33 protein-coding genes and 1 pseudogene (1 of these 34 running past the window's edge) are annotated in these 43,533 nt (G+C 69.4%); 16 read left to right on the top strand and 18 right to left on the bottom strand.

Features of this window, described 5'->3' with window-relative positions; translation table 11 throughout:
- Positions 1-36: 36 nt before the first annotated feature.
- Entirely contained in the window at positions 37-945 is a 909-nt protein-coding gene (locus tag EIZ44_RS02085) for a pyridoxamine 5'-phosphate oxidase family protein (RefSeq protein ID WP_134727545.1), read from the bottom strand.
- A gap of 104 nt (positions 946-1,049) precedes the next feature.
- Between EIZ44_RS02085 and EIZ44_RS02080 the strand changes: the two genes are divergently transcribed.
- Positions 1,050-1,613, top strand: coding sequence for a CGNR zinc finger domain-containing protein (locus EIZ44_RS02080; RefSeq protein WP_134727544.1), 564 nt, complete (start codon positions 1,050-1,052; stop codon positions 1,611-1,613).
- A gap of 4 nt (positions 1,614-1,617) precedes the next feature.
- Here the strand turns inward: EIZ44_RS02080 and EIZ44_RS02075 are convergent, their stop codons facing one another.
- Complete coding sequence (locus tag EIZ44_RS02075) at positions 1,618-2,178, bottom strand: TetR/AcrR family transcriptional regulator (RefSeq protein ID WP_134727543.1); 561 nt, start codon at positions 2,176-2,178, stop codon at positions 1,618-1,620.
- A 36-nt stretch (positions 2,179-2,214) separates the two neighbouring features.
- Between EIZ44_RS02075 and EIZ44_RS45060 the strand changes: the two are divergent.
- Positions 2,215-3,036, top strand: a pseudogene (locus tag EIZ44_RS45060) (DMT family transporter); the annotation flags it as partial.
- Positions 3,037-3,058: 22 nt separating this feature from the next.
- On the opposite strand, the gene EIZ44_RS02065 reads toward EIZ44_RS45060, so the two are convergent.
- Positions 3,059-5,326 (bottom strand): glycoside hydrolase family 15 protein, encoded by a 2,268-nt coding sequence (locus tag EIZ44_RS02065; RefSeq protein ID WP_134727542.1) that lies wholly within the window; start codon positions 5,324-5,326, stop codon positions 3,059-3,061.
- A gap of 387 nt (positions 5,327-5,713) precedes the next feature.
- On the opposite strand from EIZ44_RS02065, the gene EIZ44_RS02060 reads away from it, so the two are divergent.
- Entirely contained in the window at positions 5,714-6,172 is a 459-nt protein-coding gene (locus tag EIZ44_RS02060) for a single-stranded DNA-binding protein (RefSeq protein WP_134727541.1), read from the top strand.
- A 797-nt stretch (positions 6,173-6,969) separates the two neighbouring features.
- Complete coding sequence (locus tag EIZ44_RS02055) at positions 6,970-7,641, top strand: hypothetical protein (protein WP_134727540.1); 672 nt, start codon at positions 6,970-6,972, stop codon at positions 7,639-7,641.
- Positions 7,642-7,645: 4 nt separating this feature from the next.
- Here the strand turns inward: EIZ44_RS02055 and EIZ44_RS02050 are convergent, their stop codons facing one another.
- The 3 genes from EIZ44_RS02050 to cmtR all read right to left on the bottom strand — a co-directional run bounded on the left by EIZ44_RS02050 (position 7,646) and on the right by cmtR (position 9,671).
- Positions 7,646-8,386 carry an SDR family oxidoreductase gene (locus EIZ44_RS02050; RefSeq protein ID WP_134727539.1) on the bottom strand — a complete coding sequence of 247 codons (741 nt, stop codon included), beginning with the start codon at positions 8,384-8,386 and terminating at the stop codon, positions 7,646-7,648.
- A 284-nt stretch (positions 8,387-8,670) separates the two neighbouring features.
- Positions 8,671-9,342, bottom strand: a complete 672-nt coding sequence (locus EIZ44_RS02045; protein WP_205673013.1) for a cation efflux transmembrane domain-containing protein — start codon at positions 9,340-9,342, stop codon at positions 8,671-8,673.
- Positions 9,339-9,671: a Cd(II)/Pb(II)-sensing metalloregulatory transcriptional regulator CmtR gene (gene cmtR / locus EIZ44_RS02040; RefSeq protein ID WP_037805875.1), complete on the bottom strand. Its 333-nt coding sequence runs from the start codon at positions 9,669-9,671 to the stop codon at positions 9,339-9,341. Before cmtR ends, EIZ44_RS02045 begins: the two co-directional genes overlap by 4 nt.
- Positions 9,672-9,715: 44 nt before the next feature.
- Here cmtR and EIZ44_RS02035 point away from each other — a divergent pair, with 44 nt between their 5' ends.
- Positions 9,716-10,522, top strand: a complete 807-nt coding sequence (locus EIZ44_RS02035; protein ID WP_134727538.1) for a helix-turn-helix transcriptional regulator — start codon at positions 9,716-9,718, stop codon at positions 10,520-10,522.
- A 46-nt stretch (positions 10,523-10,568) separates the two neighbouring features.
- On the opposite strand, the gene gcl is transcribed toward EIZ44_RS02035, so the two are convergent.
- The 7 genes from gcl to EIZ44_RS02000 form a co-directional block, all read right to left on the bottom strand.
- Entirely contained in the window at positions 10,569-12,263 is a 1,695-nt protein-coding gene (gcl, locus tag EIZ44_RS02030) for a glyoxylate carboligase (RefSeq protein WP_134727537.1), read from the bottom strand.
- 2 nt (positions 12,264-12,265) lie between these two features.
- A complete protein-coding gene (locus tag EIZ44_RS02025; RefSeq protein ID WP_134661544.1) occupies positions 12,266-13,156 on the bottom strand; it encodes a 2-hydroxy-3-oxopropionate reductase in 891 nt (296 codons plus the stop codon).
- Positions 13,156-13,980, bottom strand: a complete 825-nt coding sequence (locus tag EIZ44_RS02020) for a hydroxypyruvate isomerase family protein (protein WP_037805872.1) — start codon at positions 13,978-13,980, stop codon at positions 13,156-13,158. Before EIZ44_RS02020 ends, EIZ44_RS02025 begins: the two co-directional genes overlap by 1 nt.
- A 255-nt stretch (positions 13,981-14,235) precedes the next feature.
- Positions 14,236-15,216 (bottom strand): 2-dehydropantoate 2-reductase, encoded by a 981-nt coding sequence (locus EIZ44_RS02015; protein WP_134661545.1) that lies wholly within the window; start codon positions 15,214-15,216, stop codon positions 14,236-14,238.
- Between the two features lie 777 nt (positions 15,217-15,993).
- Positions 15,994-16,941: a ferredoxin family protein gene (locus tag EIZ44_RS02010; RefSeq protein ID WP_205673012.1), complete on the bottom strand. Its 948-nt coding sequence runs from the start codon at positions 16,939-16,941 to the stop codon at positions 15,994-15,996.
- A gap of 416 nt (positions 16,942-17,357) precedes the next feature.
- Entirely contained in the window at positions 17,358-18,545 is a 1,188-nt protein-coding gene (locus EIZ44_RS02005; protein ID WP_134727536.1) for a cupin domain-containing protein, read from the bottom strand.
- Positions 18,546-18,815: 270 nt separating this feature from the next.
- The gene (locus EIZ44_RS02000) at positions 18,816-19,820 is read right to left on the bottom strand and encodes a pyridoxamine 5'-phosphate oxidase family protein (protein ID WP_134727535.1); all 1,005 of its coding nucleotides are present in this window, start codon (positions 19,818-19,820) and stop codon (positions 18,816-18,818) included.
- Between the two features lie 328 nt (positions 19,821-20,148).
- Here EIZ44_RS02000 and EIZ44_RS01995 point away from each other — a divergent pair, with 328 nt between their 5' ends.
- Positions 20,149-20,883 carry a GntR family transcriptional regulator gene (locus tag EIZ44_RS01995; protein WP_037805865.1) on the top strand — a complete coding sequence of 245 codons (735 nt, stop codon included), beginning with the start codon at positions 20,149-20,151 and terminating at the stop codon, positions 20,881-20,883.
- Between the two features lie 113 nt (positions 20,884-20,996).
- Here the strand turns inward: EIZ44_RS01995 and EIZ44_RS01990 are convergent, their stop codons facing one another.
- The 4 genes from EIZ44_RS01990 to EIZ44_RS01975 form a co-directional block, all read right to left on the bottom strand.
- A complete protein-coding gene (locus EIZ44_RS01990; RefSeq protein WP_134727534.1) occupies positions 20,997-22,391 on the bottom strand; it encodes an OFA family MFS transporter in 1,395 nt (464 codons plus the stop codon).
- A gap of 159 nt (positions 22,392-22,550) precedes the next feature.
- Positions 22,551-24,689 (bottom strand): acetate--CoA ligase family protein, encoded by a 2,139-nt coding sequence (locus EIZ44_RS01985; RefSeq protein WP_134727533.1) that lies wholly within the window; start codon positions 24,687-24,689, stop codon positions 22,551-22,553.
- A 2-nt stretch (positions 24,690-24,691) separates the two neighbouring features.
- A complete protein-coding gene (frc, locus tag EIZ44_RS01980; RefSeq protein ID WP_037805860.1) occupies positions 24,692-25,921 on the bottom strand; it encodes a formyl-CoA transferase in 1,230 nt (409 codons plus the stop codon).
- Positions 25,922-25,937: 16 nt separating this feature from the next.
- Positions 25,938-27,968: a thiamine pyrophosphate-binding protein gene (locus EIZ44_RS01975; protein ID WP_240691199.1), complete on the bottom strand. Its 2,031-nt coding sequence runs from the start codon at positions 27,966-27,968 to the stop codon at positions 25,938-25,940.
- Positions 27,969-28,706: 738 nt separating this feature from the next.
- Between EIZ44_RS01975 and sucC the strand changes: the two genes are divergently transcribed.
- From sucC to EIZ44_RS01960, 3 genes are read left to right on the top strand one after another with little or no spacing between them, the layout of a single operon-like run.
- Positions 28,707-29,867 (top strand): ADP-forming succinate--CoA ligase subunit beta, encoded by a 1,161-nt coding sequence (gene sucC, locus EIZ44_RS01970; protein WP_134727532.1) that lies wholly within the window; start codon positions 28,707-28,709, stop codon positions 29,865-29,867.
- A gap of 3 nt (positions 29,868-29,870) precedes the next feature.
- A complete protein-coding gene (gene sucD / locus EIZ44_RS01965) occupies positions 29,871-30,758 on the top strand; it encodes a succinate--CoA ligase subunit alpha (protein ID WP_037805855.1) in 888 nt (295 codons plus the stop codon).
- A gap of 51 nt (positions 30,759-30,809) precedes the next feature.
- A complete protein-coding gene (locus EIZ44_RS01960; RefSeq protein WP_134727531.1) occupies positions 30,810-31,664 on the top strand; it encodes a LysR family transcriptional regulator in 855 nt (284 codons plus the stop codon).
- Positions 31,665-31,680: 16 nt separating this feature from the next.
- Here the strand turns inward: EIZ44_RS01960 and EIZ44_RS01955 are convergent, their stop codons facing one another.
- Positions 31,681-32,322, bottom strand: coding sequence for a GntR family transcriptional regulator (locus EIZ44_RS01955; RefSeq protein WP_240690518.1), 642 nt, complete (start codon positions 32,320-32,322; stop codon positions 31,681-31,683).
- Between the two features lie 93 nt (positions 32,323-32,415).
- Here EIZ44_RS01955 and EIZ44_RS01950 point away from each other — a divergent pair, with 93 nt between their 5' ends.
- From EIZ44_RS01950 to EIZ44_RS01920, 7 genes are all read left to right on the top strand, one after another.
- Positions 32,416-35,751, top strand: coding sequence for a molybdopterin-dependent oxidoreductase (locus EIZ44_RS01950; protein ID WP_134727530.1), 3,336 nt, complete (start codon positions 32,416-32,418; stop codon positions 35,749-35,751).
- Between the two features lie 72 nt (positions 35,752-35,823).
- Entirely contained in the window at positions 35,824-37,167 is a 1,344-nt protein-coding gene (gene gdhA / locus EIZ44_RS01945; protein ID WP_037805849.1) for an NADP-specific glutamate dehydrogenase, read from the top strand.
- A gap of 532 nt (positions 37,168-37,699) precedes the next feature.
- Positions 37,700-38,533 carry a helix-turn-helix domain-containing protein gene (locus tag EIZ44_RS01940; protein WP_134727529.1) on the top strand — a complete coding sequence of 278 codons (834 nt, stop codon included), beginning with the start codon at positions 37,700-37,702 and terminating at the stop codon, positions 38,531-38,533.
- Positions 38,534-38,986: 453 nt separating this feature from the next.
- Complete coding sequence (locus EIZ44_RS45055) at positions 38,987-40,030, top strand: LuxR C-terminal-related transcriptional regulator (RefSeq protein WP_205673011.1); 1,044 nt, start codon at positions 38,987-38,989, stop codon at positions 40,028-40,030.
- Positions 40,031-40,082: 52 nt separating this feature from the next.
- Positions 40,083-41,132, top strand: a complete 1,050-nt coding sequence (locus tag EIZ44_RS01930; RefSeq protein WP_134661557.1) for a LuxR C-terminal-related transcriptional regulator — start codon at positions 40,083-40,085, stop codon at positions 41,130-41,132.
- Between the two features lie 96 nt (positions 41,133-41,228).
- Entirely contained in the window at positions 41,229-42,404 is a 1,176-nt protein-coding gene (locus EIZ44_RS01925; RefSeq protein ID WP_134727528.1) for a M24 family metallopeptidase, read from the top strand.
- Positions 42,401-43,533 carry the 5' portion of a hydantoinase B/oxoprolinase family protein gene (locus tag EIZ44_RS01920; protein WP_134727527.1) on the top strand. 643 nt of this gene lie beyond the right edge of the window, so 1,133 of the gene's 1,776 nt are visible here — the first part of the coding sequence; it begins with the start codon at positions 42,401-42,403; its stop codon lies off the right edge, out of view. Before EIZ44_RS01925 ends, EIZ44_RS01920 begins: the two co-directional genes overlap by 4 nt.

Below are 43,533 nucleotides of genomic sequence, written 5' to 3'. Positions count from 1 at the left end.
CGTTGCGGCTTGACATTCAAGCTCCTGGGATGTCTTTCACTTGATGAGCTGAGGATTGCGCGGGTACGGCGTGTGCGCGACCTGTCGGGCGACGGGACGGCCGCCAACCACGCGCTGCACCGCGAACCGGACGATCCGGCCGGTGTAGCCGTCGTCGCCCGAGCGGCCCGCTTCGCCCCATGCGGTCTCGGCGGTGCCGGAGACCTGGAGGATGCGGCCGGTGGCGAAGTCGAAGAAGAGCAGCGCGGCTTCCGGGTTCGCGGCGATGTTGCCGAGGCTGTTGAAGAGGTTGTTTCCCGGATAATCGGGCCACCGCACGGCATTTCCCTCGACGCGGACGAATCCGGGCGCGCCGCCGCGATGGGACGCGTCCGCGCCGTGGGCGGGGTTGACGGTGCCGAGGAAGAACGTGTCCGCTTCCTGGATCAGCTGGGTGTCGTCAGCACTCAGCTCGGCACGTTCTTCTGCCGGTGCCGGCTCGACGTCGTGCGTGAGGGCCCGCTGCTGGATGTACTGCGGGCAATTGCCGTACGCCTGCTCGACCTCCACGATCAGGTGGTCTTTCGCGGCGGTCGAGAGAGTGCCGTTGATCCGGACCCGGCGGCGGGTCGCGAACTCTACGCTGGTCATGCCGAGCAGCTGCCCCGCCGGAAGCCCGTGCAGCGGATCGCCTTCCGGCAGCACGCGGTGGATCGCGAGGGTCGTTGCCGATCTGGTTTCCAAGAACCCGGGCGGGCCGGTGACCGGCGACGTCCACAACCGTCCGTCCACTGCGCGTCCGGTCAGGACCAGAAACGTCCGCTCGGCCAGAAAACCCGCCATTCCCGCGGAAATCCCGGCCGGTTCAGCCATCCGGGACAGCCGCGCGGCCTGGCGTTCGACTCCTGCCTCCCGCTGGACGGCGAGCTCGCCGGAGTGGAACGCCCGCTGGATCGCGTGGCTCATCGCACCCTCCCTTTCTCACGGGTTGCTCCGTGAGGTTCCGTGAGAAGTTCTAGCAGCCGCTTCTCACGGATGCAACCCATTCCATCCGTGATACCGTCTCGGCCATGGGCATGCTGCCGGACGAGGTCGTGCCGGTCCGCCTGATGGCGACCGTCTGGGCCGACACGAGCGGGCTCCACGACGACCTCCGCACCCGCGAAGACCTCGACGCGTGGCTCGACGACGTCGGCCTCGAGCGCGGTTCGCGGCAGTCGTCCGCCGCCGAACTCGCGCTGGCACGCCGGCTGCGCGATGCCGTCCGCCGCCTCGCCGCGCAAGTGACCGCCGACGACCGGCAGTCCCCCGCCGTCGACCTGGACACCGCACTCGGCGACCTGAACGACCTCGTGACCCACTTGCCAGTCCCCCAATTGACCTTCACGGCCGGGAAACTGCAGGAAAGCTCCTCGCGCGGCACCTCACCGGTCGTCACCGGATTAGCCCGCGTGGCACGAGAATCGATCGCGCTACTAGGCGGACCGGATGCCGCCAAGCTGCGCGCCTGTTACGCGCCGGGGTGCGTGCTCTACTTCATGAAGACGCATCCGCGCCGCGAATGGTGCTCCGTCGCCTGCGGCAACCGAGCGCGCGCCGCACGGCATTACGAAAAGATCCGATCGACCCGCTGACGGCTCAGCCCAGCAGCACCACCGCCGTTTCCGCGGCGCGCGCGAAGACGTTCTCGCCAACCTGCATGCCGGCCATCACGATCGCGCCTTCGTGCAGCAGCATGATCTGCTCGGCCACCTTGCGCGGCTCCGGAACACGCGCCGATTCAGCCACTTCGACGAGGACGCCGAGCAGCCACCGTTTGCTCTCGGTCATCACCGCGTACGCCGGATGCGCCGGATCGCTGATCTCCGCGTGCGCGTTGATCATGCTGCAGCCTTTGCCGCCGTATTTCTTCGCCCACGCCTCGGACGCGTCGAACACCGCGACCAGCCGGTCCCGCGGCGTTGTTCCGGCCTTCTCCAGCCATTCGCCAAGGAACTCCCGCCAGCGCACGTCCCGGGCGGACAAGTACTCCACGACCAGCCGGTCCTTCGAGCCGAACCGGTCGTAGAGCGTCTTCTTCGCGACGCCCGCCTTCGCCGCGATGACGTCGACGCCGACCGCGTGGATGCCGCGCTCGTAGAACAGCTCCGACGCGGCGGTCAGCACCGCCTGCGCTTTCGGGGTCCAGTCGATGGCCATGGCCCCAGTGTATACCGATCTGTATAGTCCGGCGGCATGGGTAAACAGATCGGTATAGTCGGAGCGGCGGTCCTGTTCGTGGCGTGCTGGTCGTCCGGGTTCATCGGCGCGAAGCTCGGCGCGGCCGACGCGCCCGTGCCGACCGTGCTGATGTGGCGGTTCCTGCCGCTGGCGCTGCTGCTCGCGCCTTTCCTGCGCCCCGGTTCGATGCGCGAACTGGGCAGGCATGTCCTGATCGGCTTGCTGTCCCAGTCGGGTTATCTGCTCACCGTCTACTGGGCGATCGGCGAAGGAGTCAGCACCGGCACCACCGCACTCATCGACGGCGTGCAGCCGCTCGTCGCCGCCGCGCTCGCCGGTCCGCTTCTCGGCGTCGCGGCGACCGGACGGCAATGGATCGGGCTCGCACTGGGTCTCGTCGGCGTGGTCCTGGTCAGCTGGTCGAACGCTGCTTCGCACGCCCCGGCCTGGGCGTACCTGATCCCGTTCGCCGGGATGCTCGGGCTAGTCGCCTCCACCGTGCTCGAACGCCGAGCTCGCGTTCCCGCTCCCCCGTTGCGCGCGCTGGCCGTCCATTGCGCTACCTCGGCGGTCGTGTTCACCGCCCTCGCGCTGGCGACCGGGAACGCGGCACCGCCCGCGTCCGGACACTTCTGGTTCGCCCTCGCGTGGTTGATCGTGCTGGCGACCTTCGGCGGGTACGGGTTGTACTGGCTGCTCGCCGGACGGATCGGCATGACCGCGGTGAACAGCCTGATGTTCCTGATCGCGCCGGTCACGTCGGTGTGGGGCACGGTGTTGTTCGGCGAACCGTTCACCGTGCTGACCGGCGTGGGCCTCGGCTTGGCCCTGGTCGCCGCCGTCGTCGCGAACGGCCGGGTCAGCCGCCGTAGCGTTGCCGGACCACCTCCGGAGTCTCCAGGTTCTTCCCCGCGTCGATGTTCTGCGCGAGCCGGAGGTACTGGCCTTCCGCCCACATCAACGGCGCCGCGCTCCCGGTCGGGCGGCCCAGCCCGAAGCACGCGACGTCGGCGCGATCCCACACCTGCTCGGGAATGAAGTACCCGTCGTTCGCCGCGTCCGCCATCGATTTCAGGTACACCGCCGCCGAACGCCCGTTGGCGAGCTCGTACTCGCCGCGCTCGCCGGACAGGACCGGCCAGAGCCGCCCGAACCGCTGCGGCCCGTTCGCCGGCCAGCCAGTGCACGCCGTGGTGCTCTCGCCGTAGTTGTCGTGCGGATAGCGGTGGAAGTAGATGTCGCCGTTCGGGGTCGTGACCTGCATGGGCGCGTTGCCGTCGCGGGCCGCCGCCGTCGGGGCCAGCGACTCGGCGACCTCGGGATCGGCCGGTCCGCGGAGCCCGAGCCGGACGAGGTCGAGGAACCCGAAGTCGACCACGTCGTGCTCGTAGAAGCAGCCTTCGTCGAAACAGATCTGCCCGGTGTCGTTCGGGTCGGTTCCCTTGTCGATGCGCTCGTAATACGTGTGCCCGCCCCAGTAACCGGCGGTCGTGCGCGTCCAGCTGTCGAGCTGCGCGCGCCACGAGTCCGCAGTGGACTCCCACTGCTGCGCCGCCGCGGTGTCGCCGTTCGCGCGCGCGATCGCCCCGGCCGTCACGAGCCCGGCCACCTCAGCCGCGATCGACGACGGCGACCGGCCGTACTGCTCCTCCCACCGCTCGGTCGTCGCGGGCCCGCTCGTGCGGATGTGCTCCGCCGTGACCTTGACCCGCGCGTACGTGGCCGCGTCGGTGAGCCCGGTCATCCAGGCGAGGACGATCGCGTCGGAATCCTGGTCGAGTTGCTCGCAACAGCCGAGTTGCTGCGGCGTGGCCCCCTGGACCCCGCTCACCGGGCTGTACCGCGGAAACGCGCCGGCCGGGTACGTCGTCCCGTCGCCTTGGGTGGGCGTCGAAATCCACTGCGAGGACCACAGGAACTGCGCCATCCGCTTCGCCTGCGCCGCGTCGCCCGCCGCGAGCAGCCCGGTCGCCTGCTGGTACAGGTCCCGTCCCCACACGCGGTGGTACCCGTCGTTGAGCACGTCGCCGTTCACGACGTCGCCCCACGGCGTGGCCAGCCCCGCGACGCTCGCGCCGCGATGCGCCTTGTCCTCCGCCGCGTGCAACGCCATCAGCGCGACGTAATACGCCCTGCGCTGCCGCTCGTCGCCCGCCACGCTGCCCGGCACCGCCTTCAGGCTGCCGACATACTCCTCCCACCCGCGCCGATACGCCTGTTCCAGATTGCCGAATCCACTCGCCAGCGACCCGTCCGCGGCCGCCGCCGCGCCCTGGGCGTCGCTCCCGTAGCCGAGCGCGACCGAGAACGTCGTGTCCTGCCCGACCGGGATCTGTCCACATTGGACTACATTGCCGTGGTCAGTGGAATCGAAGTGATTCGCAAGAGTTCGATGTGCCCGCAAGTCTACCAGGCAATCACTGGCGGCGCCGGAATATCCGTTGTCGTGCGCGATGAATCCGGTCGACGCCCGCAACGCCGACGCCACCGTAGTCGTAGCCCCGAACAACTCCTCCGTCCCGCTAGCGGTCAACCCAGTGCCGTCCCACCCCGCCGTGTCATTCGCTGCACCGCCCGCCATCGAAGGATTCGCGAGCAGGTAGACCTGATACTGGCCACCGTCAAGTGACTGAAACCGCGTGCGAGTAAGGAGAGTCGGCCGCCCAGCGTCGGTGACGTACGTCGTGGTGATGCGATAACGCCCGCTCTTCGCGGTGTTCGTGACCGTGTATTCGAGCGCCTTCTCGTCGGGCATCGCAACGACATGCTCCGTCGCGTCGCGTTCAAGGTCCACAAAGGACTTCCCGTCCGTGACCACGTACTGCATGTCCTGCATGTTGGCGACGTCCGCACGCGGATAGAACACCTCCGACGTGACCCCTCCCGCAACGGTGAACCACAACGGGCTGGCCGTCCCCGCCGCCGTCCCGAGCGCCGTTTTGTCCCCAGTTGTCCACGATGACGGCCCACCACAGCAATCCCCCGGCGGCTGCGCACTGTTCTGCACCGCCGCACCGGGCTTCGCCCCGGCTCCCGCAGGCGCGATCCCCTGCCCCACCACCGAAATCCCCACGACCGCGACCACCGCCGCCGCCCGTCCCCACTTCCCACCGACCATGCCGCTCATGCTGCCCCGGTGCCCCGCCCTTGAACAACAGCCGAACGGCGGGAACCCTCCCGCTCTCTCCCCGCCGTCAAGAGTCCCACCCGATGGAGTGACCGGGAAGCCCCGAAAACTGTCGTACCCGGATGGTCTCCTAGTTCCCGAAGCGGCGCCCAGGTCCGGGTCCGCACCGACCTGAGGAGCCGTCACCATGACCGGAGCCACCCTTCGCCCAGCCCGTTTCCGCAGCTTCGCCCCGCAGTGCCGCGTTTCCCGTCAAGACCAAGACAGACGCGCGCGAGACACGCATTTATTCAGCACTGAACGGTTGTTCCCGGCAAACGATGGACGGGAACCGATCCTCAGACCTGTCGCCATGGACTTGGCGACCCGAAACCAAGGAGTGTGATCATGGCTGGAGAAACCGTCATCACAGTGGTCGGAAACCTGACCTCAGACCCGGAACTGCGTTTCACCCCGTCCGGAGCAGCAGTCGCGAATTTCACGGTCGCGTCGACCCCGCGCACCCTCGACCGACAATCCGGCGAATGGAAGGACGGCGAGGCCCTGTTCCTCAGGTGCAGCATATGGCGGCAAGCAGCGGAAAATGTCGCGGAAAGCCTCGTCCGAGGAGCAAGGGTCGTAGTCACCGGACGTTTGGTTCAGCGATCCTTCGAAACAAAGGAAGGCGAGAAACGCACCGTAGTCGAACTGCAGGTGGACGAGATCGGCCCGTCGCTGCGGTACGCGACCGCCAGAGCCACCAAGGTCAGCCGGAACAACAACGAGACGGGAGGACCAGGCGGGGATGCCTGGGGCGCTGCGCCAGTGTCCGCCGGGGTCGGAGTGACTGAGGAGCCGCCCTTCTGACCTCCCGCGTGCCCGCTGGCCAGCGAGATAGGCGACGCGGCAGCCCGCAATCTCGGCGACTGCTCCCCCGTAACCGGAGCTTGGCCGGAATGCCCAAGAGCCGAGCATTCCGGCCAGCCCGGCCCGCGCATGCCGTCGCCCTCACCGACGTTGCCGTCCGTGCCGCTCGCCCGCGGCGAACCGAAGGATGCTCAGCTGCACACCGACCGTTGACGCCGGAACCCCCACGCACACCTCGGGCGGCAGCCACGCCGCCCGAGGGGCACCCAGAGGGGCGCCGACCGCCGTTCGACAGCTGGGTGCCAGCCATCGGTAGCCGAAGGGTGCCCAGCCGCGATTCGGCAGCCGTGCGCCAGCCACCGGCGGACTAAGAGCCTCGGCCGCTACTCGGCAGCCAGGTGCCAGCTACCGGCAGCCGATGGGTGCCCGGCCACCCTTCGGCAACCGAGCCCCAGTCAGCGGCAGCCGACGGGCACCCAACCGCCGTTCGGCGGCTGGGTGCCTGCCAGCGGTAGCCGAAGGGTGCCCAGCTGTTATTCGGCGGCCCGGCGCGAGCTACTGGCAGCCCAAGGGCCCCAGCCGCTACTCGGCAACCAGATGCCAGCTACCGGCAGCCGATGGGAGCCCGGCCGCAATTCGGCAGCCGAGCCCCAGCCACCGGCCGCAGCATGCTGACCGCTCGCAAACACCGCCACACAGCAGTGGTCTGGCCCTTTCCCACAAAGGTCCATACCATTTGCCCAGAAGCCGACTATCGGCCCTGACCGGCCGGAAATCCCGCTGGTAGCTTCCCGGCCATGCCCGCACTTCGCCGGACCAAGGCCGGAACCACAGTCCTCGCCGCGATTTCCGTACTGCTGCTGGCCCCGCTCTCCGCACCAGCCGCCCACGCCGCACAGGCCACACCCGGCGCGCCAGCCTCGCACACGGCGCACACCGCGCACCGCGGCGGCCACGTGCACGACGAATGCAACACCCCCTCGATCAACCGCCTCCAGAAATGGCTGGCCAGCGGCGAAGGCACGACCGTCCCGCCCACCGGAAGCCTCCTCGTCCCCGAAGGCGACGGCTACGCGGCGAAAATCGTCTTCCAGAACAACGAATGGCACGTCGCCGTGGTCTGGCTGGGCAACCAGTTCGACGCGCAGGCCGACCTCAGCCATTCCACCGGATTCTGGCTGACCTACAGCGCCGACGACGACTTCTACGTCCAGCTGCGCCCCGCCTCCCACTGGAGCGGCGGCGACAAATGGCTCACCCGCATCCCCGCGACCGGCGGCCAGCTGGTTCGCAAGTTCTTCCCCTTCGACCCCGATTCCTGGACCTGGCTTCCCGAACTCGGCCAGCCGCAGTACTCGTTCGCCTCCGCGCTGACCGAAGCCCGCGGCCTGGTCTTCGTCGGCAAAACCCCCAACTCGCTCGACTTCCGCGAACTCCTCATCGACGGCTACCAGCCGCCGTGCCTCTGAGCCCTCAGTTCTGCACCGCGGGCCGGACGGTGATGTCGCCGATCTCCACATCGTCCGGCTGTTCCACCGCGAACGCGATCGCCCGCGCCACCGCGGCCGGATCCAGCGCGAATTCCTCGACCCGCCGCCGGATCTGCTCGCGCTCCCCCGGATCGTCGATCGAATCCGCCAGCTCCGTCCGGACGAACCCGGGCGACACCGACGTCGTCCGGAGCACGCCGTCCGTCGATTCCTGCCGCAGCGCCTCCAGAATCGTCCGCACCGCGTTCTTCGTCCCGGCGTAAACCGCCTGCCCGGGCACGATCTTCAACCCGGACGTCGACACCGTCGTCACCAGATGGCCCCGCCCCTGCCGCCGGAACACCGGCATCGCCGCCGCGATCCCGTTCAGCACCCCGCGCACGTTGACGTCGATCATCGCCGACCATCCGTCGACGTCCGCGTCCGCGACCGGCCCCAGCTTGGCGATCCCGGCATTCCCGACCAGCACGTCCAGCCGGCCGAACTCCTCGACCGCCCGCCGCACCAGCCGGTCCAGGTCCGCGCGCCGGGTCACGTCGGTCACGCACGCGACCGCGCGACCGCCTTCGTCGCGGATTTCCTTCGCCAGCGCGTCCAGCCGATCCTCGCGACGCGCCCCCAGGACCACCGCCGCGCCCCGTTCGGCGAGCAGCCGGGCGGTCGCCTCGCCGATTCCGCTGCTCGCCCCGGTGATCGCGACGACTTTCCCTGCCACACCTGACATTTCCTACCCCTGACACCGATACGGACACGTGTCCGAATAGCTTACCGGACACGTGTCCGCATAACGCAAGGGCAGTGCCGCATCAACATCGGCCGGAGTGCAGTCAAGGAAGCGTGAGCGGCGGCGAAATCCGGGCCCGCACCAGGTCATGCTCTCGATCCGAGACGACCAACCGGAGAAAGGCCAACCGAGGTGAGCGATCTAGTCCCCGCGCTGCTGCTGATCAGCGTATTCGTCGCGCTGGCGATGACCTTGCGCGCCATCCAGCAACGCCTGACCCGCGATCAGCAGCAGTGCTCGCCCCGCCAGGCCTCGAGCCCCTCGCGGACCGCGACCGCCGCGATCACCAATGCCGCGACCGGATCCGCCCAGTACCAGCCGAACAGCGCGTTCACGAGCAGCCCGACCAACAGCACGCCAGAGAGGTAAGTGCAGAGAAGCGTCTGCTTCGAGTCGGCGACCGCGCTCGCCGAGCCGAGTTCCCGCCCGGCCCGGCGTTGCGCGCCGGAAAGCACTGGCATCACGACCAAGGACACCGCCGCGAGCACGATCCCGACCGTCGAATGCGAAGCCTCCTCGCCGAACAGCGACCGCACCGAATCGACCGCGACATAGGCCGCCAGCAGGAAGAACGACACCGCGATCACCCGCAGTGCAGCCCGCTCCCGACGCTCCGGATCCGCGCTGGCGAACTGCCACGCAACCGCCACCGCGGACAGCACCTCGGCCACCGAATCGAGCCCGAACGCGATGAGCGCCGACGACGACGCGATCGTCCCGGCCGACACCGCGACGATCGCCTCGACCACGTTGTACGTGATGGTCCCGGCGACCAGCCACCGCACTCGCCGCCGCAAGACCGCCCGCCGCGCGGCATCCACTACCGGAGGGCCAGCCAGCGACACGGCCTCGCCGCCCTCTGAATCCGCGCAACAGTCCCGATCGGGCTCGGTCATCGCGCCGCCTGCGGCTCGTCGGCACACGCGTCCGTCGGCGCGACCGCCAAAACCACCTTCGTCAGCTCCGCCAACGCGTGCGCGAGATGCGGATCAGCGATCGCGTACCGGACCTGCCGGCCCTCGTACGTCGCGAGCACCAGCCCGCACCCGCGCAGGCACGCGAGATGGTTCGAGACGTTCGACCTGCTCAGCTCCAGTTCCGCGGCCAGCTGCGCCGGGTACGCCACCCCGTCCAGCAGCGCCACGAGAATCCGGCAGCGCGTCGGGTCCGCCAGCGCGCGGCCGAGCCGGGCGAGCGCCAGTTCGCGAGTCTCAGAGGTCAGCACAGGCGCAACAGTACAGCAGTCACTGAATCAAATACACTGACGCGGTGGACAACCTCCTCGGCGACTTCCTCCGCGCCCGGCGAGAGCGGATCTCCCCGGCCGACGTCGGGCTGCCGGACAACGGACGACGCCGCGTGCGAGGCCTCCGCCGCGAGGAACTCGCGCTCCTGGCGGGAATCAGCAGCGACTACTACATCCGGCTCGAACAGGGCCGCGACCAGAACCCGTCAGCGCAGGTGCTCGACGCGCTGGCGCGGGCGCTCGGCCTCGACGACGCGTCCCGCCAGCACCTGCATCAGCTCGCGAGCCCGAACCAACCCGGCCAGCCCGAGCCGCAGGTGCCCGCGAGCATCGCCGGACTGATCTCCACCTGGGCGACGAACCCCGCGTACGTCCAGGACCGGCTCACCAACGTGCTCGCCGCGAACCCCGTCGCCGCAGCGGTTTCGCCGAACTACGCGGTCGGCCGGAACTTGCTCCGCGCGGTCTTCCTCGACCCGGCCGAACGAGAACTCCGCCACGACTGGGAGCAAATGGCCGCAGACGGCGTCGCGGGCCTGCGGGCCGCGCTCGGCCCCAGCATCGCCGACCCCGCGGCGGCCGAACTCATCGCCGGCCTCACCGCCAGCAGCGACGAGTTCCGGGGCCTCTGGGCCCGGCACGACGTGAAACCCCGCACCGGCCACCTCGTCCGGTTCCGCCACCCGGCGGTCGGAAATCTGGATCTGCACAGCGACAAACTCGACATCCCCGGACCGGTCAGCCTGCAGCTGGTGGTCTTCCACGCGACGCCGGGAACCCGCAACGCCGAGGCCCTCGCTTCCCTCGCCGAACTGATTCCCGCGCCGTAGCACCGAAAACCGGGCCGGAGCAAGCCCGCTCCGGCCCGGTTCCCGGTCAGTCGGCCGCTTCGAACTCGCGCACCGCGTCCAGTGCGGCGCCCATCGCGGCGTTGCCCTCGCGTTCGATCATGATCTCGACCAGCACCGGCCGCCGGGTGCGCTCGGCTTCCTTCCGCGCCCACTCGAGCGACGACCGGATCTCGCCCGGGTCCTCGACGCGGGTGCCCGAGCAGCCGTAGGCTTCCATGATCTTCACGTTGTCCGTGCCGTGGTCGTCGTAGTGGATGTCGACCTGGTAGTTCATCTCGTACGGCAGCTCGGACTGGCGGATCAGGCCCAGGTACTCGTTGTTGAGCATCACGAGCACGAACCCGACGTCGTACTGCGCGGCGACCGCCAGCTCCTCGACCAGGAACTGGAACGAGTAGTCGCCGACGACGCCGACGACCTCCGCGTCCGGCCGGGCCTTCTTGACGCCGATCGCCGCCGGGATCTCCCAGCCGAGCGGGCCTGCCTGGCCGCACACCTGGTAATGCCGCGGCAGGTGCGCTCGCTGGAACTGCCCGGACCAGATCTGGTACAGCCCGATCGCCGTGACGAAGTACGTCTCGGGGCCGTAGAACTCGTTGAGCTCCTTGAACACCCGCGGCGCCTTGATCGGCGTGCAGTCGAAGTCCTCCTTGCGCGGCAGCTCCGCCTTGAGGTCGCCGAGCCGCTTGACCCACGCGCGGTCCCGCGCCGGGGCGGTGCGCGCGTCGAGCGCCGCCAGCAGCGCTTCCAGGAACTCCCGCGTGTGCGAGACGACGCCGAGGTCCGGCCCGAACACCTTGCCCAGCTGCGTGGGCTCGATGTCGACGTGGATGAACTTCCGGTCGCCGCGGTACACCGACAGCTCGCCGGTGTGCCGGTCGCCGAACCGCGCGCCCAGCGCCAGGACCAGGTCCGACTCCAGGAACGCGGCATTGGCCCAGCGCTGCGACGTCTGGATGCCCGCCATGCCGGCGAACAGCTCGTGGTCCTCCGGGAAACTGCCCTTGCCCATCAGCGTGACGCCGACCGGGACGCCGAGCCGCTCCGCCAGCTGCCGCAACGGTTCGCTCGCCTCGCCGAGGACGACGCCGCCGCCGGCCAGAATCAGCGGGCGTTCGGCGGCGAGCAGCATGTCCAGCGCCCGCTCGACCCGCGCCGGAGCGGGTTTGACCGTGCTGACCGGCAACGCCGAGTCGATCGACGAATCCCACTCGATCATCTGCTTCTGCACGTCGATCGGGAGGTCGATGAGGACCGGGCCGGGCCGTCCGGACCGCGCGATGCGGAACGCCTCGCGGAAGATCCACGGCAGCTGCGCGGCTTCCTTCACCTGGACCGCCCACTTCGTGACCGGCCGCGCGATCTCGACGATGTCGACCGCCTGGAACGCTTCCTGGTGCAGCTTCGTCGTCGCGGCCTGCCCGGTGATGCACAGGATCGGGACGGAATCCGCGTGCGCGGTGTAGAGGCCGGTGATCATGTTGGTGCCGGCCGGACCGGACGTGCCGATCGCGACGCCGACGTTGCCGGTGGTGCGCGCCCAGCCGTCGGCCATATGCGTCGCGCCCTCTTCGTGGCGGACCACCAGATGGTCGATGCCGCGGCCTTGCATCGCGTCGTACAGCGGCAGGATCGCCGCTCCTGGGCAGCCGAAGGCGACGTCGATCCCTTCGTCGACCAGCACGTCGACGACTGCCTGCATAGCGGGGACCCGGGCCATGGTCAAACCTCCTCGGACGAGCGGCCGGACAGTTCTTCGACGACCTTCAGCAGCGCGGAGTGGTCCAGCGAGCCGTAGCCCATCGCCCGCCCGGCCGCGACCAGCTGCGCGACCAGGCCGGTGAGCGGGAGCGCCACGTCGGACTGCCGGGCCGCGGCCAGCGCGATGCCCATGTCCTTGTGGTGCAGGTCGATCCGGAAGCCCGGCTCGAACTGCCGCGCGACCATCGACTTCCGTTTCAGTTCCAGGATCCGGCTGCCGGCGAGACCGCCCGCGAGGACGTCGAGCCCGGTGCCCGCGTCCACTCCGGACGCTTCCAGCAGCACGATCGCCTCGGCGACCAGCCCGTAGATCCCGCCGACCACCAGCTGGTTGGCCGCCTTCACGACCTGGCCCGCACCGTGCGGGCCGACGTGCACCACGGTCTTGCCGAGCGTGTCGAAAACCGGCTTCGCCGCGGCGTAATCGGCCTCGTCGCCACCGACCATAATGGACAGAGTGGCCTGCTCGGCCCCGGCCTGACCGCCGGACACCGGCGCGTCCAGCACCCGGATTCCCTTGGCCGCACCGGCTTTCGCGACCTCGATCGACGTCTCCGGCCGGATGGTGCTCATGTCGGCCAGCAGCGTGCCGGGCGCGATCGTGTCGAGCACGCCGCCCGGGGCGAGCACGACCTGCTCGACCTGCGGGTGGTTCGGCAGCATGGTGATCACGACCTCGGCCCCGGACACCGCGTCGGCGACGTCCTTCGCCGCGCGCCCGCCCGCCGCTTCCAGCTTCGCCAGCGCGTCGGCGTTGAGGTCGAACCCGCTCACCTCGTGTCCGGCGGCGGCCAGGTGCGCGGCCATCGGCGTGCCCATCACGCCCAGTCCGATGAACCCGATCCTGCTCATCAGTTTCCCCTTCGCTCGTACGGCAGCCAGGCCAGCGAGTCCACAGTGGAACCGTCCGGTTTGTACTCGATGCCCACCGGTCCGGCGTAGCCCGCCGCCTGCAGCTTTTCCAGATGTCCTTCGAGATCCAGCTCCCCCGTGCCCGGCTGGTGCCGGCCCGGCGCGTCGGCGATCTGCACGTGCCCGGTGCGCGGGGTGTAGCGGGCGATCACGGTGTCGAGGTCGTCGCCGTTGACCGCCAGGTGGTAGAGGTCCGCGAGCAGCCGGACGTTGTCCAGGCCGAGCTCGTCGAGCACCGCGACCGCGTCGGCCGCGGTCTTCAGCGGGTACGCCGGGGTGCCGGAGAGCGGTTCGAGCACCAGCTGTGCGCCGATGCCCTCGGCCGCCTTCGCCGCGGTCGCGAGGTGCGTGCGGGCCAGATCGTCCTGTTCGGACGGTGCGGTCCCGTCGATCCGGTTGCCGTACAGCGCGTTGAAGCTGCGGCAGCCGAGCCGTTCGGCGAGCCCGAGCGCGACCGTCAGGCTCGTCGCGAACTCCGCCTCGCGGCCGACCCACGACACGAGCCCGCGCTCGCCCGCGGCCATGTCGCCCGCGTAGAAGTTCAGCCCGGTCAGCTGGACGCCCGCCTGCTCGATCGACCGCGCGAACCGGTCGACGTCGGCTCCCGACGGGTCGGCGCTGTCGAACGGCCACCAGTACTCCACCTTGGTGAAGCCCGCTGCCCGAGCGGCCTGCGCGCGCTCGAGCAGCGGGAGTTCGGTGAACAGGATCGACAGGTTGGCGGTGTAGGGCAGCGAGTGCCGCTCCCCGGCGGGACCGGTCATGAGTACCTCGGCTCCTCACATCTCGATCAGCTAATTTCGCTTCGTGGAAGTTTTCTTCCGTAGTTCGAGAATAGCTGGATGCGGAGGCTCCGGTCAACGGGAAGCGGGCAGGTTTCCTCGAGACGCCGGGCGCGCCACGGCGTCGCTCGATCCGGGCGCAGCACCCTTGCCGACCTCTTCGGCGAGCGGCTCTAGCCGCGACCGTCCACAGTGGTCACTCTTTATTCCACAGTGGACGGTCGCGCGATTTCCTTTTCAGCCGACCGGAATCGCCGTCCGATTGAGCAATCCGATCGCGGCGTGCACATGCCGCAACGCGGGCGCCTCGACGCCGGTGAGATCCGCGAGTTCCACGACCGCACCGATGATCGCGTCGATCTCCAGCGGTTTGCCCGCTTCCAGATCCTGCAGCATGGACGTCTTGTGGTGCCCGACGCGCCACGCGCCGTCGATCCGTTTCTCGACCGAGACCTGCGGATCCGCACCCGCCGCCCGCGCGATCGCCAGGGTTTCGGTCATCATCGCCGCGACGAGCGCGCGGGTTTCGTCGTGCTCGCACATCTGCGCCATGGTCGCCCGGGTGAGCGCGGACAGCGGGTTGAACGCGACGTTGCCCATCAGCTTGACCCAGATGTCGTCGCGCAGCCTCGGCTCGACCGGGGCTTTGAGCCCGCCCGCGACCATCGCGTCGGCGAGCTTCCGGCAGCGGACGGAACTCTCCCCGGACGGTTCCCCGAGGGAAAACCGCGTGCCCTCGAGATGCCGGATGACGCCCGGTTCCTCGATGACGGTCGAGCAGTAGACGACACACCCGATCGCCCGCTCGACGTCCAGCACCCGACTGGTAGCCCCGCCCGGATCGACGGCTTCCACGCGGCGGCCGGCCAGCGGATGACCGGCCAGCCCGTGGAAATACCACCACGGAATGCCGTTCTGCGCCGCGACGAGCGCGGTGTTCTCCCGCAGCAACGGGGTGAGGAGGGCACCGCAGTCCGGATACGAATGTGCTTTGAGGCCAAGGAAAACGTAGTCGACCGGCCCGACCTCGCTCGGATCCGCCGTGACGTGCGGATGCGCCGTGAAGTCCCCGCGGGGACTCCGGACGCGCACCCCGTCCGCCGCCATCGCCGCGAGATGCGCACCGCGCGCGATGAGGTGAACTTCGGTGCCACCGCGATGCAGCGCCGCGCCGACGTACGCGCCGATCGCTCCTGCGCCCAGAACCGCCACCCGCATGGTCGCCTCCCGGTCGGTATCCCGCCGATGATAGATTGCATACAGTATCCCGTCTGGTGACTGCGGGCCAGGTTTTGGTGATCGGAAGCGCCGATGACGAACGACGGGGTCGGTCCGCAGGGGTCGGTGCGCCGGGCATGTGCTCCCGCTACCGCGGCGGACGGTGAAAGGTCCGTTGGGGGAACCTGATTCGTCTCGCTGAGCACCGAAGCGCTCCTCTTGCGGAATCCCGCACCGTCCCGCTCGCGGAACCCCGCAGCATCCCCAAGCCGCGCATCACAGCGCTCCCACGCGGAACCCCGCAACGTGCCTCACTGAGCACCGCGGCGTTCGCCTCGCGGGGCCCGCAACGTGCCACTCGCCGAACGCCGCAACGCCCCTCGCGGAACCCCGCAGCATCCCCTAGCTGAGCACCGCAACGTTCTGTTGCAGGATTCCGCAAGGCCCCCCTTGTCAAGCACCACAACGTTCCCCTCGCGGAACTTTGCAAGGTCCCCCTCGCAGAGCACCTAACCAGCCCCCTTGCGGAACTCCGCGAGGCCGACCGCGCCCATCGGCGGGGCGAACCCTGCCCACCCGCTGCGGAGAAGCCTGGTTGGGTGAGTGGCGATGCCGGTTAGAACCGGCATCGCCACTCACGAGCATGAACTGCCGGGGACCTTCGTGTCTTGCGATGCGCCCGCTTGAAGTCCGGCAGACCAGCCGCCGCTCACGGACCGTCGGTCAGTAGCGTGGCCAGCCTGCGGAGTCCCTCGCCGAGCAGCCCAACCACCGAGGTCAGACTTCGCGCACCGACTCCGCCACGAACCCCGATAAGACCAGCCGCGCGGTGCATCGGCTGTGCACGGAGGACGTCGGCGCCGTCCGCCGGACCACGACCTCGTAGCGTCGCTGTCCCGCCTCGACCAGGACACTCCGGGCGTCGCCCCGGGATTCCTCGGTCACGGCCAGCACCGCGTCGAGACCGCGCAAGCCAGTGCGTCCGCGGACCTCGATCTCGGCGAACTGCGACCACGCGCTCTCCGCCGACGTCCGGCCACGCAGGTTCTCCAGCCGGACGTTGCCGCTGAGCGCCTCCTTCGCCGCCAGTTCGGCGTCGGGCACCGCGAGGCTGCCGTGGAGGAAACCGTCCGGCACGGTCAGGAGGTTTCCGGCCCAGCGGTCCCCGCCGACGTGGCTGACCTCCCACACCCGCCCGGGATGGTTCTGCGCGAGGCTCGTCGCCAGCGGACGGCCGAAAACGGCGCAGCACATGTCCTTGCTGCCGTGCGTGCAGACCAGAAAGAGCGGACCGGACACCGGTTCCCCGTGCCCGCGACGTCCGGCCGCGACCGCTTCCAGATCGAGATGGGCGAGATCAGCCAGGTCAGCGAGGTCGAGCCGTTCCGTCCAGCGGTCGCCGGGGTGTCCGCTAGCGACGTAGACCGTGCGCGGGGCGCCTGGCGTCCGCGCGTGCCGTCCCGGCTTCCGGATCAGCAGGGGGCGCAGGCCAGCGGCGCGCGCGGCATCGAGGCGTTCGGCGGGGAACACGGCGGACAGCACGTCTTCGAGCGCGTCCGGGCCCCACGAGCCCGGCTGCTCGACCAGCAGCCAGGACGTCATACGCGCGGCGGTCCCCGCAGGCTCGCCGCCGAGCTCTCGGGTGAGCGCGGCGCATCCGGGCGCAGCATTCCGGCCCGGGAAGCAGATCCCCGGGCCCGAGTGCGGCACGTCGGGCTTAGGCATGCCTAAGTATAGCTGACGGCGCACCAGCTCTTTTCGAGGCGACCGTCACTGTCGCGCGACGTCACTCGATCGGGCAATGCTCCGGGCGTCCGAGGCCGCTGGCGACCAGCGCTCGCACCGCCAGGTCGCGGCGGCTATGCGGACATGCCATCGCCGGGGCGCGTGACGCCCTCCATCAAGCCCGGGCGGCACCTCTCACCACCAGCCACCCGGGCAGCACCCGCACGCCCGACGACGGCGGTGACTAGGGCCGAGCGCCGTGGCCTCAGCGATCGCGCCTGGCGAAACTCCGCAGCCCAGACCGGGAGCCAGCCTCGCACCCCGACGAACCCTGCGACCAGGGCCGAGCGTCGAGGCCTCACAGCACCCAACTCACGCTGCCCCGCACCACCAAGGCACCCCGACAAAGCCCGCAGTCAAGCCCGAGCAACAAGCCCTTGAACCACCAGCTCCTTCAACAGCGCCCGCACCGTCTCCGGCGGCACCCCGGGCGCGGCGTCGACCAGAACCTTGAACGGCTGCGGACCGCACCCGAGCAACGCAGCGAGCACCGGTCGCGCGGCCTCCGCGAAGACCAGCCGCTTCCCCGCACCGACCAGCGCAACCGTCCCGTCGTCGTCCACCAGTGCGGCGCGTGGGACGAGCAGCCGGACCTCGAAGTCGTCGTCCGGCGGCAGCAGGTCCGCCGTCGCCGCCCACGGCAGGCCGATGCGGGTCTGAGCCGGAGCCTGGGCGTCCCGGTCGGCGAGGAAACGATCGACGACATCGCCCGCGGTCACCTCAGCGAGCCGCCGGCGGAGCGCTTCGGCCCGTTCGGCCCGCGCGTCCGGACCAGCGAACCGGGGCAGGTCCGCGCGGAACAGTTCGTCGGAGCGCAGCTGGTCAGCCAGCCACGCCACGAGATCCACGCCGGTGGCGGCATTGAACCCGATCGTCAGGTGCAGCGACTCCTCGCCGACCGCCGACACGTCGTGCCAATGCCCGCGCGGCAGGTAGAGGACGTCGCCGTCCTCGAGCAGGAAGTCGTCGTGCGGTTCGCCTTCGGGGCGTTCCGGAAGTTCGACGTCGCGTTGCAGCGGCGAACGCCGGGTGACCCCGTGCAGGCGCCACCGTTTCCGCCCGGAAAGCTGGATGATGAATGCGTCGTGGTCGTCCCAGTGCACGTCGAAGCCGTGCGTGGTGCCCCAGCCCGCGTACAGGTTGACCTGGATCCGCTCGCGCAGATCGTGCTCGAGTTTGCTCGCCAGTTCGCCGACTTCGCCGACCAGTTCGTTGACCGAGTCGAGCACGAGCGTCGCGCCGGCGCGCAGATGTTCGGCGAATGGGGCCGGCAGCACGCGCGGGACCAGGCCGTTGCGCCGCGTCGACACCATTTCGGTGTAGGTGTGCGCGGGGACGACGTCGCCGTCGAGCGCGAGCCGCAGCCGGGGGAACTCCAGGCGGTGCTGGCGCAGCACGCGGTCCAGCTCCGCCCACGGCAGCAGCGACGCGAACCGGCCCTTCTCCCCCGGGAACCGCCGCGGCTCCTTGCCGAGGACCTCTGCGAAGAACTGGCCGGCCTCGAGCGGTGCCACGAGGCCGGCCAGTCCGGGAATCTCCGTCATGGAGCGCGACAACGGCTAGTCGTTGCCGTCGTTGTCGGCCACGGCGCCGTTGGCCTTGCCGCGGTCCACCGCGGCGGTCAGCGGTTCCACGCTCAGCAGCAGACCGCTGGCGGCCGTGTCGGTGTCGGTTGTCATGCGTTCTTGAGCCATCCGGACCTCGCAACGTCGACGACTGGGCGCGCCTCACGCTACGGGAGATCGCCGGGACGGACATCGGTCATTTGAGTAATCTTCGCCGGGCCGATGATCACCCTCAGCCCACCCGGCGGCTCACAGATTCTGCCGGTAATCCTCGTCGAGACCCGCTCGGAGCAGCGATTCGTTCACCCCGGACCGCACCAGTTCCGCGGCCGCGCCCGCGGTCTCGTTCAGCTTGAGGTGATCGGTCCAGATGGTTGACGACCGGGGCAGGTCGGCAGGATCGACGTGGTTGGCGGAGACCCACAACCCGGACTCGCGCAGGGCGTCGTTCCGCGCCAGCCGGACGGTCTCGATCTCCAACTTGAGCACTACTTTCGGGGTGCGATTGCGCTCGGTCATCGACTCGCGCAGCTCGTCCTCCGTGCTGACGACCGCCTTCCCGGTTATCTCCAACGTGCGAACGTCGCCAGGAACGACTGCCAAGACAGCCACCTCCGGCCGCTCGACGACATTGTGGAACGTGTCGGTACGCCGGTTGCCGGGCCGATCAGCGAGCGCGACCGTCGTCGGCCCGATCATCCGGGCCACGCCGGGCGGATCTCCCTTCGGACTGGCGTCGGCGCGCCCGGAGCCGTCCCGCGACGTCACCACCGCGAACGGTGCGGCAGCAAGAAAAGCAGCCGCCGCGGGACCGAGCGCACTCCCCTCCTCGACGGCGTCCTCCGGCGCTGACACCGGTCCCCACAGGTTCGAGCGGAGGACCGCTTTGCCGCAGTGCAGGAACGCTTCCTCGACGAGAAGACCGTCTTCGGCAAGGGTTCCGTTGATCCGCAAAGTCTCGCGCCACCCCGGGACGAGCACCAGCAGCGCGGCACCGGCACCCGGCGCGGCCGACGACGGGACCGGCAGCCGCAGCCGTGACCTGTTCACCGCTGCGGCGAATCCTGGTGTCCCGCCGACCAGTTCGGCCCGCTGACGTCCCCCGGCGTCGACATAACCGAGCACGGCGGCGGGGCTGTGCGCGAGCAGCGCGAGGCAATGCGGGTCGAGATGGTCGATCGACTTCATCATGACCGGCAGCGGCCGCTCGCCCACGACACGTTCCAGGTCCGGCACCGCACGGATGATCCCCATGGAGTTAGGTTAGCCTAAGCATCAGATCCCCGCGGACGAGCTTCGCGCATCAGGATCCGTGCCGATGCCCAGCGTGCCCGATGCGGCTACCGCCACGGATCCACCTCCTCGTCGGGAACGGCCGACCGCCGCGGATCCACTTCCCTGTCGGACGCAGACCGGCAACCGCTCCCCACCAGCGTCTGGCTCCCTCGCCCGACCCGGCTCGCCACCCGCGCGAGGGAAGATCGCCCACGTGATCCAGAATCCTGGGATTTTGCATACTAAAACCTGTATCCTGAAAACTGAGTTCCTCGAACCCCGCCGCTGATCCCACCCGAGGTGCACCGTGACCGAGTCCGTTTCTCCCCTGCCCGAACGCGGGCCTACCGGCCGCCGGACGGCCAAGGGGTCGCTCTCCGGAAAGAGCGCCAACCGGGTGGAGCGGCCCGCGCCGCTGCGGCAGGTCGTGTACGACGCGCTCGCCGAGCTGATCATCAACCGCACCCTCGAGCCCGGGCAGCACCTCGTCGAGGCCGACCTGGCCGAGTACCTGGGCGTCAGCCGCCAGCCGGTGCGCGAGGCGTTGCAGCGCCTGCAAAGCGAGGGCTGGGTCGACCTCCGGCCGGCGCAGGGCGCGTTCGTGCACCTGCCCACCGACGAAGAAGCCGACCAGCTCCTCGGCGTCCGGGCGGTGCTGGAGACCCACTCCGCGCGTCTCGCCGCGGCGTGTGCGACGGACGACGACATCAAGCGCCTCTGGGAGCTGCAAGACGTCGGTATGAAGGCCCTCGCCGCGGACGACAGCGAGCGGCTCGTCGCGGCGAACGCCGACCTGCACGCGTACATCACCGAGCTGACCGGCAACGCCGTCCTGACCGAGCTCATCGGCCTGGTCGACCGCCGGGTGCGCTGGTACTACACGCCGATCGCCCGGCCCCGCGGGCGCGACGCGTGGCAGGAACACGCCGCGCTGATCGAGGCGATCGCGGCGCACAACGTCGAAAAAGCCGAGAAAATCATGGCTCAGCACACCGAACGCACGCGCCAGGCATTCCACGAACGGCCCGACGCGGCGGAGTAATCCGCGCGCGCCGGGTCAGCCAGCCGAACGGTCCCCTCGAAGGAAACAAAGCAACCCGGGAGCGACGGGGCGGGTGCCAGCCGTCCCGTCGCTCCCGGGCCCGCAAGGGAAATTCAGTTGCCCGCCGCCGGAGCGGTGCGCGCGATCCGCTCGCCCGTCTTTTCCGGCGAGCCGCGGCCGGAACGTCCCGGCTGCCGCAGGAACAACGTCATCACCGCGGACAACAGGGCAATGCACCCGGCCAGCACATACGCGCCGGTGTAGCCCCACGCGGCGATCACTCCGGCCGCCAAACCGCCGCCACCGACGCCGCCGACCAGTTTCGCGCTGTAGACGATGCCGTAGTTCGTAGCGTTGTGGTTCTCGCCGAAGTAATCCGGCACCAACGCGGCGAACAGCGGGTAAAACGCGCCGCTGCCGAATCCGGTCAGCACCGCGAATACCATGAACCAGAACAAACTGTGCGTCTTGCCCGACCACAGCACGCCGAATTGCGCCAATGCCGCGATCACCAGCACCCAGAACAACGTCGCCTTCCGGCCGATCCGGTCGGAAGCCCAGCCGACGATCCCCCGGCCGACGCCGTTCACGATGGCCAGGATTCCCGCCGACGAAGCCGCCACGAAGGCGCCGAACTGGCTTTCCTTGGCGAAATCGACCTGGAAATTGATCCCGAACAGCGAAACCCCGCCGATCACCACGAGGGTGACCCACATCAGCGGCAGCATTCCGGTGCGGATCGCCTCCATCGGCGTGAACTGCCGTACCGCGGGCGGGTTCTTTTCCAGGCTGCGGGCCTTCCCCGCCGCGCTGCCTTTCAGCCAGGCGATCGGGTCGACCTCGGCGGGCCACCAGTTCTTCGGCGGGTCCTTGAAGACGAACCCGCACAACCCGACCACCACGAGCATGTACAGGCCGATCGCGTCGAGCGTGATCGTCACGTTCTCATGGCCGAGAAAGGCGCTGAACAGGTAAATGAACGGCACCGAACCGTACGCGAAGCCGCCGTTCACGAATCCGGTGCGGGCGCCGCGTTTCTCCGGATACCATTTCCCGACCATGTTGATGCAGGTCGCGTACACGAGTCCGGCGCCGACCCCGCCCAGCACCGAATACCCGATGAACGCCACCACCAGATTTCCGCTGTGCGCGATGGAGAAGTAGCCGATCCCGGAACACACCGCCCCGGCCAGCATCGCCGTTTTCGCCGACACGATGTTCTTCTCCCGGAGCCGGCCGGCCGGGAAAGCGACCCCGGCCTGGAACACGGCCCAGATGCTGGCCAGCCAGAACGCGTCCGACAACGACCAGCCGTATTTTTCCTCCAGCGTCCCCTCGACGGCTCCCCAGCCGTATTCGAAAACGCTCACCGCCATCATGGCCACCCACGGCAGCCAGACCATCCAGCTGCGGGACCGGCCCATCAGGTCCCGGGGGCTCTCCCCGATCCGGTACGTCCGCCCGTTGTCGTCGACGATCTCCTGGTATGTCGGTTGGGCTGCGGTCATGAGAATTCTCTTTCGTCACCGTTGACTTCGGTTCCCGTGCCGGGCTGTCTCCGTTCCCCCGAGCCGGGACGCGACCCCGCGTCCCGGCGTCCCTTCCTCGCCGCACTCCGCTGACCAGCGGTTAGGTGTCGGGCAACGTACGCCTCCCTCCGGACTTGATCAAGGCAGCAGACCCGCCGAACGCGCCCACCGGTACTTCGCGCCGAGCACCGCGATCGGCTTTTCGGTCGTGTAGGGATAGGCCACGACGCCGTGCGCGTACAGGTGCTCGCTGGCCTGCTCGACCTCGACATCTCCGGACAGCGACGCCACCACCGGCTTGTGGACGCCCTTCCGCCGGAACTCCTCCACGACGTCCACGACCAGCTCGGCGAACACCATCGGCGGCGTGACGATCGTGTGCCAGTAACCGAGAACCAACGAGTGAATACGATCGTCGGACAGTCCTAACGCGATGGTGTTCCGATAGGTCGACGGCGGCTCGCCGCCGGTGATGTCGACCGGGTTTCCGGCCGCGCCGAACGGCGGGATGTACTCGCGGAACGCGGCGTCCAGGTCGTCCGGGATCCGCATCAGCGTGAGCCCGTTGTCCACACAGGCGTCCGAAAGCAGCACTCCGGAACCGCCCGCGCCGGTGATGATCACGACGTTTTCGCCCTTCGGCGTGGGCAGTTTCGGCACGCCTCGCGCGTATTCGAGCAGGTCGTTGAGCCCTGGTGCGCGAATGACACCGCTTTGCCGCAGGATGTCGTCGTACACTCGGTCGTTGCCGGCCAGCGCGCCGGTGTGCGACCCGGCCGCTTTCGCGCCTTCCGACGTCCGTCCCGCCTTCAGCACCACCACTGGTTTCTTCGCGGAAACCCGTTTCGCGGTCTCGGCGAACGCTCGTCCGTCCTTGAGGTCTTCCAGGTGCATGGCGACGAGTTCCGTGTTGTCGTCGTGCTCGAAGAAGGTGAGGAGATCGTCTTCGTCGATGTCGGCCTTGTTCCCGACGCCGACGATCGCGGACACGCCCATCCCGGCCGACCGGCTGAAGCCGAGGATCGCCATCCCGATCCCGCCGCTCTGCGAGGACAGCGCGACGCCGCCTTTGACGTCATAGGGGGTGCAAAACGTCGCGGACAGATTCTCCGGCGTGTAGTAATAGCCGTAGATGTTCGGGCCGAGAATCCGCACGCCGTGCTTGCGCGCGATGGCCAGAACCTCGTTCTGCAGCTCGATATTCCCCGTCTCGCCGAAGCCGGACGGAATCAGGATCGCCCCGGCGACCCCCTTCTCGCCCGCCTCTTCCAGCGCCGCCGGCACGAACTTGGCCGGGATCGCGAAGACGGCCACATCCACGTCGCCGGGGACGTCCGCGATGCTCGGATACGCCTTGCGATCGAGGATTTCCGCGGCCTTCGGATTGATCGGATAGATCTCGCCCGCGTAGCCGCCGTTGACGAGATTCTTCATCACCGAATTGCCGATCTTCCCGTCCTCGGCGGACGCGCCGATCACCGCGACCGCGGCCGGTTTCATGATCCGGTTCATCGCCGCGAGGATCTCGTCCTGGCTGAACCGCACCGGTTCCGCGGCCGCCGCCGGGTCGACGAGGATCCGCACGTCCACCGCGGTCGCCCCGTCGCCGGTGGCGAGCACCGGGTTGAGGTCGACCTCGGCCAGCTGCGGAAAGTCGGTGACCAGCTGCGACAGCCGATGCACGACGTCGGCCAGCGCCGCCTTGTCGACCGGCTCGCTGCCGCGCACTCCATTGAGGATTTCCGCGGCCGCGATGCCGTCCACCATGGACAGAGCTTCGTCGGTGCTGGTGGGCGCCAGCCTGAAGGTGACGTCCTTCAGCACCTCGACCAGAACTCCGCCGAGTCCAAACGCGACGATCTTGCCGAAGCTCGGATCGGTGACCGCGCCGATGATCACCTCCTGCCCGCTGGTCAGCATCTGCTGCACCTGCACGCCGGTGATCCGGGCCGAGGCGTCGTAAGCCTTGGCGTTAGCCAGAATCTTGGCGTAGCCGTCGGCGACTTCCTGTTCGCTGCCGAGGCCGACGAGCACGCCGCCAGCTTCGGTCTTGTGCAGGATGTCCGGCGAGACGATCTTCAGCACCACCGGAAGGCCGATTTCCCCGGCCTGTGCCACCGCTTCCTCCGCGGAAGTGGCGAGCCGTTCCTGCGGCGTCGGAATGCCGTATGCCTCGCAAACTGCACGACCCTCCGGCGCGGTCAACGCGGAGCGGCCTTCCTCGGCTACTCGCTTCAGAATTTCTTCGACCGCTGCGCGGCCCGTTTCCGTCGTCATCGTCAGATCACGCCCGCCGTGCGCAGCTGCTCGACATCCGCCGCGCTGTAGCCGAGTTCGCTGAGCACCTCGTCGTTGTGCTCGCCCAGCAACGGAGAACGCTCGACCTCCACCGGCGAATCGGACAGCTTCAACGGGCAGCCGACGGTCTTGAACGCGCCGCGCTCCGGATGCGGCACCTCGACCACCGACCCCAGCTCGGCCAGCGTCTCGTCCTCGATCAGCTCCTTAGTGGACAGAATCGGTCCACAAGGGATGTTACGGGCGTTGAGCAGCTCCATGACCTCCCATTTGGTGCGCTGTTCGGTCCATTCCTCGACCATCGCGAACACTTTGTCCAGTTTGGACAGCCGGGCCTCCGGGGTCGCCCAGTCCGGGTCCTCGGCGAGTTCCGGGCGCCCGATCAGCTCGGTCAGCGGAGCCCAGCCGACCGGCTGGACGATGACGTAGATGTAGTCGTTGGGCCCGCCCGGCGCGCACCGCACCGCCCAGCCCGGCTGGCCGCCGCCGGACGCGTTGCCCGACCGCGGCACCTCGTCGCCGAACCGTTCGTTGGGGTACTCCCCCAGCGGCCCGTGCGCCAGCCGCTGCTGGTCGCGCAGCTTGACCCGGCACAGGTTGAGCACGGCGTCCTGCATCGCGACCTGCACCCGCTGGCCGCGCCCGGTGCTCGTGCGCTGGTACAGCGCCGCCAGAATCGCCGCGACAAGGTGGATGCCGGTGCCCGAATCGCCGATCTGCGCGCCGGTCGCGGTGGGCGGTCCCTGCTCGAAGCCAGTCGTGCTCATCGAGCCGCCCATCGCCTGCGCGATCACCTCGTAGGCCTTGAAATTCGCATACCGGCCCGGGCCGAAACCCTTGATGGACGCGTAGATCAGCCGCTCGTTGATCTCGCGGAGCCGATCCCAGGAGAACCCGAAACGATCCACGACACCGGGTCCGAAGTTCTCCACCAGCACGTCCACTGAGGACACCAGCTTGGTGAAGACTTCCTTGCCCTGCTCGCTTTTCATGTTGAGCGTGATGCTGCGCTTGTTGGCGTTCAGCATCGTGAAGTAGAGACTGTCCACTCCGGGCAGATCGCGCAGCTGGCCGCGGGTGATGTCGCCGCGTCCGGGGGTTTCGAGCTTCACGACGTCCGCGCCGAGCCAGGCGAGGATCTGCGTCGACGACGGTCCGGATTGGACGTGGGTCATGTCGAGGACGCGGACGCCCTCCAGTGCCTTTCCCATCTTCGGCTCCTCCCGACTACTTGTACATCGTCTGGTTCATGGTTCCGGGGGCGTAGGCGTCCGGGTCGACCCAGACGTTGATCAGCGACGGCTTGCCGGATTCCCGGGCGCGGCGCAGTGCCGGGGCGATGTCCGCCGGGTCGCGGACCTCCTCGCCGTAGCCGCCGAGCATCCGGGCGAACTGGTCGTAGGGGACGTCGCCGAGGGTGTTGCCGATGCGTTCGCGGGCCAAGCCGTATTTCTGCGCCTGGCCGTAACGGATCTGGTTCATCGACGAGTTGTTGCCGACGATCCCGACGAACGGCAGGTCGAACCGCACGAGCGTCTCGAAATCCCACCCGGTAAGGGAAAACGCCCCGTCACCGAAGAGCGCGACCACCTCTTGGTCCGGCCGCGCGTGTTTCGCGGCCAGCACGAACGGAATCCCGACACCGAGTGTCCCGAGTGGACCGGGATCCATCCAGTGCCCCGGTGCCTTCGGCTGCACGACCTGGCCGGAGAAGGTGACGATGTCGCCGCCGTCGCCGATGTAGATCGAATCCTCGGTCAGGAACTCGTTGATCTCGTGCACCAGCCGGTACGGATGGATCGGATTCGCGTCGGAATGCTGCTGCGGCAACCGCTTCTGCTTGGCTTTTTCTTCGACCGCCCGCAATTCCTCCAGCCACTGCTTGCGCCCCACCGCCCCGTTGTCCACCCGGCCGGACGCAGCGTCCGCGACCGCGGCGAGGATCTGTCCCGCGTCGCCGACAATGCCGAGGTCGATGTCGCGGTTCTTGCCGACAGTTCGGTAGTCGAGGTCGATCTGCACCACTTTCGCGTCCGAGGAAAGCCTTTTGCCGTAACCCATCCGGAAGTCGAACGGCGTGCCGACGATGACGATCACGTCCGCGTTGTCGAAGGCATAACGGCGGGAAAGCTGGAAATGGTGCGGATCGCCCGGAGGCAGAGTTCCGCGGCCGGCGCCGTTCATGTAGGCCGGGATGTTCAGCGCGCGCACGAGTTCCGTCGCGGGCTCGGTGGCGCGAGTCGTCCAGACTTGGCTGCCGAGCAGAATCGCCGGTTTCTTGGCGTGCACCAGCAGATCCGCGAGCTTTTCCACGTCTGCCGGATCGCCCGCGTTGCGCGTGGAGGCCCGATAGCGGCCGGACTGCGGGATGCGCGCGTTCTCCGCCGGCACGCGCGCGTCGAGGACGTCGCGGGGAATCTCCAAAAAGGACGGTCCGGGCGCGCCCGCGAAGGCTTCGCGGAACGCCATCGACACCAGGTCAGCGGCCCGCGCGGTGTGCGGGACGGTGGCGGCGAACTTGGTGATCGGGGTCATCATGTCCACGTGCGGGAGGTCCTGCAGCGAGCCCATTTTGTGCTGGCTCAACGCGCCCTGGCCGCCGATCAGCAGCATTGGACTCTCCGCGCGCAACGCGTTCGCGACACCCGTGACCGCGTCCGTCGTCCCCGGCCCCGCCGTGACCACCGCACACCCCGGGCGGCCGGTGATCCGCGCGTACCCGTCGGCCGCGTGCGCCGCGACCTGCTCGTGGCGGACGTCGATGACGCTGATGCCCTCGTCGACGCAGCCGTCGTAGATGTCGATGATGTGGCCGCCGCAGAGGGTGAAGATGGTGTCCACGCCTTCGGCCTTCAGGGCTTTCGCGACCAGGTGGCCGCCGGAGATTGTGTCCGGCGCTCCCCCGGTGGTGGCCGGGTGCTGACCTGCAGTCTCGCTGGCTTTGCCCGGGTTGCTCCGGCTGGTTTGCCCGTTCTCGCTGGCCTTGTGTCCGGCGCTTTGGCGGGTTTCGTTGCTGGCCTTGCTTCCGGCGCTCGGGCTGGTTTGCTGGTCCTTGTCCCCGGCGCTCGGGCTGGCTTGCCGATTCTCGTCTCCGGCGCTCTGGCTAGTTTGCCGATTCTCGTCTCTGGCGCTCTGGCTAGTTTGCGGGTTCTCGCTGGCTTCGCCGACGGGGTTCGCCTCGGTCTTCTCCCCGGTCTGCCCGCTGGCGTTCTCGCCGGTGTGCTGGCCTGCTTGCCGGCCGGTCGTGGTGGGCGACATGCGCAACTCCTCCTGTCCCGCGCCGGACCTCTCTGACCCGCGCGCTCGTCCCGGTCTGCTCGTGCCTCTCCGCGGCCCGCCGGATCTGTCGCCGCAGGTCAGCGGCTCGTCGCCGAAGACTGTAGATTGCATACCGTATGAGGTAGGCATTAGACTTACTCTTCGAGCCGCCCGCTGTCCAGGGGCATCCGCAGGTTTGTCCGGCCGACCGACCGGACGATCCGCCACCGGCTTCGACGGGCGGCTCGCCGGCTGATTCGCGGGGTCGGCCTGCTGTGCGACGCGCGCGGCGGGGCGGCTCATCGGCCGGGGTTTGGTGACAAGGCGGGCGTCGTTGCTCGGCCGAGGTGCTCGGTGGTACCGCGGCTAGCCGTCGGGCCGCTCGGCGGAGCTTGCTGTGGCACGGCGGTTAGCCCGTCGGGCCGCTCGGGCGAGGTGGCTCGGTGGCACGGCGGCGCTAGCCCGTCGGATCGCTCAGCCGAGCGGGCTGCGGCACGGCAGCAAGCCCGCCGGGCCGCTCGGCTGAACTGGCTGCGGCGCGGCGGCCGGTTCGAAGGTCGGTCGCTCGCGCGGCACCGGGCCGCCGAGTCGTTCGCCGCGCGGCCATCCAGCCCCAGCTATCCAGACCAGCTATCCACGGCCCTGCCAGAACCCGCAGCCGAACCAGCAATCGCTCCGCTACCGCAGAACCACCAACCCCGAAGAACCCGCTCCCCCGCCCGCAAGGAAGGAATTCCGATGGACCTCTTGGAACACCAAGCGCGCGACCTCTTCGCTGCGCACGGCGTGCCGGTTCCCCGTGGCCGCGTGGCCGCGACGCCGGACGAAGCGCGCGCCGCGGCCGTCGAGATCGGCGGGCCGGTTGTCGTCAAGGCGCAAGTCAAGACCGGCGGGCGGGGCAAGGCGGGCGGGGTCAAGCTCGCGGCCCGGCCCGAGGACGCGGCGGCGGTCGCCGGCGAGATCCTCGGGATGGACATCAAAGGGCACCGCGTGCATCGCGTCCTCGTGACCGAGGCCAGCGATATCGCCGAGGAGTACTACGTCTCCTATCTCCTCGACCGCGCCGACCGGAGTTTCCTCGCGATGGCGTCGGCGGCGGGCGGGATGGACATCGAGGAGGTCGCCGCGACCCGGCCGGAGGCGCTGGTCAAGGTGCCGATCGACATCCGGGTCGGGGTCGACCTCGTCAAAGCGCGCCGGATCGCGGCGGCGGCACGGCTTCCGGTCGAAGCGGCTGGGGTGCTGGTCCGGTTGTGGGACGTGTTCACCGCCGAGGACGCGACGCTCGTCGAGGTCAATCCGCTCGCCCGCACGCGCGGCGGGGAGATCGTCGCGCTCGACGGGAAGGTCACGCTGGACGGCAACGCCGCGTTCCGGCATCCCGGGCATCGGGCGTTCGCGGAAACGGAGACTGGGGATCCGCTCGAGCAGCAGGCCGCCGAGCAGGGGCTCAACTACGTGAAGCTCGACGGCGACATCGGCGTGATCGGCAACGGCGCCGGGCTCGTGATGTCCACTCTGGATGTAGTGGCTGCCGCGGCGCGGGACGCGGGCGCGGTCGGGCCGGCGAATTTCCTCGACATCGGCGGCGGGGCGTCCGCGGAGATCATGTCGGCCGGGCTCGGGGTGATCCTCGGGGATCCGGACGTGCGCAGTGTGTTCGTGAACGTCTTCGGCGGCATCACTGCGTGCGACGCGGTCGCGGACGGCATCGTGAAAGCGCTGGCGCTGCTGGGCGATCGCGCGACGAAACCGCTGGTGGTCCGGCTCGACGGGAACAACGTCGCGGAAGGAAGGCGGATCCTCGACGAGGCTGCGCATCCGCTGGTGACAGTCGTCGCGACGATGGACGACGCCGCGCGCGAAGCGGCCAAGCTCGCGGCCGGGACGGAGGGCTGAACGATGGCGATTTTCCTCGACAGCACCAGCCGGGTCCTCGTTTCCGGCATCACCGGCGCGGAAGGGACCAAGCACACCCGCCGGATGCTGGCAGCGGGCACGAATGTCGTGGGCGGGGTCAATCCGCGCAAGGCCGGGCAGACAGTTTCCCTTGACGGGCACGAGCTGCCGGTCTTCGGTGGCGTCGCCGAAGCGATGGCGGAGACCGGTGCGGATGTAGTGGTCTTGTTCGTGCCGCCGCCGTTCGTGAAGGACGCGGTGCTCGAAGCGGTCGACGCGGGCATCGGGCTCGCGGTGGTGATCACCGAGGGCGTGCCGGTGCACGATTCCGCCGCGTTCTGGGCGCACGCGCGTGACAGCCGCACCCGGATCATCGGACCCAACTGTCCCGGGCTCATCTCCCCCGGGCTGTCGAACGCCGGGATCATTCCCGCTGACATCACCGGCCCGGGACGGATCGGGCTGGTGTCGAAGTCCGGCACGCTCACCTATCAGCTCATGCACGAACTCCGCGACATCGGTTTCTCCAGCTGCATCGGCATCGGCGGCGACCCGGTCATCGGCACCACGCACATCGACGCGGTCGAGGCGTTCGAAAAGGACCCGGACACCGATGTGATCGTGCTGATCGGCGAAATCGGCGGTGACGCGGAGGAGCGCGCGGCGGCGTACGTGCGGGAGAACGTCCGGAAGCCGGTCGTCGGGTACGTCGCGGGATTCACCGCTCCCGAAGGCAAAACCATGGGACACGCGGGAGCGATCGTGTCCGGGTCCTCCGGGACGGCGGCGGCCAAGAAGGAAGCACTCGAGGCGGCCGGGATCCGGGTGGGGCGCACGCCGAGCGAAACCGCGCGGCTGGTGCGCGAGGTACTCGCCGGGACCAGCGCGTAGCACGCGTAGTACTACGACCGGAGTGGTTCAAGGACGAACCCAGGAGGACGGATGGACCTGCGGCAGCTGGAAACCGTCGTGGCGGTGGCCGAGGAGGGCGGGTTCACCGCTGCCGCGCGTCGGCTGCATACCGTGCAGTCGACAGTGTCCACTGTGGTCCGTGCGCTCGAACGCGATCTGGGCACTGAACTGTTCGAGCGCACTACCCACCGGGTCGCGCTGACGCCTGCGGGCAAAGCGTTTCTCCCGGCGGCGCGAGCGGCGCTGGAGGCGGCCAGCCACGCTCGGGCCACCGTCGACCGGGCGCGGTGGGAGATCACCGGCGAGGTCCGGATCGGGGTCATGCCCGGGGCGTGGCCGGAACCGCACCGGGCGCTGAGCGCGTTGCGCCGGGATCACCCCGGCGTGCGAGTGCTGGTGCGGACCGCGCCGCCGCATCAGCTCCGCGAGGCGGTCGTGACGTCCACTGTGGACATCATGGTCGCCGTCGCGGGGTGCGCCCCGAGCGACGGATTGGTCAGCCGCCCGGTCCGGCGGGAGGAGATGGTGCTGGTCACCGCAGCCGGCGACGGAGCAGCGGACCGGCCGGTGTCGGCCGCCGAAGCCGCCGGTACCGCGGTGGTCGATTTCGCGCCGGGCTGGGCGATCCGGGAGGCCACCGACCGGACTTTCCAGTCGGCTCGGGTGCGCCGGACCGTCGTGCACGAGGTCACCGACGCGTCCGCCGCGGCGGAACTGGTCCGGCACGACCTCGGCGGCTGCGTGCTGCCGGTGTCCGTCGCCGCGCAGTTCCCCGACCTCACCGGCCGCCGGTTCACGCGCGGCGGCCCGACCTGGAACATCACCGCGACCCACCCGGGCGATCCGCGGCCCGCGGTGGCGGCGGTGTTGCGGCACCTGACCTGATCCAGCGCACCCTCGTTCAGCCAGCCGCCCATTCGGCCCTGACGTGCTTCAGATGCGCCCGGACCTGGTCCTCCAGCCGAGCCCAGTCCCGCTCCGCGATCGTCGCCAGCATCTCCCGGTGTTCCCGCGCCGAGTCCGCCAGCCGGCCGCGTTCGGCGAGCTTTTCCAAGCCGTACAAGCGTGTCTGGTCGCGCAGCGTGGCGATGGCGTCGATCAGCCGCCCGTTTCCGGCCAGGGCCAGCAAATCGAGGTGGAACCGGCGGTCCGCCTCCAGGAAGCGCGCGACATCGCCTGCCTCGGCTGCGGACTCGATCTCACCGGCCAGCGCGTCCAGCCGGGCGAGGTCGTCCGGACCGGCGGCCGCCCCGGCGGACAGCGTCGCCGGGATCTCCAGCAGCACCCGCATCTCGTAGATCTCGTCCAGGTCGCGTTCGGTGATCGCGACGACCCGGTAGCCCCGGTTGCGGACGGGTTCCAGCAGGCCCTGGTTGACCAGCGTCAGCAACGCCTCGCGCACCGGGCTGCTCGACACGCCCAGCCGCGTCGCGAGCGCGGCGGCCGAATAGATGTCGCCGGGACGCAGTTCGCCGGACACCATCGCCTGCCGTACCACTTCGAGCACTTGTTCGCGCAGGTTAGTGCGCTGCAGCTGCGTCACGGGACGCACCTCCGCTTCCCCGGGCTTGACTTCGCCCGCCTAGGTCCAGCAGGGTACAGGAGTAACCGGTAGCCGGTTACTAAGGAGTAACTAATGCCTGAGATCCGGGGTTACTGCACGTTGTGCCGGTCGCGCTGCGGCGCGGTCTACACGGTCGAGAACGGCGCGCTGCGCGGCGTCCGGCCGGATCCGGCACATCCGACCGGTGCCGCGTTGTGCCCGAAGGGCCGCGCCGCGCCGGAGCTCGTGCGCTCCCCCGAGAGGCTGCGCCGGCCGTTGCGCCGCACGACGCCGAAGTCCGATCCGGATCCGCGCTGGCGCGAGATCAGCTGGGACGAAGCGCTGTCCGAGATCGCCGAACGGCTCGGCGGCATCCGCGCGACCAGCGGGGCCGAGGCTGTCGCGTTCTCGGTCACCTCCCCCAGCGGCACGCCGATGTCCGACTCGATCGACTGGGTCGAGCGGTTCATCCGGCTTTTCGGCAGCCCCAATACGCTGTACGCAACCGAAATCTGCAACTGGCACAAGGACTACGCGCACGCGTTCACGTTCGGCTCGGCGTTGCCCGCCCCGGATTACGCGGGTACGGAATTCGCGGTGCTATGGGGGCACAATCCGGCCAAGGCATGGCTCGCTCAGTCCGCCGCGTTGGCTGAGGCTCGCACGCCGAAGCTGGCCGTCGTCGATCCGCGGCGGACGGCCAGCGCGGTGCGGGCTGAGCACTGGCTCCGGGTGCGGCCGGGCACGGACGGCGCGCTCGCGCTCGGCGTCGCACGGGAGTTGCTCGAACGTCGCGGGCACGACGAGGCTTTCGTGCGGTCGTGGACGAACGCTCCGTTGCTGGTCCGCACCGACACGGGCCGGTTTCTCCGGGCGGCGGAAATCGATCCCGGCGCGGCTGGGTTCGCGGTGTGGGACGAGGTCGCCGGACGAGCTGAGCCGTACGACACGAATTATCCAGCAAGCGGTCCGGAAAGGTTTGCTCTGCACGGAAAACGCCGGGTGCGCACGCTGGCTGGCCCGGTCGACTGCGTGCCCGCATTCGAGCATTACGCGCAGGCCTGTGCCGCGTGGCCGCTCGATCGGACCGAAGCCGTGACGACCGTCGAAGCCCCGGCGATCGAAGCCTTCGCGGCCGACCTTGCCGAGGCGAAGTCCGTGACGTATGCGGCTTGGTCGGGCGTCGGGCAGCACGCGAACGCGACGCAGACCGAGCGCGCGATTGCCACGCTCTACGCGCTCACCGGCAGCTACGACTCCCCCGGCGGCAACGTCGTGCTTCCGAAGCTCGCGGTCGCGCCGGTCACGTCGGCGGACCAGCTCGCGCCTGAGCAGCGAGCGAAAGCCCTTGGCCTGCAAGAGTTCCCACTCGGTCCGCCGGACCAGGGCTGGGTGACTGCACGGAACTTCTGCCGCGCTGTCCTCGAAGAAAAGCCTTATCCGGTAAGGGCGCTGGTGTCCTTCGGCGGGAATCTTCTGCTGTCGCAACCGGACCCGAACCGTACCGCAGAAGCGTTGCGGCGCTTGGAATTCGCGGTGCATCTCGATCTGTTCGAGAATCCGACCGCGCGCTTCGCCGACCTGCTGCTGCCGGTTCAGACGCCGTGGGAGCACGAGGCGGTCAAGGCCGGTTTCGAGATCAGCCAGGCGGCGCAGGAACACGTGCAACTGCGGCCGAGGATGACCGATCCGGTCGGCGAGTCGCGTTCGGACACTGAGATCGTGTTCGAGCTGGCCGGACGACTCGGGATGGGCGCGGACTTCTTCGACGGCCGCATCGAGGACGGCTGGGATCACCAACTGGCCCCGCTCGGCCTCACTGCCGCGCAGTTGCGCGAACAGCCCGGCGGCGTCGATCTGCCGTTGCAAAATGAATATCGCAAATACGCCGATCTTGCGGAAAATGGCGCGGTGACTGGGTTTGCGACGCCGACTCGCCGGGTCGAACTGTATTCCGAACGGCTCGCTGAGCACGGCTACCCGGCGGTTCCGACTGCCGAGCCGCCGGTCCCGGACGCTCGGCATCCGCTGGTGCTGACCTGCGCGAAGAACGGATACTTCTGTCACAGCCAGCATCGCGGGATTTCGTCGCTGCGCAAGCGTTCTCCCGAACCGGCCGTCGACCTGAGCGCGGAACTCGCCGCGGAGCGCGGGATTCAGGACGGGCAGTGGGTCCGCATCACGACGGCCTCGGCGGACGTCCGGATGCGCGCGCGGATCGATCCCGCACTGCACCGCGACGTGGTCGTGGCGGAGTACGGCTGGTGGCAGCCGGCTCCTGACCTCGCGCTGCCCGGTTCGGACCCGCTCGAGGACGGCGGGACCAACTACAACCTGCTCGTCGGCGACGACGCCCATGATCCGGTGAGCGGGTCGGTGCCGTTGCGTTCGACGTTCTGCGACGTCCGGCCGGACGAGCCCGAGCCGTGGACCGGGCAGCGGGAGTTCGCGGTCGAGCGGGCGGAGCTGGAGACCGAGGACATCCGGTCGGTGCGGCTCAAGCCGGTGGACGGGCGGGCGGTGCCGGAGTTCCGCGCCGGGCAGCACATCACCGTCGCCTGGCCGGACGCGCCTGGGTTGACCCGCAGCTACTCGCTGACCGGGTCGGCGAAAGCCGCCGACGGCGGGTACGCGATCGCGGTGCGGCGGGTGCCGGGCGGGCAGTTCTCGCCCGCCGTGCACGACCGGCTTGAGCCCGGGACCCAGTTGCTGGTCACGGCTCCCTCCGGCGGATTCGCGTTGCCGACCGTCCATTCGCGGCCGATCGTGCTGCTGGCGGCCGGGATCGGGATCACGCCGTTTCTGAGCTACTTGGAATCCCTCGAACCCGCGTCCGCGCCGGAGAGCGTGCTGCACCACGGCAGTCGCGACCGCTCCCGGCACGCGTTCCGCGAGCGCATCGCCGGGTTGGCGGCTCGGCTGCCCTCTGTCCAGATCGTGGACCACTACAGCCGCCCTGGTCCGGAGGAGTCCTGCGATTTCACCGGCCGGATCACCGCCGACCGCGTCGACGCCGAACTGATCCGGCGGCGGGCCCGGTTCTACCTGTGCGGTCCGGAAAGCATGCTGGACGAGCTGACCGCTGGGCTGGTGGAGCGGGGCGTGCCGCGCTTCGACATCTTCACCGAGAAGTTCCACGCCGCGCCCGCGCCGGTCCATATCCCGGACGACGCGACAGCCACCGTGCGGTTCGCGCGGTCCGGCCGCGAGGCCACCTGGCGGGCGGGCGACGGGGACCTGCTGCGGTTCGCCGAGGCTTCCGGGGTCGCGCTGCCCAGCGGATGCCGGCTCGGGCAGTGCGAGAGCTGCGCCGTGACGGTGCTGGGCGGAACGGTCGCGCACCTGGTCGCGATCGCCGACGATCTGCCCGCTGACCAGTGCCTTTCCTGTCAGGCGATCCCCACTGCGGATGTAGTGCTCGATGCGTGAGTCTGGTCACCCCTAACCTCGCAAACCCCGTCTGGGGTGCGAAATCCGGCATTCGGACGGCATCATCGGCGGATGGCTCTCGACCAGACATCGCGCGCAGTGTACGAGGAGATCGTCCGGAAGAACCCGGCCGAGCCGGAGTTCCACCAGGCCGTCTTCGAAGTGCTGGAAGCGATCCGGCCCGCGCTGCAACGGGATCCGGACCTGCGCGACGCGGCGATGCTGGAGCGGCTGTGCGAGCCGGAGCGGCAGGTGATGTTCCGGGTGGTCTGGACCGACGACGCGGGCGCGGTGCACGTCAACCGCGGCTTCCGGGTCGGGTTCAGCTCGGCGCTCGGGCCGTACAAGGGCGGGCTGCGCTTCCGCGGCGACGTCACGCTCGGCACGGTCAAGTTCCTCGCCTTCGAGCAGATCTTCAAGAACGCGCTCACCGGCCTCGGCATCGGCGCGGGCAAGGGCGGGTCCGACTTCGACCCGGCCGGCCGCAGCGACGGCGAGATCATGCGGTTCTGCCAGGCGTTCATGACCGAGTTGGTCCGGCACATCGGCCCCGAGACCGACGTCCCGGCGGGCGACATCGGCGTCGGCGGGCGCGAGATCGGGTACCTGTTCGGCCAGTACAAGCGGCTCACCAACCGGTACGACGCGGGCACGATCACCGGCAAGAACCCGTTGCTGGGCGGCATTCCGGCGCGGCCGGAGGCCACCGGATACGGGACGGTGTACTTCCTCGAGGCGATGCTCGGCGCGCGCGACGACTCGTTCTCCGGCCGCACCGCGGTGGTGTCCGGGTCGGGCAATGTCGCCTACCACGCGATCGCGAAGCTTCAGGAGCTCGGCGCGAAGCCGGTCGTGTGCTCGGATTCGGGCGGGTACGTCCACGATCCGCGCGGGATCGACCTGGAGCTGTTGCACGAGCTGAAGGTCGCGCGGCGCGGGCGGCTTTCCGAGTACGTCGACCATGTGCCGTCCGCGAAGTACGTCACCGACGGCACGCCGTGGGACGTGCCGTGTGACCTGGCGTTGCCGTGCGCGACGCAGAACGAGCTGGACGAGCAGTCCGCATTGCGGCTGGTGAAGAACAACGTCCGGGCGGTCGCTGAGGGCGCGAACATGCCGTGCACGCCCGGTTCTTTGCAGATCTTCCGCGAGGCCGGGGTGGCGGTCGGGCCGGGGAAGGCCGCGAATGCCGGCGGGGTCGCGGTGTCCGCGCTGGAGATGCAGCAGAACGCGGCGCGGGAGCGGTGGACGTTCGAGCGCACCGACCGGACGTTGCGGGACATCATGACCGACATTCACCGGACGTGCCTCGAGACGGCCGACGAGCACGGGGTGGCCGGGGATTACGTGAGCGGGGCGAATATCGCGGGGTTCCGGAAGGTGGTCGCGGCGATGGACGTGTGCGGGTACATCTGAGCCGGATCCTGCGGACGGTCTTCGTTCGGCTGGATTTTGTATGCAGTATTTGGTCGGGGGTCTGCCGGTCGACGGTGGGCGGTCTTCGGTCTGGGATCTGCGGTCTGGGATCTACCGTCTGCGGTCTGCCGGTCGACAGTCCGCCGGTCGGCTGTCTCCGGTCGGCTGTCTCCGGTCGCCAGTCCACTGGTCGCCCGTCTCCGGTCGCCTGTCTCCGGTCGACAGTCCGCCGGTCGGCGGTCTTCGGTCGGCGGTCTGCCAGTCGGCAGTCTTTGGCCGACAGTCCGCCGGGCGGCAGTTGGCGATCTTCGGTCTTCCGGTCGGCAGTCTGCGCGTCGTCGAGGATGGGATGCGCTGTGGGCGGACTCCCCGCGATGCGGATGCCGAGCGGTGTTGTCGTGCCGCGGAGGAGCGAACCGCCAGCCGGGGAATGCTTGCCGCACTAGGTGACTATCTGGAAAAACTGCGCCAGACATAGGGGCACAGTGTGTCCGTGCTTGACGCGCGGCTGGTGGGGCGCTTCGGTACGAGGGTGACTGCGTATGTGGAGCGTCCGCCGGTGCCGGGTCTGAGTGCGGTGGTGCGCACGGTGTGGATCCAGCGCACTGGCGACGTCCCGTATGTGCAGCGGCATCTGCCTGCGGGCGGGGTCGAGATTCACTTCCCGGTCGGTGGTCGTCCGCAGTTGCTCGGGCCGTTGACCGGGCCGCAGGTCGAGGTTATTCCGGCGCATACAACGGTCGTCGGGGTGCGGTTCCGGCCCGGGGCGGCTCCTCCCCTGCCTGCGGGGCTCGACGAACTCGCTGACCAGTGCGTCGGGCTGGCTGACGTGTGGGGGCGGGTCGTGGATCGGCTGGTGGAGGCCGTGGCGGTCGCTCCGACGCCCGAGGCGGGGCTTGCCGCGTTGCAGGCGCATCTGCTGCGGGAGTACCGGCGGGTCGGCGGCCTGGATCCGCTGATCAGGGAAGCGGTGCGGGTGCTGATGCCGTGGGAGCCGGTCGGCGTGGACGCGGTTGCGGCGCACTTGGCGTTGTCGGCGAGCCAGTTGCGGCGGAGGTGCCTGCACACGGTCGGGACGAGTCCGAAGGTGCTTCAGCGGACGTTGCGGTTCCAAGGGTTTCTGGCGCTGGCTCAGTCCGGGGCGGTCGCGACCGGGCGGCGGGGTGCGGACGGGACGGCGGGGCTGGCCGTCGACGCGGGGTATGCCGACCAGGCGCATCTCAGCCGGGAATGTCTCCGGCTGACTGGGGTCACGCCGAGGCAGCTCCTCGGGGGCGATCTCGACCGGTGCGCGTGCGGGCATGATCATTCCGCGTCCTACACGCCGTTTCTGGAAGGGCGCGGGCGGTCGCCGTTGCGCGGGTGAGCGGAGCATGGGCTGCGGGCGATCGCGGCTGGGCGGGATCTCGAAGAACCACCTTCGCCCAGGCCCGCCCGCTCCGGACATCGGCCGACCCGCCGCTCGCACATCCGAACCCGCCGAGCGCAGCCACCCGCTCCCGACGACGGGCCGACCCCGCCCGCACATCCGACCCCCGCCAAGCCCAGCCACGCACTCCCGACAACGGGCCGACTCGCCCGCGACCCGCCGCCCGCACATCCGGCGCCGCCAAGTCCAGCCATCCGCCCCGACGACGGGCCGACCCGCCCCCAGCCTGCCGTGCCACGAGCCCGGCGGCTCGGCCAAGCACCCATTCCACCCGGCACGACCAGGCGATTCCCTCCTACGAGGGATGCCCGGGATGGTTCACTGTGGCCCCGTTCGCAGGCCGCAACCCCACCGCGCGGGCGGGAAGAACGATCCGGAGGAGGGTCTTGGATGACCGGACCAGCTCGCCCCGGTGTGGCGTCCCCGGCGCTCGTCGCGGTCGTCGACTCGCTGGCCGCCGCGGCCAGCGTCGCCGAGTTGCAGGACTGCTACATGCGCGCGGTGCCGCAGTTGCTGTCCTCGCGTTCGTTCGCCATCTACGTGCGCGACCCGCGTAACCGCGCGCCGGTCAGCCGGGCCACCGAAGGGGCCAGCGACGTCTTCCTGTCCCGGTACGAGGAGCTCGGCCGCGAGCGCGACCCCGTCCTGCGGCACTGTCTCACCGCGAACCAGGCGGCGCACAGTTCGCGTCTGATGAGCCAGGACCGCTGGACCGAGCATCCGGTGTACCGCGAAGTCATGTCGCTGCACGGCTGGCGGATGGTGCTGGAGACCCCGATCGTCGCGGGGGCCGAGATCGTCGGCACGCTCAACTTCGCCGATCGCGACGCCGGGGCGCTCTCCTCCGACGAGGACCTGGCCGTCGCGACGGCGCTGGGGCGGGTCGTGGGGCTGGTGCTGAGCGGGCTGCTCCGGCAGGAAACCCTTCTCCGGGAACGCGATCACCTCGAAACGGCGGTCGACGTGTGCGACAACGCACTGGTCCTGACCGACCATCGGGGCGGACAGCGGCGGTTCAACGCGGCCGCGAGGGCAGCGCTGCGCCGGGTGGCGCCGGACGGGCCGACGGAGTGGCTGGAGAACGTGATGGCGGCGAATCCCGACGCCAGCACGCAGGTCGCCGAGTCCGGCGGGGTGCGAGCGACGCTGCGCACGGTGCGGGTGCCCAGCCAGCCCGCGCTCTCGGTGACCACACTGGACATCCAGGACGGCCCGGGCGGCGAGATCGCGCTGAGTCCTTCGCTGTCGGCATTGCTGTCGCCTCGCGAACGGGAGGTGGCCCGACTGGCGGTGTCGGGGCTGCACGACGATCAGATCGCGGCGAAGATCTTTCTCAGCCGCTACACGGTGAAGCAACATTTGAAGAGCGTTTACCGCAAGCTGGGCGTGGATTCCCGCACTGCGCTCGCGCGGCTCGTGCTGCACGGCACGTGATCTCCGGCCGGAGGAGTTAGAATCCGGAAAATCCGGCCGAGAGAACGAAACGATGTCCCAGCGCGGTCCCGACGAACGAACAGCCCGGCTGGTCGTGTCCGCCACCGACGAGCTGTCGGCGGCCACGAGCACGGAAGAGCTGCTCGAGGTCTATCTCCGCGTGGCCCGGTCCGCGCTGCCGACGCGGTCGTTCGGCATTTATCTCTTCTCCTCGGCGCGGCACCGTTCCGCGACCGAAGGCGTCAGCGACCTTTTCCTGGCCCGGTACGAGGACGCCGGACGCGAGCAGGATCCGGTCCTGCGCCGGGCGGTGGACACCCGCAGCGCGGCGCACAGCGCGCACCTGATGCCGCCCGACGACTGGCAGGATCTCCCGTTCTACCAGGACGTCCTCGCGCTGCACGGGATGCGGATGGTGCTCGAGGCCCCGATCGTCGCGGGCGGCCGGATACTGGGGACGTTGAACTTCGCCGATCAGGATCCGGGGCTGCTCGCCGGCGAAGCCGAGGTCGCGGTCGCCTCGGCGCTGGGGCGGGTCGTCGGGTCGGCGGTCGCCTCGCTCGAAGCGCGCGACGATCTTCGGCGCGAACGCGACAACGCGTGGGCCGCGCTGGATCTCGCCGCCGTCGCGCTCGTGACGACCGACCTGCGCACCGGGAAGCGGCGGCTCAACGAAGCGGCCCGGCAGCTGCTGCGCGAAGTGTCCGATGAGGACCCCGAATCGTGGCTGGAAGAGACGATGGCCGCCCGGAATCCCCGCGACGGGTTCGCGTGGACGGTGCCCCTTGCCGAGCGCGGTTTGCGGCTCTCGCTGCGTTCCCGACCCGTTCCGGACGACGAGGTCGCGGTCGCGGTGCTGCGGCTCGAACGGGACGCGGCCGGGCTTCCGCCGTCGATCGCGGCACGGCTGACGCCGCGGGAACGCGAAATCGCTGTGCTGGCCGTCGAAGGCCTCAGCGACGACCAGATCGCCGCGCGGGTCCTGCTGAGCCCCTACACGGTGAAACAGCACCTGAAAGCCGTCTACCGCAAGCTCGGAATCGGCTCGCGGCAAGCGCTCACCCGCGTCGTCCTGAGCGCGCCTCCCTCCTTCGAGGGGTAACCGGCCCGGCCTCCCGCGAGGGATCGGCCTGACGTCGCCGCGCTCGTAGCTTTTCCCCCAGGCGTGAACGGGTTCACACCGGGAGGGAAACGGCGGATGAGTGCTTCACTGCGGGAACGCGACCGGCGCTGGGAGCGGCTGCACGCCGCTATGGCGGAGGAAGGTCTCGACGTCCTGGTGGTCGCGGGCAGCGATTACCGCGGCCACAAAGGAACTCTCCGGTACGTGGCCGACTACAACCTGGCCCACCGCTACGGGTACTGCGTCGTCTTCGCGGGCGAGGAACCGGTCATGGTGCTGCCGCAGAACCTCTCCGGCGGCAGGCGGCCGCGGTCGGCGTGGGTGTCGGACTACCGGTATCCGCACGAGCTGGGCGACGGACTGGTCGAGGTCCTGAAATCCCGGCCGCGCAACGGGCGGATCGGCATCGTCGGGCTCGGCGAGATCATGAAGGTCCGCGAATACCTGCGCCTCGCCGCCGAGCTTCCGCGCGCCAAGCTGGTCGACGCCTCCGCGATGTTCGAGCGGGTGCGCGCGGTCAAGAGCGCGGAAGAACTCGCCGGAGCCGAGGAATCGGCCTATATCACCGATCGCTGCTTCGAGCGGCTTCTCGAGATCGCCCGCCCGGGCATCACCGAGCGCGCGGTGGCGGCGGAAATGCATGCCACGGCGGCACTTCTGGGCGGCGAGGATCCGCTGTTCCTCACCATGTACGCCGACGACGAACCGTCCGGGCCGTGCCCGACCTTCGGCGCTCCGCGCGACCGGATCCTGCGCGCGCACGACGTGTTCACCTTCTCCTACGAGGTCGTCGGACCGGCCGGGTACTGGGTCGAACTGTCCAGAATGGTCACTTTCGCGCCGCCTTCCGGTGCGGTGCAACGGGTTTCCGACGCCGTCACTGCCGGGATGGCCGCCGCGGCCGCCTCGATCGGGCCCGGCGTGGCCACTTCGGACGTTCAGAAGAACGTCATCCGGGCGGTCGAGGAACAGGGCGTCGAATCGTCGTACTGGTCCGGGCACGGGCTCGGGCTCGACGTTCTCGAAGAGCCCTGGGTCGGCCTCGACGTCGTCCAGGACGACAGTTCCGCGGGCGCGGTGCCGGTGCTCGGCGCGGGCATGGTGCTCGCGCTGCACCCGATGCTCTGGGAAGCCGAAACCTCGGCCATGGGCTACATGGCCGACACGCACATCGTCACCGAACAGGGCTGCCGGACGCTGTCCGAGTTCCCGGTCCAGCTCTACCGATTGGCCGCGGGAGGCCGGAAATGACGACCACCGAAGTAGACCCCATCCTCGCCTCGGTCCTGCAGCGCCGGGTCGACGCGATCGCCAAGGAAATGGCGACGATGCTGATGCGCTCGTCGCGGTCCCCGATCTTCAACGAGATCGGCGACCTGGTGACCGTGCTGTTCGACGCGAAGGGCCGGGCGCTCGCGCAGGCCGAGTTCGCCGCGATCATCGCGTTCGGCGCGCAGCCTCCGCTGGAGTACATCATCGACTACTTCGGCGACGACCTCGCCGAGGGCGACGTGATCCTGCACAACGACGTCTTCACCGGCGGCAACCAGAACGCCGACACCGGCGTGTACCTGCCGATCTTCCACGAGGGCGAACTCGTCGCGTGGGCCGCGGCGAAGGGCCACATGGCCGACATCGGCGGCATGACCGTGGGCGGCTACAACCCGCAGGCGCGCGAGATCTGGCAGGAAGCCCTGCGGATCACCCCGGTCAAGATCCACGCGGGCGGCGAGGTCCGCAAGGACGTGTGGGACTTCGTCGGCGCGAACATCCGGATCGACTTCGTCATGCAGGACATCCAGTCGATGATCGGGGCCTGCCAGGTCGGCCGCCGCCGGCTGCTGCACGTCCTGGAGCGCTACGGGCGGGACACCTTCGACCGGCATCTCGACTACGTCCTCGAAAGCTCCGAACGCCAGGTGCGCGCCGAGATCGCGCGCTGGCCCGACGGGGTTTACCACGGCGAGAGCTGGATGGTGTCCGACGGCGTCGACGCCTCCGCCCGGTACCGCATCGCGTGCGAGGTCCGGATCGAGGGCGACGAGATCACCTTCGACTTCAGCGCCACCGACGACCAGTCCCCCGGCATCGCGAACATGCCGCCCGCGTCGGCGAAGGGCGCGGTGCGGATCGTGTTCCTGATGCTGATCGCCGCGGGCGGCATCGTCATCCCGACGAACCAGGGACTGTTCGCCCCGCTCAGCACCGTTTTCCGGGAGGGCTCGCTGCTGAACCCGCGGTTCCCGGCCGCGACGATCTTCGGCAACCAGATGTGCGACGAAGTCCTCGAAGCGATCATGACCGCGCTGGCGGACGCGTTGCCGGACCGGGTCACCGCGGGCTGGAACCAGTTCATCTGCACCGCGCTCAACGGCGTCGA

Source organism: Amycolatopsis nivea, from assembly GCF_004522235.1.
Taxonomy (GTDB): domain Bacteria; phylum Actinomycetota; class Actinomycetes; order Mycobacteriales; family Pseudonocardiaceae; genus Amycolatopsis; species Amycolatopsis nivea.
This window is presented reverse-complemented; position numbering and strand designations above follow the sequence as displayed.

Coding starts and splice junctions, on each gene's coding strand:
- EIZ44_RS02085 (WP_134727545.1), bottom strand. CDS start 945: ATGAGCCACGCGATCCAGCGGGCGTTCCACTCCGGCGAGCTCGCCGTC.
- EIZ44_RS02080 (WP_134727544.1), top strand. CDS start 1,050: ATGGGCATGCTGCCGGACGAGGTCGTGCCGGTCCGCCTGATGGCGACC.
- EIZ44_RS02075 (WP_134727543.1), bottom strand. CDS start 2,178: ATGGCCATCGACTGGACCCCGAAAGCGCAGGCGGTGCTGACCGCCGCG.
- EIZ44_RS02065 (WP_134727542.1), bottom strand. CDS start 5,326: ATGAGCGGCATGGTCGGTGGGAAGTGGGGACGGGCGGCGGCGGTGGTC.
- EIZ44_RS02060 (WP_134727541.1), top strand. CDS start 5,714: ATGGCTGGAGAAACCGTCATCACAGTGGTCGGAAACCTGACCTCAGAC.
- EIZ44_RS02055 (WP_134727540.1), top strand. CDS start 6,970: ATGCCCGCACTTCGCCGGACCAAGGCCGGAACCACAGTCCTCGCCGCG.
- EIZ44_RS02050 (WP_134727539.1), bottom strand. CDS start 8,386: ATGTCAGGTGTGGCAGGGAAAGTCGTCGCGATCACCGGGGCGAGCAGC.
- EIZ44_RS02045 (WP_205673013.1), bottom strand. CDS start 9,342: ATGACCGAGCCCGATCGGGACTGTTGCGCGGATTCAGAGGGCGGCGAG.
- gcl (WP_134727537.1), bottom strand. CDS start 12,263: ATGGCCCGGGTCCCCGCTATGCAGGCAGTCGTCGACGTGCTGGTCGAC.
- EIZ44_RS02025 (WP_134661544.1), bottom strand. CDS start 13,156: ATGAGCAGGATCGGGTTCATCGGACTGGGCGTGATGGGCACGCCGATG.
- EIZ44_RS02020 (WP_037805872.1), bottom strand. CDS start 13,980: ATGACCGGTCCCGCCGGGGAGCGGCACTCGCTGCCCTACACCGCCAAC.
- EIZ44_RS02015 (WP_134661545.1), bottom strand. CDS start 15,216: ATGCGGGTGGCGGTTCTGGGCGCAGGAGCGATCGGCGCGTACGTCGGC.
- EIZ44_RS02010 (WP_205673012.1), bottom strand. CDS start 16,941: ATGCCTAAGCCCGACGTGCCGCACTCGGGCCCGGGGATCTGCTTCCCG.
- EIZ44_RS02005 (WP_134727536.1), bottom strand. CDS start 18,545: ATGACGGAGATTCCCGGACTGGCCGGCCTCGTGGCACCGCTCGAGGCC.
- EIZ44_RS02000 (WP_134727535.1), bottom strand. CDS start 19,820: ATGGGGATCATCCGTGCGGTGCCGGACCTGGAACGTGTCGTGGGCGAG.
- EIZ44_RS01990 (WP_134727534.1), bottom strand. CDS start 22,391: ATGACCGCAGCCCAACCGACATACCAGGAGATCGTCGACGACAACGGG.
- EIZ44_RS01985 (WP_134727533.1), bottom strand. CDS start 24,689: ATGACGACGGAAACGGGCCGCGCAGCGGTCGAAGAAATTCTGAAGCGA.
- frc (WP_037805860.1), bottom strand. CDS start 25,921: ATGGGAAAGGCACTGGAGGGCGTCCGCGTCCTCGACATGACCCACGTC.
- EIZ44_RS01975 (WP_240691199.1), bottom strand. CDS start 27,968: ATGTCGCCCACCACGACCGGCCGGCAAGCAGGCCAGCACACCGGCGAG.
- sucC (WP_134727532.1), top strand. CDS start 28,707: ATGGACCTCTTGGAACACCAAGCGCGCGACCTCTTCGCTGCGCACGGC.
- sucD (WP_037805855.1), top strand. CDS start 29,871: ATGGCGATTTTCCTCGACAGCACCAGCCGGGTCCTCGTTTCCGGCATC.
- EIZ44_RS01960 (WP_134727531.1), top strand. CDS start 30,810: ATGGACCTGCGGCAGCTGGAAACCGTCGTGGCGGTGGCCGAGGAGGGC.
- EIZ44_RS01950 (WP_134727530.1), top strand. CDS start 32,416: ATGCCTGAGATCCGGGGTTACTGCACGTTGTGCCGGTCGCGCTGCGGC.
- gdhA (WP_037805849.1), top strand. CDS start 35,824: ATGGCTCTCGACCAGACATCGCGCGCAGTGTACGAGGAGATCGTCCGG.
- EIZ44_RS45055 (WP_205673011.1), top strand. CDS start 38,987: ATGACCGGACCAGCTCGCCCCGGTGTGGCGTCCCCGGCGCTCGTCGCG.
- EIZ44_RS01930 (WP_134661557.1), top strand. CDS start 40,083: ATGTCCCAGCGCGGTCCCGACGAACGAACAGCCCGGCTGGTCGTGTCC.
- EIZ44_RS01925 (WP_134727528.1), top strand. CDS start 41,229: ATGAGTGCTTCACTGCGGGAACGCGACCGGCGCTGGGAGCGGCTGCAC.